Origin of the sequence: Mesorhizobium sp. B1-1-5, from assembly GCF_006443065.1 — a bacterium.
Taxonomy (GTDB): Bacteria; Pseudomonadota; Alphaproteobacteria; order Rhizobiales; family Rhizobiaceae; genus Mesorhizobium.
In genome coordinates, this window is record NZ_VFWS01000032.1 from 1 (window position 1) to 45,114 (window position 45,114).

Consider the following 45,114-nt stretch of genomic DNA (forward strand, 5'->3'; position numbering starts at 1 on the left):
AACGGGCAAGGTCGCGAGTTCCGCGCCCTGTTTTCCGAGATCGGCGCAACCGATCTGTGCACCATGCTCGGTGACCCCTCTGGCGAGCACATCGCCACGGTCGAGCACATCATGGCGGCGCTGTTCGGGCTCGGCATCGACAATGTCATCATCGAGATCGACGGCCATGAGGTCCCTATCCTCGACGGCAGCGCCATGGCGTTCGTCGAGGCCATAGACCAGGCCGGCATCGAAACGCTGTCGGTCAAGCGGCGCTACATCCGGATCGTCAAGCCGGTCCGCATCGAGAACGGCGCCTCCTGGGCTGAGTTCAGGCCCTATGACGGCACCCGCTTCGAGGTCGAGATCGATTTCGAAAGCCCGGCGATCGGCCGGCAGCTGTTCGCCTCCGACATCAATCCCGACATCTTCCGCCGCGACATCGCGCGCGCTCGCACATTCGGCTTCATGAAGGACGTCGAGCGGCTTTGGGCCGCCGGCTATGCGCTCGGCTCGTCGCTCGAAAACTCGCTTGTCATCGGCGACGACAACCGCGTCATCAATGTCGGCGGGCTGCGCTATCCCAACGAATTCGCCCGCCACAAGACGCTCGATGCGATGGGCGATCTGGCGTTGGCCGGCGCGCGCTTCATCGGCTGCTTCCGCTCCTATCGCGGCGGCCACCGGATGAATGCCTCGGCATTGCGCCGGCTGCTTTCCGACCGGACGGCCTTCGAGATCGTCGAGACGAGACGTCGCGAGCGCGGCCGCGTCGCCGAGATGATCGCCGTCAGCGGGCCGGTCTACGCGCCCTGGGTGATCTGATTCTTAACCGTTTTCTGGCTTTGTGGTCGGGCTTGTGTTGCATGGCTGCATCACAGGGCCGTCAAAACGCGCGGCTTTGGCCATAGCGTCGGCCTGCCACAAAAATGTGCGATTGGCCGGACATAGCGTTGCCGGGCAAGGGGATAATGGTTTATGGCTTCGGCCCGGGACCGAAACGACGCCGAAGGGGCGGAATCCAAACATGTTTTTTTCGCGAGTTGGTCAATCGGTAACGCCGCGTCGGGGTGTTTTGCTGGCGCTGTCGGTGGTTGCTCCCGCGCTCGTGCTGTCGGCCTGCATGTCCTCCGAGAAGGATGTCAACCTGGCGACCTACGTCGACCAGACCGAGCCGGCCGACGTTCTCTACAACCAGGGTCTGGCCAACATGAATGCCGGCCGCCTCGATGAGGCGAGCAAGAAGTTCGACGCGGTCGACCGCCAGCATCCCTATTCGGAATTCGCACGCAAATCGATGGTGATGGGCGCTTTCGCCGATTATCGCGCCGGCAATTACGACGAGGCGATCGGTTCGGCCAAGCGCTACCTGACCCTCTATCCCTCGACGGACGACGCGGCTTACGCGCAGTACATCATCGGCCTCTCCTACTATCGGCAGATCAAGGACGTCACCCAGGACCAGAAGGAAGCGCGCCAGACCATCCAGACCATGCAGGATCTGGTGACGCGCTGGCCGAACTCCGAATATGTCGGCGACGCCAAGGACAAGATCCGCTTCGCCAGCGACCAGCTCGCCGGCAAGGAGATGCAGGTCGGGCGCTACTATCTCGAGCGCCGCGAATACATCGCCGCCGTGAAGCGTTTCCGCACCGTGGTCGAGAACTATTCCAACACCCGCCATGTCGAGGAGGCGCTCGCACGCCTGACCGAGTCCTACTATGCGATGGGCCTGACCTCGGAAGCGCAGACGGCCGCGGCGGTGCTTGGTCACAATTATCCGGACAGCCCGTGGTACAAGGATTCCTACAAGCTCCTGCAGAGCAACGGGCTTGAACCCCGCGAAAATGCCGGATCGTGGATTTCCAAGGCCGGGAAGCTGATCACCGGCGCCTGAAGCTTGCGATGCTGTCCAGACTGTCGATCCGCGATATCGTCCTGATCGAGAAGCTGGACATCGATTTCCTGCCTGGGCTTTCGGTGCTGACCGGCGAAACCGGCGCCGGCAAATCCATCCTGCTCGATGCGTTGTCGCTGGCGCTTGGCTCGCGCGGCGATGCCTCGCTCGTCCGCCATGGCGCCGCGCAAGGCCAGGTCATCGCCGTGTTCGACGTGCCGCGCAACCATCCGGCACGCGCGATGCTCGCCGGAAACGACATCGAGGACGATGGCGACATCATCCTGCGCCGCGTGCAGACGGCCGATGGCCGCACCCGCGTCTTCGTCAACGACCAGCCCTCCAGCGTCACCCTGATGCGTGATGTCGGCCGCGCCCTGGTCGAGATCCATGGCCAGCATGACGAGCGGGCGCTGGTCGATCCCGGCGCGCATCGCGAATTGCTGGACAGTTTCGGCGGCCATCTGGGCGCCGTGCGCGGCACAGGCGAAGCCTGGCGGTACTGGCGAAACTGCGAGCAGGAGCTTTCCCGGCATGGCGCCAAGGTCGAGGCGGCGGCGCGCGAAGCCGATTATCTGCGCGCTTCCGTGGCCGAACTCGCAAGACTCGACCCGCAGCCGGGCGAGGAAACGGAGCTTGCGGAGTTGCGCGCGACGATGATGCGCGTCGAAAAGATCGGCGCCGAAATCCATGATGCGCAGGATGTGCTGTCGGGGCCGTCCTCGCCCTTGCCGCAGCTCGCCAGCCTGTTGCGGCGGCTGCAGCGCAAGTCCAGCGAAGCGCCCGGCCTGCTCGACGACGTGGTGAAATCGCTCGACGAAGCGATGATCTCGCTCGACGCCGCGCAGTCCGGGGTGGAAGCAGCGCTTCGCGCCACCGAATATGATCCACAGCGTCTGGAGAAGGCGGAAGAACGTCTGTTTGCGCTGCGCGCCGCCTCTCGCAAGCACAGTGTCGCGGTCGACGATTTGGCGCAGCTGCGCGACACGATGGTGGCCGATCTTGCCGACCTCGATGCCGGCGAGGAGCGGCTGCACGCGCTGGCCAAGCAGGCCGCCGCGGCACGCGAGGCCTACGATATTTCCGCGGCGCAGCTTTCGTCGCTGCGCCATGCGGCGGCGGCGGGCCTGACCAAGGCTGTGATGGCGGAACTGCCGGCGCTCAAGCTCGAACGGGCCGAGTTCATCGTCGAGATGGGAAGCGATGCCGAAAGCCGCATGGAAGAAGGCATTGACCAGGTCGAATTCTGGGTGCGCACCAATCCGGGCACGCGGCCGGGACCGATGATGAAGGTCGCTTCCGGCGGTGAGCTCTCGCGCTTCCTTTTGGCGCTGAAGGTGGCGCTGGCCGATCGCGGCTCTGCGCCGACGCTCGTGTTCGACGAGATCGACACCGGCGTCGGCGGCGCGGTGGCCGACGCCATCGGCCAGCGGCTGGCGCGGTTGTCGAAGCGGGTGCAAGTGCTTTCGGTCACGCATGCGCCGCAGGTCGCGGCGCGCGCCGCCACGCATTTCCTGATCTCCAAATCCGGCGGCAAGGACCGTGTGGCCACCGGCATTGCCGAAATGGACCGCGCGGCGCGCCAGGAGGAAATCGCGCGGATGCTGGCCGGCGCCACCATCACCGACGAAGCGCGCGCGGCAGCGGAGCGGTTGCTGCGCGAGAATACGGCTGCCGCATAGGATGTGTCGATATTCAGGTGAGGCCGGTCTGCGAACGGCGGTTTCCTGCGCTTCCGGTACTCACGTACTTCAAGTACGCTCCGCTCCGGTTCTCGGAGACCACCCTTCTCGACTCGGCCTGACCTGAATCTCAACACATCCTTGGTGCTTGATTCTCCGGCCTTGAAAGCAGAGTCAGCTGATGGCTGCATCGTGCTGTTCAGCAATGATTTTTGCGCAAGCCCACTCCCTGCCGTCAAATCCTGATTTATAGTGGCGCGCCACAATCCAAGGACTGATGCATGTCGGAAAAACCCGTCGATTCGTTGAGCGAAGGCGAAGCCGCGGATGAGCTGAAGCAACTGGCGGCGGAGATCGCCGAGCATGACCGGCGTTATCACGCCGAGGACGCGCCGACGATCACCGATGCCGAGTATGATGCGCTGCGCCGGCGCAACCTCGCCATCGAAGAGCGCTTCCCCGATCTCGTGCGCGAGGATTCGCCGACGCGGCGGGTGGGCGCCCCGCCCGCGGAGGGCTTTACCAAGGTGCGGCACGCGGTGCCGATGCTGAGCCTCGCCAAGGCCTACACCGACCAGGACGTCGCCGATTTCATCGAGCGCGGAAGGCGTTTCTTCGACCGCGACAAAGACCTCGACATCGCCTTCACCGCCGAACCGAAGATCGACGGGCTGTCGGCCTCGCTGCGCTACGAGAGCGGCGTGTTCGTGCAGGGCGCGACGCGTGGCGACGGCACGGTCGGCGAGGACATCACTGCCAATCTGAAGACGATTGGCGACATCCCGAAGAAGCTGCAGGGTTCGGGCTGGCCGGAAATCATCGAGATCCGCGGCGAGGTCTACATGACCTATGCCGAATTCGAAGCTTTGAAGCAGCGTTCAGCGGCGGTCGGCGGCCAGGATTACGTCAATCCGCGCAACACCGCGGCCGGCTCGCTGCGCCAGAAGGATCCATCGGTCACCGCCAGCCGCAATCTGAAATTCTTTGCCTATGCCTGGGGCTATACGACAGCGGACCCCGCGCCGACGCAGTTCGATTCCGTACAGAAGTTCAAGGAATGGGGCTTCAAGGTCAGCCCGTTGATGGTGCGAGCGAAGTCGATCGACGACCTGATCGCGCATTACCACCGCATCGAGGAGCAGCGCTCCTCGCTCGGCTACGACATCGACGGCGTCGTCTACAAGGTCGACCAGCTCGAGCTGCAACGCCGCTGGGGTTTCGTCACCGGCGAGCCGCGCTGGGCGGTCGCCCACAAATTCCCGGCCGAGCAGGCAATGACGACCGTCGAGAAGATCGACATCCAGGTCGGCCGTACCGGCACGCTGGCGCCGGTGGCGCGGCTTGCGCCGGTCACGGTCGGCGGCGTGGTGGTCGAGAATGTCACGCTGCACAATGAAGACTACATCAAGGGTTTCGACAGCAACGGCCAGCCGATCCGCGACGGTATCGACGTGCGCATCGGCGACACGGTGGTGATCCAGCGGGCAGGGGACGTCATCCCTCAGATCGTCAGCGTCGTCGTCGACAAGCGGCCGGCCGGCGCGGTGCCTTATGAATTCCCGCATACCTGCCCGGTCTGCGGCTCGCCGGCGACGCGCGAGATCAACGAGAAGACAGGCAAGGAGGATTCGCGCCGGCGCTGCACCGGCGAGATGATCTGCGCCGCGCAGGCGGTCGAGAGGCTGCGTCACTTCGTGTCGCGCGGCGCGCTCGACATCGAAGGCCTCGGTGCCGAAAACATCGACCTGTTCTTCAATTCGGGGCTGGTGAAGACCGCCGCCGATATCTTCACGCTGAAGGACCGAAGGCCCGCCGTCACCAGGGCGCTGGCCGAGCGACGCGAGGAGCAGGCGAGGCTGCGCGAGGAAGCCTCCGGCAAGGCGCGCAAGAACGTGCGCAGCGTCGAGGAGCGCAATTATGAAGGCCTCGACAAGCTGTTTTCGGCCATCGACGCGCGCCGCGAGTCGGAGCTCGATCGTTTCATCTTCGCGCTCGGCATCCGCCATATCGGCGAGACGACGGCGGCCGTGCTTGCCCGCCAATTCTCGACCATCGAGGAACTGATCCGTGTCGGCAAGGAGATGGCGAAAGCGGAGGATCCGCACAGCGTCTTCCCGTCGATCAACGGCATCGGCGACACGGTGATAAACGCGTTGCGCGACTTCTTCGGCAATGAGCGAAATGACGATGTGCTGGACGCCTTGCTGGCGCAGGTTCATCCGAAACCCTACGTCATGGAATTCTCAGCCGGCAGCGAAGTCTTGGGCAAGACGGTGGTGTTCACCGGCTCGCTGGAAAAGATGACGCGTTCGGAAGCCAAGGCGATGGCGGAGCGGCTCGGCGCCAAGGTCGCGGGCTCGGTTTCGGCCAAGACCGACCTGGTGGTGGCGGGTCCTGGTGCCGGCTCGAAGCTGAAAGTTGCGAGCGACCTCGGCATCGAGGTGATCGACGAGGACACCTGGCTGCAGCGCATCGGCAGGGGCGGCTGATGACTGGCGCGTTCAAGGGTTTTGGGCCGAAGGCCATTCCGTTCCTGAAGGCGCTCGACTTCCACCAGAGCCGCGAGTGGTTCCAGGAAAACCGCGACCTTTACGACAGCGAGCTGCACGGGCCGTTCTGCGATCTGGTCGAGACGCTCACAGAGCGTTTCGAGGCGGCCAAGCTCGGCTTGCGCGGCGACCGCAAGAAATCGCTGTTCCGCATCAATCGCGACGTGCGCTTTTCCAAGGACAAGCGGCCCTACAACCGGCATCTCTCGGCGATCCTCTCGCCCGACGGCACCAAGATGGAGCAGGGCGTCTTCTATGTGCATATCGGGCTCGAGCGCTGCTTCGCGGGTGTGGCCTGGTGGCAGCCGGCGCCTGAATTGCTGCAGGCGATGCGCAAGGCGATCGTGACCAAGCCGGCCGCGTTCCGCGGCATGGTCTCGTCGCTCAACAAGGCCGGCCTCGCGCTCGATGCGGAAGACCGCCTGAAGCGGGCGCCGCGCGGTTTCGAGGATATCGGTGACGAGGATCTCGCCCAGGCGGTGCGCAGCCGGCATTTTGTGGTCCGGCACGAAATCGATCCGGCGACGATCCACTCGCCGGCGCTGGTCGACGATCTCGTCGGCTTCACGCTTGGCGCCAAGCCGCTGCTCGACTGGGGCAGGGCGATCCAGGGAACGGCCGTCGCGGCCTGACGCCGCCTCCGGCAGTCGCCGGGCTTACATCCGCATCAAGAGACCGCCATCGACGGCAAGCTCGATCCCGGTGATATAGCTCGCGGCGTCGGAGAGCAGGAAGAGCGCGGCGTTTGCCATGTCCTGCGGCGTGCCGATGCGGCCGAGCGGCGTATAATTCGCCACGGCGGCGCGCTTTTCGTCGGTGTCCCAGCGCGCCTGCAGCGGCGTCAGCGCCATGCCGGGGCAGATCGCGTTGGAGCGGATGCCGTCGCCGGCAAGCTGCATGGCAAGCGACTTCGACAGCGCGCAGACGCCCGCCTTCGAGGCCTGATAGGCATCCTGAGGCTTCGGATCGCCGCGATACCATTGAATGGTCGAGAAATGCACCATGGCGCCGCCGCGGCCGCCGGCGCGCATCTGCGGAACGACCGCGCGTACGGTGTGCACAAAGGACTTCAAATTGATATTGAAGACCTGATCCCAGACGTCGAGGTCCATCTCGAGCGCCGATTTGTCGCGACCGAACCACAATACGCCGGCGACATTGGCGAGATAGTCGATGCCGCCGCGCTCGCGGCCCGCCGCACCGATGGTCCGCTCCACGAAGGCCGCGTCGGTCAAATCGCCCTGGGCGAAGGTGAGCCGGTCGTCGTACGAGGTGAGGGAGGCCGGACGCGACTTGATGTCGATGGCGGTGACGGAGGCGCCGGCATCGAGCAGCGCCAGCGCGATCGCTTCGCCCATCCCGCCGCCGGCTCCGGTGACGACCGCATGCCGGTCCGTGAAATCATAGACGACCATTCATTTCCCCTCGGTTCTTGCTGCAAGGCGCGACGCTATCTCTGCGCCAGGGCGCGATCGTTCGACAATAGGGGCCGGCAAAAAATCCCATCCGACGCCGGGCAGGCGTCGCACATCAGGGACTTCGAACGGCAGCGCTATTTCGTCAGCTGAGCAGTGGAGAACTTCCAACGTTTTGCAACACCGGCGATCAGTTCCGCTGATCATTGGGTCAGGCGAATTGGTGTGACATTGAAAGCGACGCTCCCTAAATGAAACCGCTCTTAAGGCGCGTCGCGCTGAACGAATCCAGGCGACGCGCTTTAAGTCTTTTTGTTGATGCATGTCGTTGTCCCAGAACCGCTGCGCACTTCTGGGCGACATGCACGAGGAGCGGTGCATGGCAGCGGAAGCAATCTCTGAGGGCAGAACGGGCAGCGATTTCTGGGACGGCGTGCGGCTTTCAATGCCGGTCGTCGTTGCGTCGGCGCCGTTCGCGGTGCTGTTCGGCACGCTTGCGGTCGATAATGGTTTTTCCGTCCTCGAAGCCTTCCTGATGAGCGCGATGATCTATGGCGGCGCCAGCCAGATGGTCGGCATCGAGCTGTTCGGCCAGCACGTCGCGCCATGGTTGATCGTGCTGTCGATCTTTGCGGTGAACTTTCGCCACGTGCTCTATTCGGCCGGCATCGGCCGGCGCATCGCGCATTGGCCGCTGCTGCAGCAGGCGCTCGGCTATTTCATCCTGACCGACCCGCAATTCGCCATCGCCGAGGCGAGGGCGGAGTCCGGCCGTCCCGTCAGCTTCGTCTGGTATCTGGGGCTAGGCCTGCCGGTCTATGTGTTTTGGGTGGTCGAAAGCGGATTGGGCGCGGTGTTCGGCAAGCTGATCCCCGACACGCATGCGCTGGGCATCGATTTCCTTTTGCCGATCTATTTCCTCGGCCTGGTGCTCGGCTTTCGCAAACGGCCGCTCTGGGCGCCCGTCGTCGCCGCCAGCGCCGTCGCCTCGATCATCGCCTATCGAACCGTGGGCTCGCCCTGGCATGTCTCGATCGGCGCGGTCGCAGGCATCCTCCTGGCGGTGATCCTGCCGCCGCATCACAGCGGCGTGGGCAAGCGGCCATGAGCACGACCTTCTGGATCATCCTGGCCGGCGCCGTCGCCACCTATCTGACCCGTGTCGGCGGCCACCTCGTCATCTCGCGCTTTGAGACCATTCATCCGCGCGTCGAGGCCGGCCTCAACGCCGTGCCGGCCGCGGTGCTGACGACTTTGGTGGCGCCCGAGCTCTTGCATGCCGGGCCCGCTGAGTGGGCGGCGCTGATCGTCACTGTGCTGGTGTCGCTGCGCGGCGGCCTGATGGCGATGTTCTTGGCCGGTGCGGCGGCACTGATAATCGCGCGCCAGTTTGTAGGGTAGCTTTCTAACCTGCATGGTTGGCGCTGCCCCTCATTGCCCTGCCGGGCATTTCTCCCCGTAAACGGGGAGAAAGACGCTCACCTCAAATCTTGGCGTCGTGGGGCAGCGGCGCGGTGGCCTTCTCCAGCCAGGCCAGCGTTTCGCCGTCGACCATCGGGCCGATCTCGGAGAGCACCCGGGCATGATAGCGGTCGAGCCACTGCAATTCGTCCCGGTGCAGCAGGTCGGTGCGGATGAGCCGCTTGTCGATCGGCGCCAGCGTCAGCGTCTCGAAACCGTGCATGGCGATGTCGCCGCCTTCGATCTGCTCCGCCGGCGTGACCAGGATCAGGTTCTCGATTCGGATGCCGTAGGCGCCTTCCTTGTAGTAGCCCGGTTCGTTCGACAGCATCATGCCGGCCAGCAGCTTTTCTGTGCCGGTGCGGGCGATGCGCTGCGGCCCTTCATGCACGGCAAGGTAGGAGCCGACGCCGTGGCCGGTGCCGTGGGCGAAGTCGCAGCCATGCTTCCACAGCGCCACGCGGGCAACGGCGTCGATCTCCGAACCGCGCGTGCCGGCGGGGAAGCGCAGCGTCGAGATGCCGATCATGCCCTTCAGCACGAGGGTGAAGCGCTCGCGCATCTCCTCGGTCGGCTGGCCGATCGGCACGGTGCGGGTGATGTCGGTGGTTCCGTCCTGATACTGACCGCCGGAATCGAGCAGGAACAGCTCGCCGCTCTCAAGCTTGCGGCTGGTGGCGCGCGAGACGCGGTAGTGCATGATCGCGCCGTTTGGGCCGGCGCCGGAAATCGTGTCGAAGGAGACGTCGCGCAGCGGCATCTGCGTTTCCTCGCCGGTCTGCCGGCGCACCTCCTCCAGCTTGGTGACGACGGCGATCTCGTCGAGTGAGCCAGGCGGTTGGCGGTCGAGCCAGCACAGCAGCCTGGCGACCGCGGCGCCGTCGCGGCGATGCGCGGCGCGGCTGCCGGCGATCTCGGCCTGGTTCTTGGTCGCGCGGGGAATACGCGCAGGGTCGGCGGCCAAAACGACCGTGCCGCCATTGTCCTCGACCAGCATGCGGAGCTTCTCCGCCGCCAGCACCGGATCGAGCGCGATTTTCGCGCCACCCTTGGCGAGCTCGATGATCGCGGCTTCGAACTCGCCCGGGTCATGCGGATCGGCAAGCTGGGTGAGATAGGCCGCGACCTGGCGCGGGAATTTGCGCTGGTCCATGAACAGCTGATGCTTGCCGTCGGCGGCGAGGATGGCGAAGCCGAGCGCCAGCGGCGTATGCGGCACGTCGCCGCCCCGGATGTTGAAGGCCCAGGCAATCGAGGAAGGATCGGTCAGCACCGCATGGGTGGCGCCTTCCTTTTCGATCGCGCCCGCCAGCCGTTTGAGCTTGTCCTTGGCTAGCTCGCCGGCGAGGTTTTGCGGATGGATCTCGACAGGCGCACGCGGCGGTTCCGGCTGATCCGTCCAGATGACGTCGATGGGATTCCTGTCGAGCGGCACCAATGTTGCGCCGGATTGCTCGGCCGATGCCTTCAGCGCCTTGACCTCGCCGATCGTGTGCAGCCAGGGGTCGAAGCCGAGCCTTGCGCCCTTGCCGAGATTGTCCTTGATCCAGCTGGCCGGCGGATTGTCGATGAGGCTTTCGACGGTGAAGATCGACAGGTCGACCTCATTGCGCACCTGCAGCGTGTAGCGGCCGTCGACGAAGATGAAGGCGCGGTCGCGCAGCACGATGGCGACGCCGGCCGAACCCGAAAAACCGGTCAGCCACTTCAGCCGCGCCGAGCGGTCGGCGACATATTCGCCCTGGTGCTCGTCCGCGCGGGGAACAAGGAAGCCATCCAAACCATTCTCAGCCAGCCATTGCCGCAGCAGCGCCACACGCGGCTCACCGACGGCAGGATCACCAGCGGAATCAAAGGTCTGGAACATTTTTGGCCTCTCTTCGATGCTTGTTGCGAGCGTAGCGCATGACCCCGGAAATCGGAATCGATTTCGGCAGGGCCAGATCGGCTGGATGCAATCCGGCCTCAGTGCTTGAGGTGGATGGTCACCCAGCCCTCGCGATGCAAGGTGCGCACGTGGCGGAAGGCTTGGCCGACATAGGCCGAGATCACCGCGTCGCGCTGCCGGTCGAGGATGCCGGAGAGCACCAGCGAGCCACCGAGCCCGATGTGCTTGGCCATTTCGGGCGCGAGCCGCATCAGCGGCCGGGCCAGGATGTTGGCGACGATGAGGTCGAAAGGCGCGCGCCTGGCGAAGATCGGATGATGGAAGCCGGGTGCCGTCACCGTCTCGACCAGCGCCTTGACGTGGTTAAGGCGGGCATTGGCGGCGGCGACGCGGACGGCGACCGGATCGATGTCGGTCGCCAGCACCGGGATATGCGCGAGCTTGGCCAGCGCGATGGCGAGCACGGCGCTGCCGGTGCCGAGGTCGAGCGCATTGCGCGGCCGCTCGCGCAGCACCACCTGCTCCAGCACTTCGAGGCAGCCGGCGGTGGTGCCGTGGTGTCCGGTGCCGAAGGCAAGGCCCGCCTCGATCTCGATGGCGAGGTCGCCACTGCGACGCTTGGCCCGGTCGTGCGAGCCGTGGACGAAGAAGCGTCCGGCGCGGACCGGCTTCAGGCCTTCCAGCGAGCGCGACACCCAGTCCACGTCGGGAAGGACCTCGCGCTCGATCGCCTTCGGCAGGCCGAGACCCGCGAGGATATCCTTGACGCGCGCCTCGACGGGATCGACGTCGCCATCGGCATAGAGCGACACTTCGTGGATATCTTTTTCCTCGTCGAGCTCCAGCACGGCGATCGGCAGGCCGTCCTCCTCGAAGGCGGCGTCCAGTGCGGCAAAGATGCGGTCGGCCTCGAGCTTGTTGGCGGTGAAGTGGAGCCTAGTCTGGCCCATCAGGTCTGCCCACCCGCAGCCAGCCGCTTCAGCTTGGCTATCGCGGTGTCGGCGCTCTCGCCATAGGCGATGGTGCCGGCGAAATCGCCCTTGGCGTTGAGCAGCAGCACCGAGGCCGTGTGGTCCATCGTGTAGTCGCCGTCTCCGGTGTCGACCTTCTTCCAATAGATACCGAAGGCCTTGGCCATGGCGTGCACCTTGTCCGGATCGCCGGTGATGCCGGTGATGCGGTCGGAGAAGTTGCTGACATAGGTGTTCATCGTCTCCGGCGTGTCGCGTTCGGGATCGACGGTGACGAAATAGGCGTTGAGGTCCTTGCCGCTGTCGCCCATCGTCTTCAGCCAGCCGGCGAGTTCAAACAGTGTCGTCGGGCAGACTTCAGGGCAATGGGTGAAGCCGAAGAACACGACGCTGGGGTGTCCCCTGAAGGCGGCTTCGGTGATCGGCGCGCCTTTCTGGTCGACCAGCGTGAAGGGCGCGCCGAAGGGCTCGCCGCCATAGTGGCCCCGGTACCAGTCGAATGTCAGCCAGCCGATGCCCGCCGCCATCAGGACAAGAATGCCGACCAGGATTGAGCGCATCATCGGTGAATGTCCGTTGCTTTGGCTGGAAGCCAGTTTGGCGACAGTCTTAGCGGGTTGGCGCCGGGCGCGCAAAGATGTCGCGTTGCCGCAAGCGGCCGGGCGGGCCGATCGGCTTGCAAACGCCACGATCCTGTCCCACCTGACATCGGCAAACGTAAACCAAGGAGGCTTCCTTGCGAAAACTGATCGGCTTGTTCGCCGCCTGTCTTGCCCTGAGCGCCGGCGCGGCCATGGCTGACGAAGTGGGTAAAGTGGGTGTCGACTGGGTCGGCAACGACATCATGGTCGACGCGATCAAGGACCCGAAGGTCGACGGCGTCACCTGCCATGTCGCCTATTTCGACCGCAGCATCATCGACCGGCTGCATAAGGGCAACTGGTTCGAGGATCCTTCCGATTCGTCAATCTCCTGCCGCCAGACCGGGCCGATCACCATCGGCGACATCGACATGGGCGAGAGCGGCGAGGAGGTGTTCAAGCAGGGCCTCAGCCTGATCTGGAAAAAGCAGGTGGTGAACCGCATCTACGACAAGAAGAACGAGACGCTGATCTATCTGTCGCATTCGCGCCAGGTGCAGAACGGCTCGGCGAAGATGTCGGTCACGACCGTGCCGCTTTACGGCCAGAACGTGGTGTGGACCAAGGGCAAGCCGCAATAGCTTCCGACAGGCCTTGCCGGGACAGGCCGCGCTTGCGGGGCCGTCCCCGCCGGCGTAAAGCCCCCTTATGGATCGTCCTGAAAACCTCGTCCTCAAGGATCCCGAGCCGCGCATCCATCCGACCGCGGAGCTGAAGGCATGCAAGCTCGGCCGCTATGCCTCGATCGGCGAGCGGGTGATCCTGCGCGAGGTGAGCGTCGGCGATTTTTCCTATTTCGAACGCCATTGCGAGGCGATCTACACGACGATCGGCAAGTTCTGCTCGATCGCCGCGAACAGCCGCATCAACGCGCTCGAGCATCCGATCGAGCGGCTGACGCAGCACAAGGTCAGCTACCGGCCGAACGAGTATTTTCGCTGGCTGGGCGTCGACACGGCTTTTCGCGCGCGGCGGCAAGCAAAATCGGTCAGAATCGGCCATGATGTCTGGATCGGACACGGCGCGGTGATCATGCCGGGTGTCGCGATCGGCAACGGCGCGATCATCGGCGCCAATGCCGTTGTGACGCATGACGTCGCGCCCTACACGATCGTCGCAGGCGTTCCGGCAAAGCCGCTGCGCCGGCGGTTCTCGGCCACTGTCGCGGCGCGCATCGAAGCCCTCGCCTGGTGGGACTGGGCGCCCGAGAAACTGGCGAGCGCAATCCCCGACATGCAGGCCATGCCGATCGAAGCCTTTCTCGATCGTTGGGAAGAAACGCTCACTGACGCGGGCAGAACGCCGTCGAGCACATGACCGGCGCTGTCCGACCGGTCCCCTTCCGGGAATCAAATGCCCCTTCCGCCATGCGGGGGTGGCGCAGCGGAAGGGGCTGGAGGTAAACCGCCGTGAAGCGGAAGGAACAGGCTTTCGGCCTGCAACCGCACTATGACGCACAATCGGATAAGGTGTTTCTTCGCGCGCCTGCGCTTTCTGCGTGTATGCGATTGCGGCTGCGAAGGCGAAAATTCAATCCTCGGGAACCGGAGAAGGCGGCAGCTTGTTTCTTCGCAAATGCTTGAGCATCCACGGTCCAGGGAATTACATGATCGAGAAGGTTTTTACGAGGATAGCCAACCATGTGGCCCATCTGGCGGGTCTGCCGCCCACCTTTGCCGTCTGTGTGCTGATCGTGGTTATATGGGCGTTGAGTGGGCCGATCTTCGGGTTTTCGGATACTTGGCAGCTGGTCATCAACACCGGCACCACCATTGTCACCTTCCTGATGGTGTTCCTGATCCAGAACACGCAGAACCGCGACGGCGCCGCGATCCAGGCTAAGCTCGACGAGCTGATCCGCGTCAGCCGCGCCCACAACCGTTTCATCGGCATCGAGCACCTGACGGAGACCGAGGTCGAGGAAATACGCGCCAAATGCGAGGCGGCGGCAAAGCGGCACGACCGCAAAATCGCCGAAGCGGCGGCCAACAAGGCCGTGGCCGAAAAGAACGGCACCAAGGGCAATCGCAAGATCGCCCAGACGGCTGCAAAGAAAGCCGTCGGGGGCAAGAGCGGCTCCAAGAAGAAAGCCGCCGCGTGACCGGACTGTCAGCGGTACATGAAGGCCGCGAAGGCGTCCTTGTGGTCGGGATGCCAGCGCGACAAGGCAGGGCGGTTCTCGATGATGTCGCCGATCGCCCAGGCCATGCGTTTTTCATCCGTCGACCGTGCCACCTCGTTGTCGGGGCACAGGATGTAGAAGTCGTCGTCCAATAGCGATGTCAGCATGAAGTCGATCACCTGCTCGCCGGTCCAGGCGCCGGCGGGCTTTTCCGTCGCGCCTTCGGTCAGGCCAGTATAGGTGAAGCCCGGGATCAGCAGATGCGCCGACACCTTGGCTCCCGGCTCGTTGCGCAGCGCATGCGCCAGCCCTTCGGTAAAAGTCTTCACGCCGGCCTTGGAGACGTTGTAGGCGAGGTTGCCGGGCGGCGTGGTGATGCCCTGCTTGGACCCGGTGTTGATGATCAGGCCCGGGTTTCCGGCGGCGAGCATGCGCGGCGCGAAGGCTTCGACGCCATGCACGACGCCCCAGAAATTGATGTCCAGCAGCCGCTTCCAGGCGTCGCGGTTTTCCCACGGCTTGCCCGGATTGTTGCCGACGCCGGCATTGTTCATCAACACCGACACCGCACCGAAGGCGCCGTAAGCGAGGTCCGCCAGCCGGTCGACCTCTTCCGCCCTTGAGACATCGGTCGGGATTGGGAGGATGGCATCCTCGCCGCCGATCGCGGCGACCGCCTGCTTCGCCTGGTCGAGGCGCATGCCGCCGATGTCGGCAAGCACCACCTTCATGCCCATTGCCGCGAACCGTTTTGCGGCTGCAAGGCCGATGCCGCTGGCGCCGCCGGTGATCACGGCGACATTGCCGGAGGCGAAGGCGGGCAGGGCGGTCTGGATCTGGGCGTCGCTGGTCATGAGTTCCATCCTTGTTCGGGTCGGGCCGAACTTAACGCCGGGCGCAGCCGAGGCAAGGCCGGTTGGTCCCATCATTGACGGCAAAAGCCGCAACGGGTTGACGGCAAGAGCCGCAACGGGTTGACCATCGCAGCGCTCGCCGCGCATGTTGTCCCAAAAAGGAGTTCGGCATTTGACCGACTGGATCGGAATCCTGAAGGAGCAAACCGTCAACGGCGACCAGATGAGCCGCGAGGTGCCGAAGATGCTCGCCAATCCCGACATCAGCGAGACGCAGGTGAAGACGCTGTTTGCGGCGCTGGAGGAGCAGGCGGATTTCGCCGAGAAGCTAAGGCTGGCGCTGGAGAAATTCGGCCATGACTTTCCGATCATCAAGGCGGCCGAGAGGCTGGAGGAGCGCTATGCCGACCTTGCCGCCTCGGCGGCGGAAAAGCTGAAAACCATGCGGAAGTAAGCGTTATTTCTCGACCAACCGTTCGAAGCGCTTGTCCGGCACAAACCAGATGGTCGCTACAAGCACATAGATCGCCACGCTGATCCACTGGTTGAGGAAGCTGAGCAGGACGGCGGCGATATAGAGCGCCAGCGAGATCTTGCCTTTGTTGTCACGGCCGACGGCCTTGGCGAAGGTCGTGTCGGCGCCGTGCAGATGGCGCAGCTTGAGGACCAGGATTGTGTAGGCGACGGCGCAAAGCGCGAGGTCGATGCCATAGACGGCGACCGGTACGGGCGCGAAGTGGTTCTCTCCCATGAACGCGGTGGTTGCCGGCATCAGCGACAGCCAGAACAAAAGGTTCAAGTTGGCCCACAGCACGCGTCCATCGACGCGCTGCACGGTGTGGAACATGTTGTGCAGGTTGTTCCAGTAGATGCCGACATTGATGAAGGACAGCACATAGCAGAAGAAGACCGGCCACAGCGGCAGAAGCGCTGAGAAATCTTCGCCATGCGGCACTTTCAGCTCCAGCACCATGATGGTGATGATGATGGCGACGACGCCATCGGTGAATGCCTCGACCCGTCCCTTGCCCATGGTTCCTCCTCGTCGGCCGACAAAAGCTACGCGAGGATTTCGCACAAGACCATCCTGTCAGGATTGTCAGGAGGACGTTCGGTGGCTGGAACAGCGCCATTATACAGGCGTTGGGCTTGCAACCCCCGGAGGCTGCCATGACCAGCTACGCTCAAACCATGACGCGTGACAATGAGCTTGGCGGCGGCGCCGCAATGGCCGTCGTCGCCGCCATGATCGCTGCGCTTTTTGCCGGCAGCACCGCGCTGACGCCGCTTTACGTGATCTACAAGCAGGCCTTCGGCTTCTCGCAGGTCACGCTGACGCTGGTCTATGCTGTCTATGTGGTCGGCAATCTGGCGGCGTTGCTGTTTTTCGGCCGCCTGTCGGATGTCGTCGGCCGCCGCCCCGCCGCGCTAGCGGCGATGGGCGTTGCCGTGGTCAGTGCGTTATTTTTCCTGTTCGCCGAAAACCTCGCCTGGCTCGACATCGCCCGCATTCTCAGCGGGCTCGGCATCGGTGTCGGCGCGGGGGCGGGCACCGCCTGGCTGGCCGAGCTGATCGAAGGCAAGGACAAGTCACGCGCCGCCGTCATTGCCACCAGCACCAATTTTGTCGGCCTCGGGGCCGGCGCGCTCATGTCGGGGCTGCTCGCCCAATATGCGCCCTGGCCGCTCAGGCTGACATTCGCCGTCTATCTCGTCCTGCTTGCGCTGGTGACCCTGCTGATCTGGCGCACGCAGGAAACCGTCTCCAGGCCCGGACGGTTCTCCGAGGTCTCGCTGCGGCCGAGGCTTTCGGTTCCCGACGATATCCGCGCGCAGTTCGTGGCGCCGGCGGTGACCGGCTTCGGCGCCATGGCGCTGGTCGGCTTCTACGCGGCGCTGGCGCCGAGCATCCTGGCGCAGCAGCTGCATGTGATCAATCATGCCGAAGCCGGCGGGCTTTTCTTCGAGCTGTCGATTGTGGCGGCCATCACCATCGTCGGGACCACATGGCTCTCCAGCCGTTCCACCATGCTTGCCGCGCTGGTGCTGATGATCCCGACCGTGGCGCTGATCGTGGCGGCGCAGGTCTATGCCTCGATGGTCCTGATGATCGTTGCGACGGCGGTCTGCGGCGTGGCGGCGGCGCTCGGCTATCGCGGTGGCCTGCAAGTGGTGAATCAGATCGCGCCCGCCGACCGCCGCGCCGAGGTGGTCTCGGCCTTCTTCATCTGTTGCTTCTGCGGCAACGCGCTGCCGGTGATCGGTATCGGCATCCTGTCGAGCCTGGCGAACGCAACCATCGCAAGCTTGGCCTTTGCCGGCATGATCGTCGTCTTCTCGCTGGTGGCGCTTGGCTTCGGCGTTAAATACGCGCGGTAGCGGATTTTCACGTTTTCCTTTCGTCGCGGATTTTAGCCGTTCGGCGTCTCCGGCAGGAGCTGCGCGCGCTGGCGCGGCACGCCGAGGCCCGTGTCGGGCGGCTCGCCCGCGGCCGGCCGGTCCTCGATCATGTGCATCGTGCGCCAGCGGCCGAAGCGGTAGTAAGCGGCGGCGAGCGCCAGCGAGGCGATCGAACCCGCCGGAAAGCTCCACCACAGCGCCTCCTGGCCGATGACGCTGCGCATGGAATAGGCAAAGCCGGTGCGAATGATCAACACCGAGATGATCAGGATGATCAGCGGCGGCATGACGGCGCCGGTCGCGCGCACCGTGGCGAACAGCACGATCGTGACGCCGAACAGGACGAACGACCAGGACGCCACCTTGTTGATGTGGGCGGCGATGTCGATCGCGGCGCTGTCGGTGCTGAGGAAGAGGCTGAGCACCGCGCGGTCGAAGACGAAAAGCAGCGCCACCAGCGCGCCGGTCAGCACCAGGTTGAAGCCGACGCCCGACGCCGCGACCCTGCCGATGCGGTCCCAGCGCCCGGCGCCGACATTCTGCGCCGCCATCGAGGAAACCGCGGCGCCGATCGCCAGAGCCGGCATCTGGATATAGGTCCAGAGCTGCGCGGCGATGCCGTACGCGGCGGCGACCTGGGAGCCGTAGGAATTAACGATGCCCATCACGGTCAACGCCGCCGCCGAGATGACGATCATCTGCAGGCCCATCGGAATGCCCTTGGAGACGACGATCCGCAGCAATGTCGGGTCGGGCCGCAGCAGCGCGAGATCGCTGCCCGCCAGCCGCAGCGGATGTTTGCGCACATAAAGCACGATCAGGATGGCGATCACGCTCACCGTCTGGCCAACAAGCGTCGATGTTGCCGAGCCGGCGATGCCGAGTTCGGGGAAGGGGCCGATGCCGCGGATCAGCAGTGGATTGAGCACGACGTCGAGCACGACCGCCAGCGCCATGAAGACGAACGGCGTGCGCGAATCGCCGGCGCCGCGCAGCACGGTCATGACGAAGGACAAAAGGTTCATCATCGGCACGGCGATGAAGATGATGCGTAAATAGGCGCGCGCCAAAGGCAAGGCATCGACCGGCGTGCCGAGTCCGGTCAGGATGACGTCGACCCAGATCCAGCCGCAGACGGCGAACACGACCGAGACGAGAAAGAAGAAGGTGGCGCTGGTACCGACGATGCGCTTCGCCTCGGGCAGGTCGCGGGCGCCGACCGATTGCGCCACCAGAATGGTCGCCGCCATGCCGATGCCGAAGACGGTGCCGAGAATGAGGAACAGCACCAGATTGGCGTTGGAGGTCGCCGTCAGTGCCGCCTCGCCGAGGAAGCGGCCGACCCAGACCGCGTTGATCGAGCCGTTGAGCGACTGCAACACGTTGGAGCCCAGCACCGGCAGTGCGAACAACAGCAGCGTGCGCGGAATGGGGCCGCTGGTCAGGTCGCCGGTCCGCCGCCGGGTGGTCTGTTTGTCATCCATGTTGTCACCCATGGTGGTGAGGCCGAAACTGAATCAGGCCCGCGATGCTATCGCAGGCCTGATGTTCATGCATCCCTTCAGAAAAGGCGTCGGCTGCCGCGGCAGCCGATCCTATCCCATTACTGAGTGGTGTTTCCAGAAAGGCCGGGGAGTGTGACCTGATAGACCAGGAAGGTGGTGTCGACATCGGCGCCGTCCTCGGCTTTGTACGCAGCGCCGACCTGGAACCGTCCTGGGTGAGGAAGTCATTGTCGTTGGCGACGAACAGGAAATAGTCGTCGGGCAGCTTCGGATCGAGCACCGGCGCCAGCGACATCGCCTCCCACTTCTCCGAGAGGTTGTTCTTGTCGTTCGGCGCGCCATTGTGCAGGCCGAAACGGCCGAGCTCGCCCTTGTCGTTGATGTCGATAAACGGCGTCAGCTTCGCCGGCGTCACCGACGCATCGAGCATGCCTTTCGGCGCGACCGGCTTGTCGGCGGCGTCGAACGGGCCGTTGGCGATATCGGTGGCGGCGGAGAGGTCGACGATCTCGATCTTGCGGTAGAGCGATTCATCGCCCTTGACGCCCTGACCGTTGCCTGAGTCGCGCGCCAGCATCAGGAAGCTCTTGTCGGAGAGCGCGACGATCTCGCTCTGAGCGGCCACCTTGGTCTTGCCCTTGGCGTCCGTGAACACCGGCAGCGGCACGACATATTCATGCGCCAGCTTGAGATGGGCGAGATCGGAAGCGTCGTAAACCAGCGCGCGGGTGTTCTGGCGGGTCGAGCCGGAATCGCCGCCGTCCTGGCGGGGCGCCGACTGCAGCACGGCGATCAGGAACCTGCCGTCCGGCGTCATCGACATGCCTTCTAGGCCCTGGTTGTTCTGGCGACCGGTTTCGGGATCCTTCGGATCGGGCTCGGCAGCGCCCGGGCCCGGGTTGTCGGACGCGAAGTTCGGCTTGCCATGGCGCATCGGCACCAGCGCCGCGGGCGGTTGCGTCGCCGACATCAGACGGCCTTCGGCCGAGAAGCGGTAGATATTGGGACCATATTCGTCCGAGATGAACATCGTGCCGTCCGGCAGCCGCACGATCGCTTCGTCGTCCAGCGCCAGCTTGCCATTGGCCTCAGGCAGGATCGGCATGTCGCCAGCGGCGGCGCGCACGCCGTTCGACGGATCGAGGCCGGTGGCGTCGGCGCCCTTGTCGTCGGTCAGAAGCATCGTGTCGGCGAGCGTCGCCTTGACGCCCGACTGTTCCTGTCCGGCGGCGGGTGCCGCGCCAGGAGCGGTCGGGGCCAGCTCGATGGAGATGGTGTTGAGGCGCGGGCGATAGTCAGTGGTGCCGACGACATTGTAGCCGCGGTCCGGCAGCAGCCAGAGCGAACCCTTGTAGGTAGCCCCTTCACGCGTCCAGGATTTGGTGTCGATCGCCATGCCCGAACCTGAACCGAAGGTCTCGCCGAACTTGTCCTTCTGGTTGGCCGGGATGCGGCCGATGCCGATGAGTCCCTTGTTGACGTAAGCGACGCCGTCGGCGAGCGCCGGCGTCATGGCGGTAAACAGGACAAGTGCCGCGCCGAGCGCGACGGTTCGGTTGAGATGTTTCATCGATATCCCCTTCTTGACGAGCAGAGCGGCCTGGAAGGAACGCGCATCGGCGATGCGGCGAGCCGGTTCCCGTCGAGTGCGGTCTAGGACGTGAACGTGATGGTTGCGTGACAGTTTCCTTCTCCCCTTGTGAGAGAAGGTGGATCGGCGCGTAGCGCCGAGACGGATGAGGGGTGTTCCAGCGGAGTGAGACGTCTGCGTTCCCTGGAACACCCCTCATCCGTCGCCTTCGGCGACACCTTGCTCCCACAAGGGGAGAAGGGAAAGCGCCTCCGCTCAATCGCTCTCTCTTGCGATCAGTTCCAGCGGCCAGACTTCGCGGATGATGCGCGTGCCTTCGGGGCCGGCGAAGGCGGAAAGCGAAGCGAGCAGCATCTCGGCCAGCCGCCGGCCCATGGGCTCCAGCGACGGACGGAAGGCGGTCAGCGTCGGCGAGAAGTAGCGGCAGAGCGGCGTGTCGACGATGACGATCACGGCCATGTCATGGCCCGGCTTGATACCCATCTCGGCCAGCGCCTTGCAGCCGCCGAGCGCCATCGCGTCATTGTTGAAGATGATCGCCGTCGGCGGGTTTTTGGAGCGCATTACTTGCGGCGTCACCTGGTAGCCGCCGGTCTCGTTGATGAAGCCATCGGCGATCAGGTTGGGGTCGACCTCGATACCGTGCCGCTTCAGCGCCTTGCGGTAGCCGTCGAGGAACAGGTAGCCGAAGTTGAGATCAAGCGAAGGGCGGATGGCGGCAATGCGGCGGTGGCCGCGCGCGACCAGCCGGTCGACGGCTTCATCACCCGCCCTCTCGAAATCGATATCGAGTGAAGGATACGTGTCGCCGCCGGACTGACTTCGGCCAAGCGTGGCGAAGGGAAAGCCGGCCTTGCTGAGATAGTCGATCCGATCGTCTTCCCTTCGCGTATTGGCCAACACGACCGCGTCGGCCCGGCGCGTCTCGACCACGCGGCGCAACCGCTCCTGCTGATATTGGCCCGGCTCACCCATGACGACCATCAAATCCAGGTCATGCTCGGCGAGCCGCGCCTGCAGGCCGGTCAGGAACGGGATGAAGAACGGCTCGCCATATTGCTGGTCGCCGGGATGCGGCTGCAGCATGAAGGCGATGGAACGGGTGGCGCCCTGGCGCAGGCTGCGGCCTGACTGATTGGGCGAATAGTTCAGCTTCCTGGCTGCTTCGAGCACACGTTGGCGTGTGTCGGCATTGACGTCGGCACGGCCGTTCAGCGCCCGCGACACGGTGCCGATCGAGATGTTCAGGTGACGCGCGAGATCGTGGATGCTGGACGCCAAGGACGGATTCTCCCCCTGCCTTGGCTAGCACCGGCTGCCGCTCGGGCCAAGGCTTCGGGACGATTTTTGCAAGCAGCCGGTTGACATTCTACGCCATCGGGTGTGTTGTCGTAAACGTTTACGGAAAAACGTTTACGGTGACGCCGTGGACGCCGTGACATCCGGTCTGGAGGGACCGGCGGAGGAGGAGCGCTGGATGATGAAGGTCGTCCTGGCCGGGTGCGGAGCGATGAGCAAGCACTGGCTCGATGCCGTGAAGCAGATCGACGAGCTCGCCGTTGTCGGCGTCGTCGACCTCGATGCCGAGCGGGCCCAGGCGAGGGCGCGCGAATACGCGCTCACCAACGCCGTCATCGGCACCAACCTCGACGCCGTCCTCGACCAGACCAAGCCCGATGCCGTGTTCGACGTCGTGGTTCCCGCCGCGCGCCGCGAGGTCGCGCTTTCGGCCTTCGCGCACAATTGCCATCTGCTCACCGAGAAGCCGCTGGCCGACAGTCCCGACAATGCGCGCGCCATCGTCGAGGCAGCGCGCCGCGCGGGGCGCATCCACGCCGTCGTCCAGAACCGCCGCTATGTCGCCAATGTCAGGCGCATCAGGCGCTTCCTGGACTCCGGCGTCATCGGCAAGCCGACCAGCATCCACGCCGACTTCTTCGTCGCGCCGCATTTCGGCGGTTTTCGCGAGGAGATGGCCCATGTGCTCCTGCTCGACATGGCGATCCACACGTTCGATGCCGCGCGTTACATGGTCGCCGGTGAGCCGGCCAGTGTCTATTGCCAGGAATGGGAACCCGTGAATTCCTGGTACAGGCAGGGGTCGTCGGCCAGCGCCGTCTTCGACCTCGGCGGCGGCAAGATCTTCACCTATGCCGGCTCCTGGTGCGCCGATGGTTTCCGCACGAGCTGGGAGGGAAGCTGGCGCATCGTCGCCGAGCGCGGCAGCCTTTTGTGGGACGGCCATGACGGGCTGAAGGCGGAGGTGATTGCGTCGGGCCGCGACGGGATCATCGACAAGACCCAGCCCATCGCAGTGCCGCCGCTCGATCCCGCCGACCGTGTCGACGGCCATGTCGGCATCATCCGGGATTTCATGCACGCGATCGAGACCGGCGTCGAGCCGGAGACGCGCGGCGCCGACAACATCAAAAGCCTGGCCATGGTCTTCGGCGCCATCGAGAGCGCGGAGAGCGGGCGGCGCGTGACAATCGCCAAGGAAGCACAGTGATGGCAAACCCGCTTCTCGATATCAGGATCGGCACCATGGTGCGGGCCAATCTCGACGATCCGGCGGCCTATGTCAGGCAGATCCTGCCGCTCGGCTTCGAGAGCATCCAGCCTTTCTTCTGGCAGACACTGGGCGGCAAGGACCTGAAGCGCCTGGCGGGCGAGATCCGCGAGGCGATCGGCGACGCCGATGTGACCGTGTCCTCGATCGGGGTGTTCGGCAACCCGCTCGAGAATGGAGAGGTCGATCGCGGTGTGCTGGCAGCCTGGGAGACGGTGATCGACAATGCGCATCTGTTCGGCGCTTCGACGGTCAGCGGCTTCACCGGCCGCATCCGCGGCAAGAAGCTGACCGACAGCCTGCCGCGCTTCCGCGAGGTGTGGGGCCCGCTAGCCAAGCGTGCCGCCGACAAGGGCGTGCGCATCGCTTTCGAGAATTGCGCGATGGACGGCAACTGGGCGAGCGGCGATTGGAACATCGCGCATAACCCGGATGCCTGGGAGCTGATGTTCAACGAGTTGCCAAATGACAATCTCGGGCTGGAATGGGAACCCTGCCACCAGCTTGTCTATTTGATCGATCCGATCCCGCAGATCCGCAAATGGGCGCCGCGCATCTTCCACGTCCACGGCAAGGACGCGACGGTGCGCTGGGACGTCATCCGCGAGCATGGCGTGTTCGGCCGCCTGCCATTCGTGCAGATGCGCACGCCGGGCTTCGGCGACAGCGACTGGACGCGGGTGATCAGCGAGTTGCGGCTGGCCGGCTACAAGGGCGCCATCGACATCGAGGGCTGGCACGACCCGGTCTATCGCGGCGACCTCGAGATCACCGGACAGGCGCGTGCGCTCGACTATCTGAAGCAATGCCGGGGAGGGAACAGCTACCTGCCCAATCCGGCTTGAGGCCAGGTTCGATGTGAGGATCGGCCGGCGGGAGGAGCCGGCCGACCGAGGACGCAGATCAATTCGAAACCCTCTATCGGGAGGGGTCTAAAAGGGAGGAACGTGCATGACGACCAGAAGGACTGTTCTGCGCTCGACCGTCGTGGCGGCTGCCACGGCGCTCTGCGCCTCGATCTCTGCCTTGCCGGCGCACGCGCTCGACGCGCAATGGTGCAAGGACGTACACATCCGCTTCTTCGTCGGCGGCGCCGAGGGCGACGCCTTCGGCACCATCGTCTATAATGGCGCCAAGCAAGCGGCGGCCGATCTCGGGCCGAAGGTCGACTACATCTTCTCGCAGTGGGACGTCGAGAAGATGGTGCAGCAATTGCGCGAGGCGGTCGCGGTCAAGCCGCAGGGCATCGCCATGATGGGCCATCCGGGCGATGCCGCGATCATGCCTTTGGCCGAACAGGCGCATAAGGACGGCATCAAGATGATGTACCAGAACGTGCCGGTGCCGAAGGTGGTGGCGGCGTTCGGCGGCGGCTATGTCGGCGCGCAGCAGGAGCAGCAGGGCCGCGCGCTCGGTGTCGAGGCGTTCAAGCTCGGCAAGCTCAAGTCCGGCGACAAGGCGATCATGATCGGTCCGTTCGAGAATGAAAGCCGCGGCGCACGAGAGCGTGGCACGGTGGCGGCGCTGAAGGAGGCGGGCGTCGAGGTGATCCAGCTCTCGTCGCCGCCGAGCGGCGAATGGGCATCGGATCCCAACCTCGCCATTCCGGTGATCACCGCGGCGCTGCTCAACCACCCCGACGTCAAGGCGGTCGGCTATCCCGGCGGCCAGATGCTCGGCAACGTCGCGACCTATATGCAGGCGGCAGGCCGCAAGCCCGGCGACATCTTCAACTTCGGCTTCGACACCAGTCCGCAGATCGTCGAGGGCTTCAAGGGCGGCTGGGTGCAGCTGACGGCCGACCAGCAGCCGTTCCTGCAGGGCTATCTGCCGATCCTCAGCCTCTGCCAGCAGGTGGTGCTGGGGCTGGCGCCGATGAATGTCGACACGGGCGCTGGCTTCGTGACGCCGCAGAACTACGAGATCGTCTCAGAGCTCGCCAAGCAGGCGTTGCGCTGACCTCCCAGGCAGCCGGCCGGGCTTGCCCCGGCCGGCTGGACCGCCGGCGACGAGGCCGCCGAACAGACATTGCAAGCGAGGATCGCATGGGCGAACGCATCATCGAACTGCGCGACATCAAGAAATCCTACGGCCAGGTCTATGCGCTGGGCGGGGTCAACCTCAGCGTCGACCGCGGCGAGGTGGTCGGCCTTATCGGCGACAACGGCGCCGGCAAGTCGACGCTGATCAAGATCCTGTCCGGCGTGGTCAAGCCGACCAGCGGCGAGATCCTGGTGCGCGACAAGCCGGTAACCGGGTGGAGCGCGGCGCGCTCGCGCGACGCCGGCATCGAGACGGTGTTCCAGGACCGGGCGCTGGCCGTGCAGCAGACGATCGTGCGCAACATCTTCATGGGCCGCGAACTGACCAGCTTCATGGGCTGGCTGAAGGTCGACAAGGAGATCGAGGAGGCGAGCCGGCTAATGCGCGAGATCGGCTTCACCTCGAAGGTGTTCACGCCGCACTCGATCGTCGGCCAGCTTTCCGGCGGCGAGCGCCAGGGCGTGGCGATCGCACGCGCCATCTACAAGCAGGCGGAACTGATCATCCTCGACGAGCCGACGACGGCGCTGTCGCTGACTGAGACCGCCAAGGTCTTCCACTTCGTGCGCCAGGTGCGGGCGAGCGGCCGCTCGATCCTGTTCATCGGGCACAACATCCACCATGTCTTCGACATTGCCGACCGCTTCGTCGTGCTCGACCGCGGCAAGGTGGCGCTCGCGGCCGACCGCAACGAGGTCAAGTCGGCGGAAGACCTCATCAACTTCATGGAAGACGTAGCACACCCCGGCGGATTGCCGGGACTGCACGAGGACGCGGAGCAGGGAGCGCAATGAGCAAGGCGATGGAACCCGATCTGCAAACGCCTCTGGGAACGGCAAGCGGCAAGGTAGCCAAGGGACCGGCCAAGGAATGGAGCCATCCGTCCAATCACTGGCTGCGCGGCTTCGTCCTCGACAACCGCGCCTCGCTCGGCACGCTCGCCGTGTTCATCGTCATGATGGCGGTGTTCATGATCGCCAACCCGACCGTCTTCACCACCTGGTATCTCTACAGCTCCGTGTTGACGACGCTTCCCGTCGCGCTGTTCGTGGTCGTGCCGCTGGTCTTCGTCGTCACCTGCGGCGAGATCGACCTGTCATTTCCCGCGACAATGGGCTTTGCCTCCTGGGTCTTCGCGCTGGTCGTGCAGGCCGGCTACGATCCGTTTATCGGCATCGCGGCGGCGCTCGTCACCGGCACGCTGCTCGGCTTCCTGGTCGGCTCGCTGGTCGTCTATGGCGGCCTGTCGTCGCTGATCGCCACGCTCGGCATGAACTTCCTGCTGCGCGGGCTGATCCAGATCATCAACGAAGGCAGGTCGACGGCGCTGACCGGCCTTGCCGACAGCTCGGCCTACAAAATCTTCTCCAGCCAGGTCTGGGGCATCCCCGTGCAGGTCTTCTGGGCGATCGCCTTCGTCGTCTTCTCGGCACTGCTCTACAACCGCCACCGCTTCGGCGCGCAGGTGAAAGTGGTCGGCGACAATCCCGACAGCGCCAGGCAAATGGGCATCGACGTCAAACGGGTTCGGGTGAAGGTGTTCGTCTTCGTCGGCATCGGCGCGGCGATCGCCGGCACGTTTTCGGTGATGATCAATTTCACCTGGTGGCCGACGGCAGGCGACGGCTATCTGTTGCCGGTGCTGGCCTCGGTATTCGTCGGCGGCACGCCGACCTGGGGCGGCATCGGCACGGTGGTCGGCGGCGCGATCGGCGCGGTCACCGTGTCATTCATCCAGACCGGCGTCGTGGCGGCGGGCCTGAGCGGCTTCTACGTGCAGTTCTTCAACGGGCTGATCATCATCCTGTCGCTGCTCGGCCATAAGTGGAACCAGGCAAGGTACAGGTAGCTCACCCGAACTCAGAGACTGGAACCAACTGTCGTCAGCGCTCTAGCGCCAGTCAAACAGTGGCGTCTCGCTCAGTGGTGTTTCTTCCGCAGCGGGAGCTTCAGCCTTTTCTTTCCGAAGTGCTGCCTCTAGAATTATTTTCGCTTCTTCCAGCGCGAGCAAAAATTCATCAAGGCACTCGCGAAGTTCATTTCTTGAGAGAAGCTCAAAATCACCGCGTCTCCAGACCAGAGGCTGGCGCTTAGCTGCATCACCTTTCCCAACTTTTGGGAAGCAGAGAAATTCGCCAGGAGATTTTCTAAAGTCGGTCAGCGAGAAGACCGCGTCTTCGAAAATTGTGGCAAGCAGACGCATTTGCCATTTGGTCAGTGGGAAATTCGCCCAACCCACAGTGAAAATGGGAACCTGTAGTCCATTCTCAACGATGGTAATCAGGGGCTTGACGGGAACGACAAGACCCTTACCAACTCGAAATGGTTCAACTATTTCGTCAAAACAGGGCTTGCCGAAGTAGCCTCTATTTTCATCGTAATCATAAAACGCCGTAACATATTCGGCAACAATGCCGCGGCTATTTGCGCGCCCTTTGGACATTGCCGCGATTAACGCGGTTCGCCGATCTAAACCATAAACAATTCGATCTCGAATAATCGGCGACGCTGCAGAATATGTGGTGGTCGGAACACCCGTTGCGAACCGGACGAGTTCCTTGGTAGTTCGAACACGATCAGGGAAAACGTAACGAACCCAATTGTGAGCGTAGGGAGGCCTGCTAAGTTTGCTTATCTGCACGAGCGTTCCTCATTAATGTCGGGTTTGCCTTAAAAAGTATCGCTGGATGAGATCGTCGGTTATCTCCATTCCAGGATTGCTCCTCCCCGAAGCATTATACACTAGATCCCACGGTCCACCCTTTTCGTGAGACATATTAACGAGTTTAGTTGCCCCCAAGCGAATGTATTTATCAATCAGCGGATGCAGGAAAGTTTCATCTGAATTACTCATGGTCTCGTATACGGGCGCTCTCTGTAGAGACTTTAAGTCTAAGCTGGTGGCCCTTGCACTAATACCTGAAGCGCCAAAGCGCTTAAACTCTGAGTATATTTCTCTAATTACTGGACCGTAGTCCCATGCTTCTATCTTTGCATCAATTAATGGTCTGTCAAAATTTGCCAGATATATAGAATGCAAAAAATAGATTATCTTGTTGATTTCAAGATTGGTAATTCCAAGCCCCTCGGCGTCCGCACGATCAAGCACCAAATTTGCAATATATCGTGAGTCGTAAGCCATGCAAGCGATTGTACCCTATTTGTTCCTTTAGGCTAACAAATCGATAAGCCCCTCACACCGCGGCCACAAATCCGTCCAGCACGCGTTTCTGGCCGGCCTTGTCGAAGTCGATGGTGAGCTTGTTGCCGTCGATGGCCGCGATGTTGCCGTTGCCGAATTTCTGGTGGAAGACGCGGTCGCCGACATTGAAGGCGGACGGCGTGTCGGCGACGGATTTGGCGACCAGCTCGCCCTCGATGGTACGGCCTTTCACGCTGGTGCGGCCGGCCCCGTAGCCTGAATCGGTCTCGCCATAGCCGATACGCTCGACCTGGTGGCCCGAACGCGTGCCCCAGTTGCGGTCGGTCGCCTCGGTGCGGTTCGCCTGCGCGCGTTCCCAGCCGGGCGTTGCATAGGTGTTGGAGAAGCTGCCCTGGTCCTTGGCGCCGATATTGTCGAAGCGCGAGGCGCCGTAGGGGTTCTGTCGTCCGCCGCCGCGCCCGGAAGCGAACGAGCCGCCGCCATAGGGATTGCCGTAGCCGCCGTAGCTGTTGCCGCTGTCGGCGATATCGATATGGGTTTCGGGCAATTCATCGACGAAGCGCGACGGGATCGTCGATTGCCACAGGCCGTGAATCTGTCGGTTGGAGACGAACCAGATATGCAGGTTCTTCTTGGCGCGCGTCAGGCCGACATAGGCGAGCCGGCGCTCTTCCTCGAGGCCGGAGCGTCCGCCTTCATCCAGCGCGCGCTGATGCGGGAACAGGCCTTCCTCCCAGCCGGGCAGGAAGACGGTCTCGAATTCGAGGCCCTTGGCCGAATGCAGGGTCATGATCGAGACCGCATCTTGCGATTCGCCCTGCTCGGCCTCCATCACCAGCGCGACATGCTCGAGGAAGGAACGCAGCGATTCATACTCCTCCATGGAGCGGATCAGCTCCTTGAGGTTTTCCAGCCGCCCGGGCGCCTCCGCCGAACGGTCGTTCTTCCACATGTCGGTGTAGCCGCTCTCCTCCAGGATGGTCTCGGCGAGCTCGGTGTGCGGGGTGGCTTCCAGAGCCTTCTGCCAGCGCTCGAAATTGGCTGCGACCTCGCGCAGCGCCGCGCGCGGCTTCGGCTTCAGCTCGTCGCTTTCGGCGAGCGTCGCGGCGGCCTCCAGCATGGGGATGCGCATGGCGCGGGCCGTATCGTGGATCTGGCGGATGGTGGCTTCGCCCAACCCGCGCTTCGGCACGTTGATGATGCGCTCGAAGGCGAGGTCGTCGCCGCCATTGGCGACGACGCGGAAGAAGGCCAATGCATCGCGGATTTCCAGCCGCTCGTAGAAGCGCGGGCCGCCGATGACGCGGTAGTTCAAGCCCAGCGTGATGAAACGGTCTTCGAAGGCGCGCATCTGGAAGGAGGCGCGCACCAGGATCGCCATGTCATTGAGATTGTGCTTCTGCCGCTGGTAGGCCTCGATGGCGTCGCCGATGGCCCGCGCCTCTTCCTCCGAGTCCCAGGCGGCGTGGACGTGAACCTTGTCGTCCTCGGGGTCGTTGCGATCGGTGAACAGCGTCTTGCCGAAGCGGCCCTCATTGTGGGCGATGAGGTGCGAGGCCGCGCCCAATATATGCGCGGTGGAGCGATAGTTGCGTTCCAGCCGGATGATGGTGGCGCCCGGGAAATCCTTGTCGAAGCGCAGGATGTTGTCGACCTCGGCGCCGCGCCAGCCATAGATCGACTGGTCGTCGTCGCCGACGCAGCAAATATTTACGGCACTGGCTCCAATCTCCCCCCTTGTGGGGGAGATGTCGCCGGAGGCGACAGAGGGGGGCGCTGTCCCGCCGGCCTTTCCGCCTGAAAGATTGGAGGCGTCGCGATCCTTCGCGCCCCCCTCTGTCCTGCCGGACATCTCCCCCACTTGGGGGGAGATTGGCCTGCCGCCGGCGTCAGCGCCTTTGCGCCCGGAATTGGGGCGCTGCGCCAGCAGCCGCAGCCACATGTATTGCGCGGTGTTGGTGTCCTGATACTCGTCGACCAGTATGTATTTGAACCTGCGGTGGTATTCCTTCAGCACGTCCGGATAGGCGCGGAAGATGCGGATCGGATGGTAGAGCAGGTCGCCGAAGTCGCAGGAGTTCAGCGTCTGCAGCCGTTCCTGGTAGGCCTTGTAGAGTTGGCGGCCCTTGCCGTTGCCGAAGCTGCGCGCATCGCCTTCCGCTATTTCGTCCGGGCCAAGGCCCTTGTTCTTCCAGTTGTCGAGCATCTGGGCGAAGGTCTTGGCCGGCCAGCGCTTGTCGTCCAGCCCCTCGGCCTGGATCAGCTGCTTGATCAGCCGCACCACGTCGTCGGTGTCGAGAATGGTGAAATCCGATTTCAGCCCGGCGAGCTCGGCGTGTCGGCGAAGCAGCTTCACGCCGATCGAGTGGAAGGTGCCGAGCCAGGGCATGCCCTCGACATTGCCTTCGCCGATCAGGATGCCGATGCGCTGCTTCATCTCGCGCGCGGCCTTGTTGGTGAAGGTGACAGCCAGGATCTGCGAGGGAAAGGCCCTGCCGGTGGCAAGGAGATGGGCAATGCGCGTGGTGAGCACCCGCGTCTTGCCGGTGCCCGCGCCGGCCAGCACCAGAACCGGGCCTTCGGTCGTCTCGACGGCGAGGCGCTGCTCCGGGTTCAGGCCCTTGAGATAATCGGGCGCGCCGTTCTGGCCGCTGCGGGCGGCCATGGCGCGCGCGGCTATGCCGGATGGAGCCGCTGCCGGCCGCGCATTCGGTTCATCGAAAAAAGGCATGTCCTCGGAAAAGCCCGACATCGCCCCCGAATGTAGTGATTCGGCAGCGAAAGACCAGAACTGTCTACGTTTTGTTCTAGTTTCGCGTGTCTGGCCCCAACTTGACAGCCGGAGCGGGTGAGGGAAAGCTGACGGCAGGGCAGGGACGGCTCGCCGTCGCCTGAGAGCGGCCGCGAAGGCGCAACAGTCGAAGGAGCACCGTCTTGGCTGTCACCATCACCTCCCTCGTCCTCTTCCTCATCGGTCTCATTCTCGGCGGCGGCGGCATCTGGCTCATCGCGCTGGGCGGCAGTTGGTACTATCTGGTCGCCGGCCTGGTCTTCCTGATCACCACCTGGCTGCTGTTCAGGCGCCGGTCGACCTCGCTCTGGCTCTACGCGCTGTTCGTACTGGCCACGCTATCTTGGGCGGTCTGGGAAATCGGCTTCGACTGGTGGCAGCTCGGCCCGCGCGGCGGCGTCATCGTGCTCATCGCCCTGTGGCTGCTGACGCCGTGGGCAAGGCGGGGCTTGCTCGGGCCGGACGGACGCGCGCCGCTGATCCTGGCCGTGCTCGCCTCGCTCGCGGTCGCCGGTTATTCGATGACCGCCGATCCCATGGATATCGGCGGCACGCTGGGCACCGAAAAGGCGGCGACGGCCGCCAATCTCGGCGGCGACATGCCGGCGGGCGAGTGGCAGTTCTACGGCCGCACGCCTTTCGGCCAGCGCTATTCGCCGCTCGACCAGATCACGCCGGACAATGTCGCCAAGCTGCAGCCTGCCTGGACCTATCGCACCGGCGACGTGAAAGGCCCCGACGATATCGGCGAGACGACCTATCAGGTGACGCCGCTGAAGATCGGCGACGCGCTGTTCATCTGCACGCCGCATAATTTCGCCATCGCCATCGATGCCGCGAGCGGCAAGGAGAAGTGGCGCTACGACCCGAAGATCAAGCTCGACCCCAACCGCCAGCACCAGACCTGCCGCGGCGTGTCCTACTATGCCGACGCCAAGATCGCCGTCGGCCAGCCTTGCGCCGCACGCATCTACCTGCCGACCTCCGACGCCCGGCTGATCGCGCTCGACGCCGCGAACGGGCAGGTGTGTCCGTCCTTCGCCGACGGCGGCACGCTCAACCTGATGGCCAACATGCCATATCCGAAATCGGGCTACTACTATTCGACGTCGGCGCCGCTGATCGTCGGCGGCAAGATCATCGTCGGCGGCGCGGTCAACGACAATTACTCGACCGAGGAGCCGTCGGGCGTCATCCGCGCCTTCGACGTCAACACCGGCGCGCTGCTATGGAACTGGGATTCCGGCAATCCGGATGTGACGATGCCGCTGCCCGCCGGGCAGACCTACACCCACAACTCGCCCAACATGTGGTCGACCGCGAGCGCCGACGAGAAGCTGGGACTGCTCTACGTTCCGCTCGGCAACCAGACGCCGGACCAGCTCGGCATGGGCCGCAGCGCCAATGTCGAGAAGTTCTCCTCCTCGATCACCGCGCTCGATCTCAACACCGGGCAATTGCGCTGGGTCCGGCAGACCGTGCATCACGATCTGTGGGACATGGACGTGCCTGCGCAGCCGTCGCTGGTCGACATCACCACGGCGAACGGCGTCGTGCCGGCGCTGGTCGGGCCGACCAAGCAAGGCGATCTCTATGTGCTCGACCGTCGCACGGGCGAGCCGATCATTCCGGTTAAGGACGTGCCGGCGCCCGGCGGCGCGATCGAGGGCGATCATGCCTCGCCGACGCAGCCGGCCTCGGATCTGTCCTTCAATCCGAAGCCGCTGACCGGCGCCGACATGTGGGGCATCACCATGTTCGACCAGTTGGCGTGCCGGATCGAATTGAAGAAGCTGCGCTATGAGGGACGCTACACGCCGCCCTCGCTTCAGGGCTCGCTGATCTATCCCGGCAATTTCGGCGTCTTCAACTGGGGCGGCGTCGCGGTCGATCCGGTGCGGCAGGTGATGTTCGGCATGCCGACCTATCTCGCCTTCACCTCGAAGCTCATCCCCCGCGCGGACGTGCCGCCGCCGGGCGACACCAAGGGCAGCGAGCAGGGGCTGAACCGCAACGAGGGCGCGCCTTACGCGGTGGTGATGGGACCGTTCCTGTCGCCGCTCGGCATTCCCTGCCAGGCGCCGCCCTGGGGCTATGTCGCCGGCGTCGATCTCAAGACGGGAAACATCGCCTACAAGCACCGCAACGGCACTGTCTACGACATGACGCCGCTGCCTTTGCCGCTCAAGGTCGGTGTTCCCGGCATAGGCGGGCCGATGATCACGGCTGGCGGCGTCGCTTTTCTGGGCGCCGCGGTCGACGATTATCTTCGGGCCTACGACCTCACCACCGGCAGGCAGCTCTGGCGGGCGAGGCTGCCGGCGGGCGGCCAGTCGACGCCGATGACCTATACGGTGGCCGACGGCCGCCAGTTCGTCGTCATCGTCGCCGGCGGGCACGGCTCGGTCGGCACGAAGCCGGGCGATTACGTGATGGCCTACACGCTGCCAAAATAGGACAGGGCGGTGTCAGGCCTCAAAGCCCGAGATGACCGCGCAAGCTGGGCACCTGGTCCAGCACCTGATTGGTCAGCTCGGGGCCGGCGGCAACCTCGGCCTGCTTGATCAAGGTCTCGCCGGCCTGACGGATTTGCGCCATGTCGAGGCCGGACGCCTTGAGCGTGGCGATGCCGTTGATCAGCGCGCCGGCCTTTTCGCCCAGCACGCCGCCAAGCGCGCCCTGCAGCGACGACAGAAGTCCGCCGCCCGAATTGGCCGTCGCGCCGGCGGCCATCACGTCATATTTCTGGGCCAACGCACCGGCGCCGGGGATCTGGTCGAAGAAGGACGAAACGCTGGTGCCTTCAGCCTCATGCTCGAGCACGGAAAAAATGGTGCCGACAACCTTCTCGGTGGTCGGCTCGTCGAGGCCGGCCTTCGAGGAAACGGTGTTGATGATATCCTGGACGTTCATGGCATTCCCCTTTTCGTCATTCGTATCGGTGAAGCCGATCCGGCAACTTCACGTCCTAATGTGACAGCACCATCAAGCGTTTCGGAAATGACCAAAATGTGATGAATCAGCCGGGCTTGTCGGCGGAGCGACGGGTCGGCGCCAGACCTCTACAGGGATCGTCACCGGGGCGTGACTGGACCGTGCGATACTCGACGCTATCTTGCGGTTCACCGCCAACCGTCGAGGAAAATCATGACCAGCCCCGTTGCCAAGCCCGTCATCACGCAGCCCGTCGTCACGCAGCCTGTCATCACCCAGGCGATGATCGATGCCTATGACGAATACACGCATCTGACGCTCGACCGCCGCCGCTTCATGGAGCAGTTGACGAAGCTGGCGGGCTCTGGTGCCGCGGCGGCCGCGATCGCGCCGATGCTGGCGGCCAATTCCGCAAAGGCGGCGATCGTCGCCGAGGACGACAGCCGCGTTAAGGGCGAGGACATCACCTATCCCGGCTCAAGCGGCGAGATGAAGGGCTATCTGGTCAAGCCCGCGAACCAGTCAGGCAAGCTCGGCTGCGTCATCGTCGTCCACGAGAACAGGGGACTGAACCCGCATATCCGCGATGTCGCCCGGCGCGTGGCGCTGGAGGGATTCATCGCGTTGGCGCCGGACTTCCTGTCGCCGCTTGGCGGAACGCCCTCCGACGAGGACAAGGCGCGCGACATGTTCACCAAGCTCGACGCAACCCGGGTCGCGGCCGACGGCGTGGCGACGGTCGCCTATCTCAAAAGCCTCAAGGACGGCAACGGCAAGGTCGGGGCGGTCGGCTTCTGCTGGGGCGGAGGCGCGGTGAACCAACTCGCCGTCCATGCGCCCGACCTCAGCGCCGGCGTCGCCTATTACGGCATGCAGCCCAAGGCCGAGGACGCGCAAAAGATCAAGGCGCCGCTGCTGCTGCACTATGCCGGGTTGGACGAACGCACCAACGCCGGCATCGACGCCTATAAGAAGGCGCTGGACGCCGCGCATGTCGAATACACGATCTACGTCTATGAGGGTGCCAACCACGCCTTCAACAACGACACCTCGGCCGCGCGCTATGATAAGAAGGCCGCCGACCTCGCCTGGGGCCGGACAATTGCTTTCCTGAAGGAGAAGCTTGCATAGCCGAGCGGTCCAGAGCAATTCCAGGAAGAGTGACAAACGGCAACCTTTCAAAATCCGTGTGTCGGAGAACCAGGGCGTTTCACTGTTTCACGGAAACGGCGCCGGGAATTGGTTGAAGCCGCCCCAACCTCGTCATTCTATGGCGGAGCAAGGAGCGCAGCGACGCGGCGCAGACCATAGAATTCCGTGACGTGGAAGCGCTGCCACGGTGCAGAATTCCGCTCCGTTGCACGCCTTGGCGAAAGTAACGGAATGGATTCCAGGGTCTCCGCGACGGAGCTTCGCTCCTGCTCCGCCCTGGAATGACGACCGCGATGGGCGTTTCGGCCAATCTCCGAGGCATGCCACCTGCCAACGCAAACAGAGCCGACCGGTCAAAATCCCTGCGCAGTGTGCCACTAGGCGTTTGCCGCCGGCTTGTGGAAGGCCACCCCTGTGATCACCAGCGAAATGCCGATGCAGTCGGTCACACTGGGCACCTGGCGCAGGACAATGACGCCGATCAGCGTTGCCGTGAGCGGCAGGAGCGAGAGCATCAGCGCGAAGCTCGCGCGCGGCAACCGCGCCATGGCGAGCTGGTCGCAGATGTAGGGGATGACCGAAGAGCAGATGCCGACGCCGATCGCGGCGCCGAGCAGGTGCGGCGACGAGAAGGCGGGCAGCGCCTCGCGAAAGCCGATGGGCAACACGATGAGGAAGGCGACCGCCATGGCGGCGCCGAGGCCGGCGATGCCGATGCCTGCCTGGGCGACGCGGTGACCGATCACGATGTAGCCGACGAACAGGGCGCCGTTCAAAAAGGCCCAGAACAAGCCGACCGGATCGCTGGACCATTTCACGTCGATGAGCAGCAAGGTGCCGACAACGGCTACGGCGAGTGCGGCAAAGTTGCGCCGGCTGCGCAGGCCGACCAGCGCGACCGCGATCGTGCCGACGAATTCGATCGCCGCCACCAGCGAGATCGGCAGCCGGCCGAGCGCCAGGTAGAACGAGCAGTTCATCACCGCCAGGCAGCCGCCGAAGGCCAGCAGCAGCAGCCGCTGAGCGCGATCGGCGCGGGCGAAAACGCGCCAGGGCCTGGTCAGGGGAGCAAAGACGAGGGCGGCGGTGGCGATGCGCAGCCAGGCCATGCCGAGCACGCCGACCTGAGCGAAAAGCAGCACGGCGAAGGCCGGCCCGAGATAATGGAACACGGCGCTGACGCAGAACCAGACATGCGGCGGCAACGCGTTGGCCATTCCAGCAAGCATGGTGGGGCCGGCGAGGGCGGCGTGCGCATCGGCGGCGGCCCGGTTTGCAGCCGGAATTTGCGTTTGCGATTTCATGCGAGCATTATCGCAGGCGAAACTCGCGGATTATATGTGTGATGAATGGTTTGGTTGACGCTTTGCTTTCTGATGGAAGAGGTTTGGCTTGAAAAACCTTCGAAGTGAAAATGTCGATCTGGATGCGATCGATCTGAAACTCCTGCGGTTCCTGGAAAAGGATGCGCGCATCAGCACGGCGGAACTGGCGCGAGCGGTCGGGCTGTCGGCGCCGAGCGTGGCGGAGCGCATCCGCAAGCTGCAGGAGAACGGCGTGATCGAGGCGTATACGGTCAGGATCAATCCGGCCGCTCTCGGCATGAAGCTGTCCGCATGGCTGAGAATCAGGCCGGTGCCGGGACAGCTTTCCGTGGTGGCGGACATCATCCGCGAGCTGCCGGAAATCGCGCAATGCGACCGCGTGACCGGCGAGGACTGCTTCGTCGCGCTCGCCCATGTCGGCTCGGTGAGCGAGCTCGAGCGGGTGATCGACCGGATCATTCCCTATGCGATGACCAACACCGCGATCATCCAGTCGTCACCGGTCGAGCCGCGCTCGCCGCTGTGCGGGTTCAAGCAGCCATGATTCGGCGGTTATGACTCGGCAGCTATGACTGGTCAGGGAGGATGAGGCAGCGACGATGAATCAAGCGTGGCCGCGCTTCATGCGCGCCTGCTTCAGAATCATGCGCCAGCGGATCATGTCGAACGGGATGGGTTCGTTGTTGTTGGCGATGTGGAAGATCTCGTTGTTGACGTTCTTCAGCGATCGCCAGAAATCATAGTCGGTGATGCGTGGATCGGCCGCCAAGCGCTCCACTTCGACGTTGATGTCGGTTTTCATGCACTATCCTCGCACCGCATTCCGCCAGCCGCCCCCGCGCAAACCCGGTACGGCGGTTTTCGAACGCGCCAGTGAGTCGTTCAACGGACTCAACCGACTTGTTCACGTTAAAACCTTGGTAAGGTTAACGCGGGCGTCCGGCTTTTCAAGCGCCCTTGCGCTTGATGCCGATCGAGCGGCCGGCGCGCTCCGGCATCGGTAACGCTGCATGGGCGGCGCGCATGGCCTCGACCCGGGCCATCACGTCTGCGGGGAAGGGAGCGACCTTCGGTCCTTCCATGTCGACATGCAGCGACAGCGACTCGGACGTGGCGGCAAGCCAGCCGTCGACGTGGCGGATTTCCTGGTAGGCACGCAGGCGCTTCTCGTCATGGTCGATCAGCTGGAACGAGACATAGACCTTGTGGTCGAGGTGCAACTCCTGCACGTAGCAGACATGGACTTCGGCCGTGTAGATGGTGAGGCGTCGCTCCTTGGCGTAGTTCGGCCCCATGCCCATCAGCTCGAACGCCTGGTCCGAGCAGCGGTCGAACAGCACGTTGTAGTAGGCCATGTTGAGATGACCGTTATAGTCGATCCATTCCTTCTCGATCGCCATTGGGCCGGAAATGATCGGTGCGGGGATCGTCATTTTGGTTTTCCTTGATGGTCGCTGGACAAGGCGGACGGAAGGCTACGGTGAAGTCGCCGAGCCTAATCGCTTGGCACTTTTCCTAGGATTGCTTTAGGCATCATTCATAGCTGCACTACAAGCGTGGCCACTGGTCCATTCGCGGAGGAATTCATGGCTTTGAGCGACCTCAACCCCGTCGAACGCAATGAGGAAGGCATCGCCGCGGTGCTCGGCATCCTCAAGCAGCGCTTCGGCGAGCGCTTCCAGACCGGCGAGGCGATACGCGGCCAGCACGCGCACACCACCACCTATATCCCGACCCAGGCGCCGGACGGCGTCGCTTTCGTCGAAACGACCGCGGACGTGCAGGAGATCGTGCGCGCCTGCGCCGCCCACCGCGTGCCGGTCATCGCCTTCGGCGTCGGTTCTTCGCTGGAGGGCCACACCAACGCGCCGGGCGGCGGCATTTCCATCGATACGTCGCGCATGAACCGGATCCTGGCCGTCAACCCGCAGGACCTCGACTGCACCGTCGAGCCCGGGGTGACGCGCGAGGACCTCAACCGGCACCTGCGCGACACCGGCCTGTTCTTTCCGATCGATCCTGGCGCCAACGCATCGCTGGGCGGCATGGCGGCGACCAGGGCCTCCGGCACCAACGCGGTGCGCTACGGCACGATGCGCGAAAACGTGCTGTCGCTGACCGCCGTCATGGCCGACGGCGAGACGGTGACGACCGGCAAGCGGGCAAAGAAAAGCTCGGCCGGCTACGACCTGACGCGGCTTCTGGTCGGCTCCGAAGGCACGCTCGGCGTCATCACGTCGCTGACGCTGAGGCTGCAGGGCATTCCGCAGGCGATCTCAGGTGGCGTCTGCCCGTTTCCGAGCCTCGAGGCGGCCTGCAACACGGTGATCGCAACCATCCAGATGGGCATCCCGGTGGCGCGTATCGAGCTGGTCAACGCGCTGCAGATGCGGGCGATGAAAAACTATTCCAAGCTCGACTATCCGGAGAGCCCGTGCCTGTTCGTCGAGTTCCACGGCAGCGACGCGGGCGTCGCCGAGCAGGCCGAGACGTTCGGCATGATCGCCGAGGAGCAGGGTGGCGGGCCGTTCCTGTGGACCAGCGTCGCTGAGGAGCGGACAAAGCTCTGGAAGGCGCGGCACGACGCCTATTGGTCGTCGCTGACGCTGCGCCCCGGCGCCAAGGGGCTTTCGACCGACGTCTGCGTGCCGATCTCGCGGCTTGCCGAATGCGTCACGGAGACCGAGGCCGACATTGCCGAGATGGGGCTTGTCGCGCCGATCGTCGGCCACGCCGGCGACGGCAATTTCCACGTGCTGGTGCTGATGGATGTCGACAATCCTGGAGAGATCGCGCTCGCCGAGAAATTCGTCGCCCGGCTCAACATGCGCGCGATCGCCATGGAAGGCACCTGCACCGGCGAGCACGGCATCGGCCAGGGCAAGGTCGGCTTCCTGCGCCACGAGCTCGGCCATGGCGTCGATGTCATGCGCACGATCAAGCAGGCGCTCGATCCGCTGAACATCATGAACCCGGGCAAGATCCTACCGGCACCCGGGTAACACGCCGGCCATAGGCTATTCGCCCATGCCGTCGACCAGCTTCTGCAGCATCGGCCGTGTCGGCGCGAAGAAGGTCGTGCCGGTATGCGGGGTGGAGAAATCGAGCAGCCGGTCGTAGGCGCCGGGCGGCTCGCCGACATACATGCGCTGCAGCATCTTCTCGATCACCCACAGATAGCGGGTGTAGCCGATGAAATAGGTGCCGAACTCGTTCTGCCCCGGGCGGCCGAACGGCATGTTGTCGCGCAGGATGTCGTATTCGTTGCCGGCGTCGTCCTCGATGGTGGCCAGCGACTTGTGCGATTTACGCGGCTTGTCGTCGTCATCGATCTCGATGTTGTCGATCTTGGTGCGGCCGATGATCTCTTCCTGGACATGCGTTGGCGTCTCTTTCCAGGCTGCCATGTTGTGCAGGTATTTCTGTACGACGACGTAGCTGCCGCCGGCAAAGTCGCCGTCCTCGTCGCCGATCAAAGCAGAGGCGGGCAGGTCGAGGCCGGTCGGATTGGCGGTGCCGTCGACAAAGCCCAAGAGATCGCGCGCGTCGAAATAGCGAAAGCCGGACACCTCGTCGGCGACGGTCACGCTGCCGGCCAGGCGGTCCAGCAGGATGCGCTCGAACTCGAAGCACATGTCGGGCCGCTCGGCGCGGATGTGGAAGAGCAGATCGCCCGGCGTCGAGGGCGCCGAATGCGCCGAGCCCTCGATCGGCGCGAAGGGTTTCAGCTCGCGCGGCCGGCGGCCGGGCGACAGACGGTTCCAGAGCGCGGCGCCGATGCCGGCGATGCAGGACAGGCGTCCCGACAAGTCGCGGAAGCCGACATTCTTGACCAGAGCGTCGAGCTCGCCCAGCACCGAAGCGACATTCGAAAGCGCGGCCTCGTCGCTGCCGACGGTTACGACGAGGAAAATCGCGGCCAGCGACAGCGGAGCGTCGACGCTCTGCGCGTCGATGGGCACTCTGTCCCAATTCTTGCCTGACATCGGGAACGCTCCGTGTTGGGTTCAGATTTGTCGCGGCCAAGGACGTGACCGGAAGGGCGGGAATCCGCAAAAGAGATATCGCGACCGCGAGCCGTCGCGCAACTGGAGACGTTGCCGTTGCCGCGCGTTGAATTGCCTCTTTATCGACACGCGGATGCGGGTAGAGTGCGGCTGACTTTCAACCCGGGAAACAGATGCTCGCCCGCCTGTTCGTGATTTTCGGTGGCCTGTTCGTGCTGGTGCTGTGCGCGGCGCTGGTGGTGCCGTATTTCATCGACTGGACAGGTTACCGGGGCGATTTCGAGCGCGAGGCGAGCGCCGTCCTCGGCCGCAAGGTGACGGTGAAGGGCGACGCGACAGCGCGGCTGTTGCCGTTTCCGTCGGTGACCTTCTCGAATGTCGAGGTCGCGGGCGGGCCGGAAGGCCAGCCGGCGATGACGGTCGAGACCTTCTCCATGGATGCGGAGCTCGCACCATTCCTGCGCGGCGAGGTGCTGATCTTCGACATGCGGCTGGTACATCCGAAAGCCGTCATCAATATCGCCGGTGACGGCACCGTCGACTGGACGCTCCGGCCCTCGGCTCCCTTCGATCCGGGCCAGATCGCGATCGAGAAGCTGTCGGTGACCGAAGGGCAGATCGAGCTGCGCCATGCCGCCGGCGGGCGCAGCCACCTGATCTCGGAGATCAACACGACGATTTCGGCCAAGGCGCTCACCGGCCCATGGCGCATGGACGGAACGCTGCGCTTCGATGGCCTGCGGGCCGACGTCTCGGCTTCCACCGGCAAGGTGGAGCCGGACGGCCAGATGCGGCTCCGGCTGAAAGCGGATCCCGATGCCTATCCGCTGATCATCGAAGCCGACGGCAATGCCGGCATCGTCAAGGGCGCCGCGGTCTATTCCGGCCAGTTCAAGATTTCGGGTGACGACAGGAATTCGGCCGAGCTGCGCGGCAACGGGGGCGAGCCGGTCAAGGTCAGCACCGGCAAGCCCGACCCGGGCTTCCGGCTGAACGGCAAGTTCGCGCTCGACCACCAGAAGCTCAATTTCGACGAGTTCCGCTTCGAGACCGGGCCGCTCGACAATCCCTATACCGCCGACGGCAAGGCATCGGTCGATCTCGGCCCGAAGCCGCATTTCTTGGTCGAGGCCAGCGGGGCGCAGGTGCAGTTCGACGAGGCCGTCGGCGGGGCCGCCGGCGCCGGCTTCACTCTCGACCAGCGCATTGCGGCGTTCGAGCGGACGCTGCAGCACATGCCGAAGCCGACCATACCGGGCAAGGTCGAGGTCAGTCTGCCGGCGGTGGTGGCGGGCGACACGACGGTGCGCGACGTGCGGCTGTCGGCCGAGCCGGCCGAAGGGGGCTGGTCGGTCAAGTCGCTTGCCGCGACGCTGCCGGGCCGTACAACGCTCGAGGCCGACGGCATGTTGAGCCTCGAAGATCATTTCGGCTTCACCGGCTCGTTGCTGCTGGCCGTCGGGCAGCCTTCCGGCTTTGCCGCCTGGCTGTCGAAGGATGTCGACGAGGCCATCCGCCGGCTGCCGGCGGCAGGCTTCAAGGCCAAGGTCGATCTCAGCGAGAACCGGCAGTCGTTCAGCGATCTCGAACTCATCCTCGGCAAGGCGAAATTTTCGGGCAGCATCGATTCCAGCCAGCCGGACGGCGCCAGGCCATCGGTGCTGATGCGGCTGACCGGCGGCGAGATGGATCTGGACGGGCTCGCGGCGTTCGCCTCGATCTTCATCAGCGACAAGGGCGCCAACCGCTTTTCGGATCGCGATCTCGATTTCCAGATCAAGGCGGGTCCGGTCAGCGCTGCCGGGCTCAGCGCCGACACCGTCGACACGGCGCTGCGGTTGCGCGAGGGCCTGCTCGAGATCGACCGGCTTTCGATCGGCGGCCTGGCCGGCGCCTCGATCAGCGCCACGGGCCGGGTCAAGGATTTCCCGCAGAGCCCGACCGGCAAGCTCAACGCTTCCGTGGTGGCGGTGGACCTCAAGCCGCTGATCGACGTCGCGGCCCAGCATTATCCCGACAATGGCGTGCTCAAAGGCCTGGCCAGCCGTGCGGCGGCCTATCCCGAACTGTTCCAGGACGCGCGCATCGATCTCTTGACCAGCGCCGCCGACAATGGCGACGGCACCACGGGCCTGGCGCTCTCGGCCCAGGGCAGGGCCGGCGGCTCGGCCTTTTCGGCTTCGCTTTCCGGCAAGGGAACCGTGGGCAAGCTCTCCGAGGCGCCGGTGGCGATCACCTTCAACGCCCACAACGACAATGCCACCACGCTGCTTGCGCTTTACGGCCTGCCGGCGTTGCCGCTCGGCATGCTCGGCCACGCCAACACCGACGTCTCGGCGAAGGGCTCGGTCGCCGGCGGTCTCGCGACAAGTTTCAACCTGACGGCCGATGATTTCAAGGCAAGCTTCGACGGAACAGTCGCCTCGACGGCGCAAGGCCCCACCGCCAAGGGCAAGGTCAATCTCGACGCCGCCGATATCGAGCCGTGGCTGATGACGACGGGGGTAGGCCTGCCCGGCATGGGAACGGGGACGTCGACATCGCTGGCGGCCGATGCCGATTTCGGCAATGGGCTTCTGGTGCTGAGCGGTCTCACCGGCTCGATCGACAAGGCGGCGATGTCCGGCGACGTCAACATCGACGCCAAGGATGGTCTGCCGCATCTTGCCGGGGCGCTGGCGCTCGACGAGCTCGACCTCGATCCGCTGGCGGTCTCCCTGTTCGGCGACCAGTCCTTCGCTGCCGCCAAGGGTGGCTGGCCGACGACGCCGTTCAGCCAGAAGTCGACCCTGCCGTTCAACGCCGACCTCGATCTCAACACCTCGGCGCTCGCCATCGGGCCCTTCGCGACGGCGCATGACGCTTCATTCTCGCTGAAGCTCGACCGCGAAGGCATCCATGTCTCCGACCTCAAGGCGAAGCTCCATGGCGGCGAGCTGACCGGCCTGTTCGACCTGAAGAACACGGAGGGCACCGGCCTGTTCTCCGGCCAAATGAGGCTGGCCGGCAGCGATCTTTCCGCAGTCCTGCCAGGCGCCGGCATCGGCGGCAGCGGCGATCTTTCGGCGGCGTTGTCGACCAGCGGCAAATCCGTCGATGCCATGATCGCCGCCCTGTCCGGTTCCGGCACCGCGGCGTTGAAGGGATTGAAGGTGGACGGTATCAATCCGGACGGCTTCGGCGCCATCATCGCCAAGGCCGATGCGATCGGACGCGATATCGACACGGCCAAGACGGCGGAGTTCGCGCCGCAGATCGCAGGCGAAGGCAGCTTCGCCGCTGGCGACACCGATGTGGCCTTCACCATCGCCAACGGCACGTTGCGGGCGCCGCCGATCAGTCTCGACAATCCAGGGGCGACCTTGTCCGCCGACGTGACTGCCGATCTCAACACGAGCACCGTCACGGCAAAGGGGACGCTGACCTATCGTCCCGGCGACGAGGCACTGGTCGGTTCCGAGCCGGCCGTCAATTTCAGCCTGGCCGGTCCGCTCGGGGCCGCGCCCCGGTTCGACAGCGGCCCTCTGGCACAGTTTCTGACGCAGCGCGCGCTGGAGAAGGAACAGCAGCGGGTCGAGGCGATGCAGGCGGCGCTGCTCGAAAAGCAGCGCCTGCGGCGCGAGGTGCGCTATTACGCGGCGCTGCAAACTGAGCGCGACAAGGCGGCCGAGGAGTTGCGCCGGCAAGAGGAAGAGGCGCGGCAGAAGGCCGAGGCGGACGCCAAGGCGAAAGCCGAGGCTGAGGCGCAGGCACAGGCAGAAGCCGAGGCAAAAGCCAAGGCCGACGAAGAGGCGAGGGCCAAGGCGGAAGCCGACGCCAAGGCGCAGGCCGAAGCGGACGCCAAGGCCAAGGCCGATGCCGATCGCAAGAAGGCGGAGCAGGCGAAGCTGGACGCAGCGCGCAAGGCGGCCGAGCCAAAGGCCGATCGGTCGCTGCCGGGCGTCAATGACGGTTCGGCGCCGGCGCCGGCGAAGCCGAAGGCCAACCCGTTCACGATCGACAATCTGTTGAAATCGCTCGACGGCGGTTGAGCTTTACGCCGCGCGCTGCGGGGGCGGGACCAGTTCCGCGGCACACGGATCTGACCGGTCGGCTCTGCTTTCGTTGGCAGGTGGCATGCGTTGGAGATTGGCCGAAACGCCCATCGCGATCTTAGGGCGGAGCAGGAGCGAAGC

Annotated in this window: 38 protein-coding genes and 1 pseudogene; 22 read left to right on the plus strand and 17 right to left on the minus strand. The window is 64.4% G+C overall.

Features of this window, described 5'->3' with window-relative positions:
• From lpxC to FJ980_RS13175, 5 genes are all read left to right on the plus strand, one after another.
• A partial coding sequence (gene lpxC, locus FJ980_RS13155; protein WP_140543302.1) for a UDP-3-O-acyl-N-acetylglucosamine deacetylase occupies window positions 1-804 on the plus strand: 804 nt, incomplete at its 5' end.
• 202 nt (window positions 805-1,006) lie between these two features.
• Window positions 1,007-1,876 (plus strand): outer membrane protein assembly factor BamD, encoded by an 870-nt coding sequence (locus tag FJ980_RS13160; protein WP_095769002.1) that lies wholly within the window; start codon window positions 1,007-1,009, stop codon window positions 1,874-1,876.
• An 8-nt stretch (window positions 1,877-1,884) separates the two neighbouring features.
• Window positions 1,885-3,558 (plus strand): DNA repair protein RecN, encoded by a 1,674-nt coding sequence (recN, locus tag FJ980_RS13165; RefSeq protein ID WP_140543303.1) that lies wholly within the window; start codon window positions 1,885-1,887, stop codon window positions 3,556-3,558.
• Between the two features lie 281 nt (window positions 3,559-3,839).
• Entirely contained in the window at window positions 3,840-6,047 is a 2,208-nt protein-coding gene (ligA, locus tag FJ980_RS13170) for an NAD-dependent DNA ligase LigA (RefSeq protein ID WP_140543304.1), read from the plus strand.
• A complete protein-coding gene (locus tag FJ980_RS13175) occupies window positions 6,047-6,739 on the plus strand; it encodes a TIGR02453 family protein (protein ID WP_140543305.1) in 693 nt (230 codons plus the stop codon). Before ligA ends, FJ980_RS13175 begins: the two co-directional genes overlap by 1 nt.
• A gap of 24 nt (window positions 6,740-6,763) precedes the next feature.
• Here FJ980_RS13175 and FJ980_RS13180 read toward each other — a convergent pair whose 3' ends face one another.
• A complete protein-coding gene (locus FJ980_RS13180; RefSeq protein ID WP_140543306.1) occupies window positions 6,764-7,522 on the minus strand; it encodes an SDR family oxidoreductase in 759 nt (252 codons plus the stop codon).
• 379 nt (window positions 7,523-7,901) lie between these two features.
• Between FJ980_RS13180 and FJ980_RS13190 the strand changes: the two genes are divergently transcribed.
• On the plus strand, window positions 7,902-8,630 hold the full coding sequence (locus FJ980_RS13190) for an AzlC family ABC transporter permease (RefSeq protein ID WP_140543308.1): 729 nt from the start codon (window positions 7,902-7,904) through the stop codon (window positions 8,628-8,630).
• Window positions 8,627-8,923, plus strand: coding sequence for an AzlD family protein (locus tag FJ980_RS13195; protein ID WP_140543309.1), 297 nt, complete (start codon window positions 8,627-8,629; stop codon window positions 8,921-8,923). Before FJ980_RS13190 ends, FJ980_RS13195 begins: the two co-directional genes overlap by 4 nt.
• Before the next feature lie 82 nt (window positions 8,924-9,005).
• Here FJ980_RS13195 and FJ980_RS13200 read toward each other — a convergent pair whose 3' ends face one another.
• The 3 genes from FJ980_RS13200 to FJ980_RS13210 all read right to left on the minus strand — a co-directional run bounded on the left by FJ980_RS13200 (window position 9,006) and on the right by FJ980_RS13210 (window position 12,405).
• Window positions 9,006-10,850 carry an aminopeptidase P family protein gene (locus FJ980_RS13200; protein WP_140543310.1) on the minus strand — a complete coding sequence of 615 codons (1,845 nt, stop codon included), beginning with the start codon at window positions 10,848-10,850 and terminating at the stop codon, window positions 9,006-9,008.
• 98 nt (window positions 10,851-10,948) lie between these two features.
• Window positions 10,949-11,821: a 50S ribosomal protein L11 methyltransferase gene (locus FJ980_RS13205; protein ID WP_140543311.1), complete on the minus strand. Its 873-nt coding sequence runs from the start codon at window positions 11,819-11,821 to the stop codon at window positions 10,949-10,951.
• Window positions 11,821-12,405 (minus strand): SCO family protein, encoded by a 585-nt coding sequence (locus FJ980_RS13210; RefSeq protein WP_095769018.1) that lies wholly within the window; start codon window positions 12,403-12,405, stop codon window positions 11,821-11,823. The genes FJ980_RS13205 and FJ980_RS13210 overlap by 1 nt, the downstream gene beginning before the upstream one ends.
• Before the next feature lie 230 nt (window positions 12,406-12,635).
• Here FJ980_RS13210 and FJ980_RS13215 point away from each other — a divergent pair, with 230 nt between their 5' ends.
• The 3 genes from FJ980_RS13215 to FJ980_RS13225 all read left to right on the plus strand — a co-directional run bounded on the left by FJ980_RS13215 (window position 12,636) and on the right by FJ980_RS13225 (window position 14,584).
• Entirely contained in the window at window positions 12,636-13,064 is a 429-nt protein-coding gene (locus FJ980_RS13215) for a CreA family protein (protein WP_246676409.1), read from the plus strand.
• A 67-nt stretch (window positions 13,065-13,131) separates the two neighbouring features.
• Entirely contained in the window at window positions 13,132-13,800 is a 669-nt protein-coding gene (locus FJ980_RS13220; protein WP_140543313.1) for a DapH/DapD/GlmU-related protein, read from the plus strand.
• Between the two features lie 289 nt (window positions 13,801-14,089).
• Entirely contained in the window at window positions 14,090-14,584 is a 495-nt protein-coding gene (locus FJ980_RS13225) for a low affinity iron permease family protein (protein ID WP_181164811.1), read from the plus strand.
• A gap of 8 nt (window positions 14,585-14,592) precedes the next feature.
• Here FJ980_RS13225 and FJ980_RS13230 read toward each other — a convergent pair whose 3' ends face one another.
• Complete coding sequence (locus FJ980_RS13230) at window positions 14,593-15,459, minus strand: SDR family NAD(P)-dependent oxidoreductase (RefSeq protein ID WP_140543314.1); 867 nt, start codon at window positions 15,457-15,459, stop codon at window positions 14,593-14,595.
• 172 nt (window positions 15,460-15,631) lie between these two features.
• Between FJ980_RS13230 and FJ980_RS13235 the strand changes: the two genes are divergently transcribed.
• Window positions 15,632-15,913, plus strand: a complete 282-nt coding sequence (locus FJ980_RS13235; protein ID WP_140543315.1) for a hypothetical protein — start codon at window positions 15,632-15,634, stop codon at window positions 15,911-15,913.
• A 3-nt stretch (window positions 15,914-15,916) separates the two neighbouring features.
• On the opposite strand, the gene FJ980_RS13240 is transcribed toward FJ980_RS13235, so the two are convergent.
• Window positions 15,917-16,492, minus strand: coding sequence for a TMEM175 family protein (locus FJ980_RS13240; protein ID WP_140543316.1), 576 nt, complete (start codon window positions 16,490-16,492; stop codon window positions 15,917-15,919).
• Between FJ980_RS13240 and FJ980_RS13245 the strand changes: the two genes are divergently transcribed.
• Window positions 16,468-17,838 (plus strand): MFS transporter, encoded by a 1,371-nt coding sequence (locus tag FJ980_RS13245; RefSeq protein ID WP_246676408.1) that lies wholly within the window; start codon window positions 16,468-16,470, stop codon window positions 17,836-17,838. The genes FJ980_RS13240 and FJ980_RS13245 overlap by 25 nt on opposite strands.
• A gap of 32 nt (window positions 17,839-17,870) precedes the next feature.
• Here the strand turns inward: FJ980_RS13245 and FJ980_RS13250 are convergent, their stop codons facing one another.
• The 3 genes and pseudogenes from FJ980_RS13250 to FJ980_RS13260 form a co-directional block, all read right to left on the minus strand.
• Window positions 17,871-19,343: an MATE family efflux transporter gene (locus FJ980_RS13250; RefSeq protein ID WP_140543317.1), complete on the minus strand. Its 1,473-nt coding sequence runs from the start codon at window positions 19,341-19,343 to the stop codon at window positions 17,871-17,873.
• Between the two features lie 119 nt (window positions 19,344-19,462).
• Window positions 19,463-20,934, minus strand: a pseudogene (locus FJ980_RS13255) (esterase-like activity of phytase family protein).
• Between the two features lie 276 nt (window positions 20,935-21,210).
• Window positions 21,211-22,236 (minus strand): LacI family DNA-binding transcriptional regulator, encoded by a 1,026-nt coding sequence (locus FJ980_RS13260; protein ID WP_140543318.1) that lies wholly within the window; start codon window positions 22,234-22,236, stop codon window positions 21,211-21,213.
• Window positions 22,237-22,432: 196 nt separating this feature from the next.
• Here FJ980_RS13260 and FJ980_RS13265 point away from each other — a divergent pair, with 196 nt between their 5' ends.
• The 5 genes from FJ980_RS13265 (at window position 22,433) to FJ980_RS13285 (ending at window position 27,416) form a co-directional block, all read left to right on the plus strand.
• Complete coding sequence (locus FJ980_RS13265; RefSeq protein ID WP_140543319.1) at window positions 22,433-23,464, plus strand: Gfo/Idh/MocA family oxidoreductase; 1,032 nt, start codon at window positions 22,433-22,435, stop codon at window positions 23,462-23,464.
• Window positions 23,464-24,369, plus strand: coding sequence for a sugar phosphate isomerase/epimerase (locus FJ980_RS13270; RefSeq protein WP_181181190.1), 906 nt, complete (start codon window positions 23,464-23,466; stop codon window positions 24,367-24,369). The genes FJ980_RS13265 and FJ980_RS13270 overlap by 1 nt, the downstream gene beginning before the upstream one ends.
• Before the next feature lie 106 nt (window positions 24,370-24,475).
• Window positions 24,476-25,483 (plus strand): substrate-binding domain-containing protein, encoded by a 1,008-nt coding sequence (locus FJ980_RS13275; RefSeq protein ID WP_140543321.1) that lies wholly within the window; start codon window positions 24,476-24,478, stop codon window positions 25,481-25,483.
• An 86-nt stretch (window positions 25,484-25,569) separates the two neighbouring features.
• On the plus strand, window positions 25,570-26,361 hold the full coding sequence (locus tag FJ980_RS13280; protein ID WP_140543322.1) for an ATP-binding cassette domain-containing protein: 792 nt from the start codon (window positions 25,570-25,572) through the stop codon (window positions 26,359-26,361).
• A complete protein-coding gene (locus FJ980_RS13285) occupies window positions 26,358-27,416 on the plus strand; it encodes an ABC transporter permease (protein WP_140543324.1) in 1,059 nt (352 codons plus the stop codon). Before FJ980_RS13280 ends, FJ980_RS13285 begins: the two co-directional genes overlap by 4 nt.
• A 42-nt stretch (window positions 27,417-27,458) precedes the next feature.
• Here the strand turns inward: FJ980_RS13285 and FJ980_RS13290 are convergent, their stop codons facing one another.
• The 3 genes from FJ980_RS13290 to FJ980_RS13300 are packed head-to-tail and all read right to left on the minus strand — an operon-like array spanning window position 27,459 to window position 31,482.
• The gene (locus FJ980_RS13290; RefSeq protein WP_140543326.1) at window positions 27,459-28,208 is read right to left on the minus strand and encodes a hypothetical protein; all 750 of its coding nucleotides are present in this window, start codon (window positions 28,206-28,208) and stop codon (window positions 27,459-27,461) included.
• Window positions 28,209-28,220: 12 nt separating this feature from the next.
• Window positions 28,221-28,709, minus strand: coding sequence for a type II toxin-antitoxin system antitoxin SocA domain-containing protein (locus FJ980_RS13295; protein ID WP_140543328.1), 489 nt, complete (start codon window positions 28,707-28,709; stop codon window positions 28,221-28,223).
• Window positions 28,710-28,761: 52 nt separating this feature from the next.
• A complete protein-coding gene (locus FJ980_RS13300) occupies window positions 28,762-31,482 on the minus strand; it encodes a UvrD-helicase domain-containing protein (RefSeq protein ID WP_140543330.1) in 2,721 nt (906 codons plus the stop codon).
• A 182-nt stretch (window positions 31,483-31,664) separates the two neighbouring features.
• On the opposite strand from FJ980_RS13300, the gene FJ980_RS13305 reads away from it, so the two are divergent.
• Window positions 31,665-33,977, plus strand: coding sequence for a glucose/quinate/shikimate family membrane-bound PQQ-dependent dehydrogenase (locus FJ980_RS13305; RefSeq protein ID WP_140543332.1), 2,313 nt, complete (start codon window positions 31,665-31,667; stop codon window positions 33,975-33,977).
• Between the two features lie 19 nt (window positions 33,978-33,996).
• On the opposite strand, the gene FJ980_RS13310 is transcribed toward FJ980_RS13305, so the two are convergent.
• Entirely contained in the window at window positions 33,997-34,434 is a 438-nt protein-coding gene (locus FJ980_RS13310) for a hypothetical protein (RefSeq protein WP_140543334.1), read from the minus strand.
• A gap of 234 nt (window positions 34,435-34,668) precedes the next feature.
• Here FJ980_RS13310 and FJ980_RS13315 point away from each other — a divergent pair, with 234 nt between their 5' ends.
• Window positions 34,669-35,586 carry a dienelactone hydrolase family protein gene (locus FJ980_RS13315; protein ID WP_140543336.1) on the plus strand — a complete coding sequence of 306 codons (918 nt, stop codon included), beginning with the start codon at window positions 34,669-34,671 and terminating at the stop codon, window positions 35,584-35,586.
• A 398-nt stretch (window positions 35,587-35,984) separates the two neighbouring features.
• On the opposite strand, the gene FJ980_RS13320 is transcribed toward FJ980_RS13315, so the two are convergent.
• Window positions 35,985-36,911, minus strand: coding sequence for a DMT family transporter (locus tag FJ980_RS13320; RefSeq protein ID WP_181181191.1), 927 nt, complete (start codon window positions 36,909-36,911; stop codon window positions 35,985-35,987).
• Between the two features lie 88 nt (window positions 36,912-36,999).
• On the opposite strand from FJ980_RS13320, the gene FJ980_RS13325 reads away from it, so the two are divergent.
• The gene (locus FJ980_RS13325; protein ID WP_140543338.1) at window positions 37,000-37,476 is read left to right on the plus strand and encodes an Lrp/AsnC family transcriptional regulator; all 477 of its coding nucleotides are present in this window, start codon (window positions 37,000-37,002) and stop codon (window positions 37,474-37,476) included.
• A 60-nt stretch (window positions 37,477-37,536) separates the two neighbouring features.
• On the opposite strand, the gene FJ980_RS13330 is transcribed toward FJ980_RS13325, so the two are convergent.
• Complete coding sequence (locus FJ980_RS13330) at window positions 37,537-37,734, minus strand: hypothetical protein (protein ID WP_140543340.1); 198 nt, start codon at window positions 37,732-37,734, stop codon at window positions 37,537-37,539.
• 145 nt (window positions 37,735-37,879) lie between these two features.
• Window positions 37,880-38,365, minus strand: a complete 486-nt coding sequence (locus FJ980_RS13335; protein ID WP_140543342.1) for a thioesterase family protein — start codon at window positions 38,363-38,365, stop codon at window positions 37,880-37,882.
• 153 nt (window positions 38,366-38,518) lie between these two features.
• Between FJ980_RS13335 and FJ980_RS13340 the strand changes: the two genes are divergently transcribed.
• Entirely contained in the window at window positions 38,519-39,934 is a 1,416-nt protein-coding gene (locus FJ980_RS13340) for an FAD-linked oxidase C-terminal domain-containing protein (RefSeq protein WP_140543344.1), read from the plus strand.
• Between the two features lie 15 nt (window positions 39,935-39,949).
• Here the strand turns inward: FJ980_RS13340 and FJ980_RS13345 are convergent, their stop codons facing one another.
• Window positions 39,950-40,918: a Dyp-type peroxidase gene (locus tag FJ980_RS13345; protein ID WP_140543346.1), complete on the minus strand. Its 969-nt coding sequence runs from the start codon at window positions 40,916-40,918 to the stop codon at window positions 39,950-39,952.
• 194 nt (window positions 40,919-41,112) lie between these two features.
• On the opposite strand from FJ980_RS13345, the gene FJ980_RS13350 reads away from it, so the two are divergent.
• Window positions 41,113-44,970: an AsmA-like C-terminal region-containing protein gene (locus FJ980_RS13350; RefSeq protein ID WP_140543348.1), complete on the plus strand. Its 3,858-nt coding sequence runs from the start codon at window positions 41,113-41,115 to the stop codon at window positions 44,968-44,970.
• The last annotated feature ends 144 nt before the right edge of the window (window positions 44,971-45,114 follow it).

What these genes read in the sequence shown, in the direction of transcription:
- FJ980_RS13265 (WP_140543319.1), top strand. Translation starts at nt 22,433, where the DNA reads ATGATGAAGGTCGTCCTGGCCGGGTGCGGAGCGATGAGCAAGCACTGG.
- FJ980_RS13280 (WP_140543322.1), top strand. Translation starts at nt 25,570, where the DNA reads ATGGGCGAACGCATCATCGAACTGCGCGACATCAAGAAATCCTACGGC.
- FJ980_RS13330 (WP_140543340.1), bottom strand. Translation starts at nt 37,734, where the DNA reads ATGAAAACCGACATCAACGTCGAAGTGGAGCGCTTGGCGGCCGATCCA.
- FJ980_RS13315 (WP_140543336.1), top strand. Translation starts at nt 34,669, where the DNA reads ATGACCAGCCCCGTTGCCAAGCCCGTCATCACGCAGCCCGTCGTCACG.
- FJ980_RS13295 (WP_140543328.1), bottom strand. Translation starts at nt 28,709, where the DNA reads ATGGCTTACGACTCACGATATATTGCAAATTTGGTGCTTGATCGTGCG.
- FJ980_RS13310 (WP_140543334.1), bottom strand. Translation starts at nt 34,434, where the DNA reads ATGAACGTCCAGGATATCATCAACACCGTTTCCTCGAAGGCCGGCCTC.
- FJ980_RS13210 (WP_095769018.1), bottom strand. Translation starts at nt 12,405, where the DNA reads ATGATGCGCTCAATCCTGGTCGGCATTCTTGTCCTGATGGCGGCGGGC.
- FJ980_RS13320 (WP_181181191.1), bottom strand. Translation starts at nt 36,911, where the DNA reads ATGAAATCGCAAACGCAAATTCCGGCTGCAAACCGGGCCGCCGCCGAT.
- FJ980_RS13205 (WP_140543311.1), bottom strand. Translation starts at nt 11,821, where the DNA reads ATGGGCCAGACTAGGCTCCACTTCACCGCCAACAAGCTCGAGGCCGAC.
- FJ980_RS13220 (WP_140543313.1), top strand. Translation starts at nt 13,132, where the DNA reads ATGGATCGTCCTGAAAACCTCGTCCTCAAGGATCCCGAGCCGCGCATC.
- FJ980_RS13225 (WP_181164811.1), top strand. Translation starts at nt 14,090, where the DNA reads ATGATCGAGAAGGTTTTTACGAGGATAGCCAACCATGTGGCCCATCTG.
- FJ980_RS13350 (WP_140543348.1), top strand. Translation starts at nt 41,113, where the DNA reads ATGCTCGCCCGCCTGTTCGTGATTTTCGGTGGCCTGTTCGTGCTGGTG.
- recN (WP_140543303.1), top strand. Translation starts at nt 1,885, where the DNA reads ATGCTGTCCAGACTGTCGATCCGCGATATCGTCCTGATCGAGAAGCTG.
- FJ980_RS13160 (WP_095769002.1), top strand. Translation starts at nt 1,007, where the DNA reads ATGTTTTTTTCGCGAGTTGGTCAATCGGTAACGCCGCGTCGGGGTGTT.
- FJ980_RS13190 (WP_140543308.1), top strand. Translation starts at nt 7,902, where the DNA reads ATGGCAGCGGAAGCAATCTCTGAGGGCAGAACGGGCAGCGATTTCTGG.
- FJ980_RS13180 (WP_140543306.1), bottom strand. Translation starts at nt 7,522, where the DNA reads ATGGTCGTCTATGATTTCACGGACCGGCATGCGGTCGTCACCGGAGCC.
- FJ980_RS13240 (WP_140543316.1), bottom strand. Translation starts at nt 16,492, where the DNA reads ATGGGCAAGGGACGGGTCGAGGCATTCACCGATGGCGTCGTCGCCATC.
- FJ980_RS13300 (WP_140543330.1), bottom strand. Translation starts at nt 31,482, where the DNA reads ATGTCGGGCTTTTCCGAGGACATGCCTTTTTTCGATGAACCGAATGCG.
- FJ980_RS13340 (WP_140543344.1), top strand. Translation starts at nt 38,519, where the DNA reads ATGGCTTTGAGCGACCTCAACCCCGTCGAACGCAATGAGGAAGGCATC.
- FJ980_RS13245 (WP_246676408.1), top strand. Translation starts at nt 16,468, where the DNA reads ATGCCTCGACCCGTCCCTTGCCCATGGTTCCTCCTCGTCGGCCGACAA.
- FJ980_RS13345 (WP_140543346.1), bottom strand. Translation starts at nt 40,918, where the DNA reads ATGTCAGGCAAGAATTGGGACAGAGTGCCCATCGACGCGCAGAGCGTC.
- ligA (WP_140543304.1), top strand. Translation starts at nt 3,840, where the DNA reads ATGTCGGAAAAACCCGTCGATTCGTTGAGCGAAGGCGAAGCCGCGGAT.
- FJ980_RS13230 (WP_140543314.1), bottom strand. Translation starts at nt 15,459, where the DNA reads ATGACCAGCGACGCCCAGATCCAGACCGCCCTGCCCGCCTTCGCCTCC.
- FJ980_RS13250 (WP_140543317.1), bottom strand. Translation starts at nt 19,343, where the DNA reads ATGGATGACAAACAGACCACCCGGCGGCGGACCGGCGACCTGACCAGC.
- FJ980_RS13200 (WP_140543310.1), bottom strand. Translation starts at nt 10,850, where the DNA reads ATGTTCCAGACCTTTGATTCCGCTGGTGATCCTGCCGTCGGTGAGCCG.
- FJ980_RS13335 (WP_140543342.1), bottom strand. Translation starts at nt 38,365, where the DNA reads ATGACGATCCCCGCACCGATCATTTCCGGCCCAATGGCGATCGAGAAG.
- FJ980_RS13195 (WP_140543309.1), top strand. Translation starts at nt 8,627, where the DNA reads ATGAGCACGACCTTCTGGATCATCCTGGCCGGCGCCGTCGCCACCTAT.
- FJ980_RS13215 (WP_246676409.1), top strand. Translation starts at nt 12,636, where the DNA reads ATGGCTGACGAAGTGGGTAAAGTGGGTGTCGACTGGGTCGGCAACGAC.
- FJ980_RS13175 (WP_140543305.1), top strand. Translation starts at nt 6,047, where the DNA reads ATGACTGGCGCGTTCAAGGGTTTTGGGCCGAAGGCCATTCCGTTCCTG.
- FJ980_RS13270 (WP_181181190.1), top strand. Translation starts at nt 23,464, where the DNA reads ATGGCAAACCCGCTTCTCGATATCAGGATCGGCACCATGGTGCGGGCC.
- FJ980_RS13275 (WP_140543321.1), top strand. Translation starts at nt 24,476, where the DNA reads ATGACGACCAGAAGGACTGTTCTGCGCTCGACCGTCGTGGCGGCTGCC.
- FJ980_RS13285 (WP_140543324.1), top strand. Translation starts at nt 26,358, where the DNA reads ATGAGCAAGGCGATGGAACCCGATCTGCAAACGCCTCTGGGAACGGCA.